The sequence below is a fragment of the Citrobacter sp. Cpo069 genome, from assembly GCF_030332785.1.
GTDB classification, from domain to species: Bacteria; Pseudomonadota; Gammaproteobacteria; order Enterobacterales; family Enterobacteriaceae; genus Citrobacter; species Citrobacter portucalensis.
Map to the genome: position 1 here is coordinate 1 of NZ_JAOWHD010000030.1, position 57,671 is coordinate 57,671.

The 57,671-nt window shown below is 52.9% G+C and carries 48 protein-coding genes and 1 riboswitch (1 of these 49 running past the window's edge); of the genes, 23 read left to right on the forward strand and 25 right to left on the reverse strand.

Going from position 1 to position 57,671, the window contains the following annotated elements; all coding sequences use genetic code 11:
• Positions 1-112 precede the first annotated feature (112 nt).
• Complete coding sequence (gene murI / locus OGY08_RS01005) at positions 113-964, reverse strand: glutamate racemase (RefSeq protein ID WP_003847829.1); 852 nt, start codon at positions 962-964, stop codon at positions 113-115.
• Positions 909-2,765 (reverse strand): TonB-dependent vitamin B12 receptor BtuB, encoded by a 1,857-nt coding sequence (btuB, locus tag OGY08_RS01010; protein ID WP_032945649.1) that lies wholly within the window; start codon positions 2,763-2,765, stop codon positions 909-911. Before btuB ends, murI begins: the two co-directional genes overlap by 56 nt.
• A gap of 65 nt (positions 2,766-2,830) precedes the next feature.
• Positions 2,831-3,017, reverse strand: a riboswitch (cobalamin riboswitch).
• A gap of 115 nt (positions 3,018-3,132) precedes the next feature.
• Between btuB and trmA the strand changes: the two genes are divergently transcribed.
• Complete coding sequence (gene trmA, locus OGY08_RS01015; protein WP_125363036.1) at positions 3,133-4,233, forward strand: tRNA (uridine(54)-C5)-methyltransferase TrmA; 1,101 nt, start codon at positions 3,133-3,135, stop codon at positions 4,231-4,233.
• Positions 4,234-4,278: 45 nt separating this feature from the next.
• On the opposite strand, the gene OGY08_RS01020 is transcribed toward trmA, so the two are convergent.
• Together OGY08_RS01020 and fabR are read right to left on the reverse strand one after the other, a co-directional pair.
• On the reverse strand, positions 4,279-4,638 hold the full coding sequence (locus tag OGY08_RS01020; protein ID WP_003825114.1) for a YijD family membrane protein: 360 nt from the start codon (positions 4,636-4,638) through the stop codon (positions 4,279-4,281).
• A 15-nt stretch (positions 4,639-4,653) separates the two neighbouring features.
• Positions 4,654-5,289, reverse strand: a complete 636-nt coding sequence (fabR, locus tag OGY08_RS01025; RefSeq protein ID WP_003028862.1) for an HTH-type transcriptional repressor FabR — start codon at positions 5,287-5,289, stop codon at positions 4,654-4,656.
• Positions 5,290-5,480: 191 nt separating this feature from the next.
• Here fabR and sthA point away from each other — a divergent pair, with 191 nt between their 5' ends.
• Positions 5,481-6,881, forward strand: a complete 1,401-nt coding sequence (gene sthA, locus OGY08_RS01030; RefSeq protein WP_003028860.1) for a Si-specific NAD(P)(+) transhydrogenase — start codon at positions 5,481-5,483, stop codon at positions 6,879-6,881.
• Here the strand turns inward: sthA and oxyR are convergent.
• The 4 genes from oxyR to argC form a co-directional block, all read right to left on the reverse strand.
• Positions 6,864-7,781 carry a DNA-binding transcriptional regulator OxyR gene (gene oxyR, locus OGY08_RS01035; protein ID WP_008787060.1) on the reverse strand — a complete coding sequence of 306 codons (918 nt, stop codon included), beginning with the start codon at positions 7,779-7,781 and terminating at the stop codon, positions 6,864-6,866. The two genes, sthA and oxyR, sit on opposite strands and share 18 nt — an antisense overlap.
• Positions 7,782-8,113: 332 nt before the next feature.
• Positions 8,114-9,484 carry an argininosuccinate lyase gene (gene argH, locus OGY08_RS01040; protein ID WP_048237070.1) on the reverse strand — a complete coding sequence of 457 codons (1,371 nt, stop codon included), beginning with the start codon at positions 9,482-9,484 and terminating at the stop codon, positions 8,114-8,116.
• 108 nt (positions 9,485-9,592) lie between these two features.
• Entirely contained in the window at positions 9,593-10,366 is a 774-nt protein-coding gene (gene argB, locus OGY08_RS01045; protein WP_048237071.1) for an acetylglutamate kinase, read from the reverse strand.
• 10 nt (positions 10,367-10,376) lie between these two features.
• Positions 10,377-11,381: an N-acetyl-gamma-glutamyl-phosphate reductase gene (gene argC / locus OGY08_RS01050; RefSeq protein WP_125363038.1), complete on the reverse strand. Its 1,005-nt coding sequence runs from the start codon at positions 11,379-11,381 to the stop codon at positions 10,377-10,379.
• A gap of 155 nt (positions 11,382-11,536) precedes the next feature.
• On the opposite strand from argC, the gene argE reads away from it, so the two are divergent.
• From argE to OGY08_RS01070, 4 genes are all read left to right on the forward strand, one after another.
• On the forward strand, positions 11,537-12,688 hold the full coding sequence (argE, locus tag OGY08_RS01055) for an acetylornithine deacetylase (protein WP_003825137.1): 1,152 nt from the start codon (positions 11,537-11,539) through the stop codon (positions 12,686-12,688).
• 269 nt (positions 12,689-12,957) lie between these two features.
• Positions 12,958-15,609 (forward strand): phosphoenolpyruvate carboxylase, encoded by a 2,652-nt coding sequence (gene ppc / locus OGY08_RS01060; RefSeq protein WP_003825139.1) that lies wholly within the window; start codon positions 12,958-12,960, stop codon positions 15,607-15,609.
• Positions 15,610-15,819: 210 nt separating this feature from the next.
• Positions 15,820-17,553 carry a phosphoethanolamine transferase CptA gene (locus tag OGY08_RS01065; RefSeq protein WP_057068739.1) on the forward strand — a complete coding sequence of 578 codons (1,734 nt, stop codon included), beginning with the start codon at positions 15,820-15,822 and terminating at the stop codon, positions 17,551-17,553.
• Between the two features lie 151 nt (positions 17,554-17,704).
• On the forward strand, positions 17,705-18,565 hold the full coding sequence (locus OGY08_RS01070; RefSeq protein WP_032945642.1) for a helix-turn-helix transcriptional regulator: 861 nt from the start codon (positions 17,705-17,707) through the stop codon (positions 18,563-18,565).
• Here OGY08_RS01070 and OGY08_RS01075 read toward each other — a convergent pair.
• From OGY08_RS01075 to OGY08_RS01095, 5 genes are all read right to left on the reverse strand, one after another.
• Positions 18,552-18,908, reverse strand: coding sequence for a PTS fructose-like transporter subunit IIB (locus tag OGY08_RS01075; protein ID WP_008787052.1), 357 nt, complete (start codon positions 18,906-18,908; stop codon positions 18,552-18,554). The two genes, OGY08_RS01070 and OGY08_RS01075, sit on opposite strands and share 14 nt — an antisense overlap.
• A 1-nt stretch (position 18,909) precedes the next feature.
• A complete protein-coding gene (locus OGY08_RS01080) occupies positions 18,910-19,788 on the reverse strand; it encodes a [formate-C-acetyltransferase]-activating enzyme (RefSeq protein ID WP_057068737.1) in 879 nt (292 codons plus the stop codon).
• A complete protein-coding gene (locus OGY08_RS01085) occupies positions 19,754-22,051 on the reverse strand; it encodes a formate C-acetyltransferase (RefSeq protein ID WP_125363039.1) in 2,298 nt (765 codons plus the stop codon). Before OGY08_RS01085 ends, OGY08_RS01080 begins: the two co-directional genes overlap by 35 nt.
• A gap of 101 nt (positions 22,052-22,152) precedes the next feature.
• Positions 22,153-22,473 (reverse strand): PTS fructose-like transporter subunit IIB, encoded by a 321-nt coding sequence (locus tag OGY08_RS01090; RefSeq protein ID WP_003825151.1) that lies wholly within the window; start codon positions 22,471-22,473, stop codon positions 22,153-22,155.
• A 14-nt stretch (positions 22,474-22,487) separates the two neighbouring features.
• Entirely contained in the window at positions 22,488-23,567 is a 1,080-nt protein-coding gene (locus OGY08_RS01095; protein ID WP_003825153.1) for a PTS fructose transporter subunit EIIC, read from the reverse strand.
• 308 nt (positions 23,568-23,875) lie between these two features.
• Between OGY08_RS01095 and ptsP the strand changes: the two genes are divergently transcribed.
• From ptsP to gldA, 3 genes are read left to right on the forward strand one after another with little or no spacing between them, the layout of a single operon-like run.
• Positions 23,876-26,377 carry a phosphoenolpyruvate--protein phosphotransferase gene (ptsP, locus tag OGY08_RS01100; RefSeq protein WP_057068747.1) on the forward strand — a complete coding sequence of 834 codons (2,502 nt, stop codon included), beginning with the start codon at positions 23,876-23,878 and terminating at the stop codon, positions 26,375-26,377.
• Positions 26,378-26,392: 15 nt separating this feature from the next.
• Entirely contained in the window at positions 26,393-27,055 is a 663-nt protein-coding gene (gene fsa, locus OGY08_RS01105) for a fructose-6-phosphate aldolase (RefSeq protein WP_020996106.1), read from the forward strand.
• Positions 27,056-27,067: 12 nt separating this feature from the next.
• Complete coding sequence (gldA, locus tag OGY08_RS01110; RefSeq protein ID WP_057068734.1) at positions 27,068-28,171, forward strand: bifunctional L-1,2-propanediol dehydrogenase/glycerol dehydrogenase; 1,104 nt, start codon at positions 27,068-27,070, stop codon at positions 28,169-28,171.
• Between the two features lie 86 nt (positions 28,172-28,257).
• On the opposite strand, the gene katG is transcribed toward gldA, so the two are convergent.
• From katG to metB, 4 genes are all read right to left on the reverse strand, one after another.
• On the reverse strand, positions 28,258-30,438 hold the full coding sequence (katG, locus tag OGY08_RS01115) for a catalase/peroxidase HPI (RefSeq protein WP_057068732.1): 2,181 nt from the start codon (positions 30,436-30,438) through the stop codon (positions 28,258-28,260).
• Between the two features lie 167 nt (positions 30,439-30,605).
• Positions 30,606-31,493 (reverse strand): methylenetetrahydrofolate reductase, encoded by an 888-nt coding sequence (gene metF / locus OGY08_RS01120; protein ID WP_008787045.1) that lies wholly within the window; start codon positions 31,491-31,493, stop codon positions 30,606-30,608.
• 374 nt (positions 31,494-31,867) lie between these two features.
• A complete protein-coding gene (locus OGY08_RS01125; protein WP_125363042.1) occupies positions 31,868-34,300 on the reverse strand; it encodes a bifunctional aspartate kinase/homoserine dehydrogenase II in 2,433 nt (810 codons plus the stop codon).
• A 2-nt stretch (positions 34,301-34,302) separates the two neighbouring features.
• A complete protein-coding gene (gene metB, locus OGY08_RS01130) occupies positions 34,303-35,463 on the reverse strand; it encodes a cystathionine gamma-synthase (RefSeq protein ID WP_003028818.1) in 1,161 nt (386 codons plus the stop codon).
• Between the two features lie 265 nt (positions 35,464-35,728).
• Here metB and metJ point away from each other — a divergent pair, with 265 nt between their 5' ends.
• Positions 35,729-36,046, forward strand: coding sequence for a met regulon transcriptional regulator MetJ (gene metJ / locus OGY08_RS01135; protein ID WP_003825168.1), 318 nt, complete (start codon positions 35,729-35,731; stop codon positions 36,044-36,046).
• A gap of 58 nt (positions 36,047-36,104) precedes the next feature.
• Here the strand turns inward: metJ and OGY08_RS01140 are convergent, their stop codons facing one another.
• The 3 genes from OGY08_RS01140 to rpmE form a co-directional block, all read right to left on the reverse strand.
• Entirely contained in the window at positions 36,105-37,529 is a 1,425-nt protein-coding gene (locus tag OGY08_RS01140; protein ID WP_032945626.1) for an MFS transporter, read from the reverse strand.
• A gap of 78 nt (positions 37,530-37,607) precedes the next feature.
• A complete protein-coding gene (locus OGY08_RS01145) occupies positions 37,608-38,288 on the reverse strand; it encodes an oligogalacturonate-specific porin KdgM family protein (protein ID WP_003825173.1) in 681 nt (226 codons plus the stop codon).
• A 339-nt stretch (positions 38,289-38,627) separates the two neighbouring features.
• Positions 38,628-38,840 carry a 50S ribosomal protein L31 gene (gene rpmE / locus OGY08_RS01150; RefSeq protein ID WP_008787040.1) on the reverse strand — a complete coding sequence of 71 codons (213 nt, stop codon included), beginning with the start codon at positions 38,838-38,840 and terminating at the stop codon, positions 38,628-38,630.
• A 257-nt stretch (positions 38,841-39,097) separates the two neighbouring features.
• Here rpmE and priA point away from each other — a divergent pair, with 257 nt between their 5' ends.
• The 7 genes from priA to rraA all read left to right on the forward strand — a co-directional run bounded on the left by priA (position 39,098) and on the right by rraA (position 47,072).
• Positions 39,098-41,296, forward strand: coding sequence for a primosomal protein N' (gene priA, locus OGY08_RS01155; protein ID WP_048215183.1), 2,199 nt, complete (start codon positions 39,098-39,100; stop codon positions 41,294-41,296).
• A gap of 156 nt (positions 41,297-41,452) precedes the next feature.
• Entirely contained in the window at positions 41,453-42,478 is a 1,026-nt protein-coding gene (cytR, locus tag OGY08_RS01160) for a DNA-binding transcriptional regulator CytR (protein WP_125363043.1), read from the forward strand.
• Between the two features lie 93 nt (positions 42,479-42,571).
• Entirely contained in the window at positions 42,572-43,534 is a 963-nt protein-coding gene (gene ftsN / locus OGY08_RS01165; protein WP_125363044.1) for a cell division protein FtsN, read from the forward strand.
• A gap of 91 nt (positions 43,535-43,625) precedes the next feature.
• On the forward strand, positions 43,626-44,156 hold the full coding sequence (gene hslV / locus OGY08_RS01170; RefSeq protein ID WP_003028805.1) for an ATP-dependent protease subunit HslV: 531 nt from the start codon (positions 43,626-43,628) through the stop codon (positions 44,154-44,156).
• Between the two features lie 9 nt (positions 44,157-44,165).
• Positions 44,166-45,497 (forward strand): ATP-dependent protease ATPase subunit HslU, encoded by a 1,332-nt coding sequence (gene hslU, locus OGY08_RS01175; RefSeq protein WP_003028803.1) that lies wholly within the window; start codon positions 44,166-44,168, stop codon positions 45,495-45,497.
• A 67-nt stretch (positions 45,498-45,564) separates the two neighbouring features.
• Complete coding sequence (gene menA, locus OGY08_RS01180; protein ID WP_003825185.1) at positions 45,565-46,494, forward strand: 1,4-dihydroxy-2-naphthoate polyprenyltransferase; 930 nt, start codon at positions 45,565-45,567, stop codon at positions 46,492-46,494.
• Positions 46,495-46,586: 92 nt separating this feature from the next.
• On the forward strand, positions 46,587-47,072 hold the full coding sequence (gene rraA / locus OGY08_RS01185; RefSeq protein ID WP_008787034.1) for a ribonuclease E activity regulator RraA: 486 nt from the start codon (positions 46,587-46,589) through the stop codon (positions 47,070-47,072).
• Positions 47,073-47,290: 218 nt separating this feature from the next.
• On the opposite strand, the gene zapB is transcribed toward rraA, so the two are convergent.
• On the reverse strand, positions 47,291-47,536 hold the full coding sequence (gene zapB / locus OGY08_RS01190) for a septal ring assembly protein ZapB (RefSeq protein WP_095533156.1): 246 nt from the start codon (positions 47,534-47,536) through the stop codon (positions 47,291-47,293).
• Positions 47,537-47,964: 428 nt separating this feature from the next.
• Between zapB and OGY08_RS01195 the strand changes: the two genes are divergently transcribed.
• The 4 genes from OGY08_RS01195 to fpr all read left to right on the forward strand — a co-directional run bounded on the left by OGY08_RS01195 (position 47,965) and on the right by fpr (position 52,329).
• Positions 47,965-48,810 (forward strand): MIP/aquaporin family protein, encoded by an 846-nt coding sequence (locus OGY08_RS01195; protein WP_008787032.1) that lies wholly within the window; start codon positions 47,965-47,967, stop codon positions 48,808-48,810.
• 22 nt (positions 48,811-48,832) lie between these two features.
• Positions 48,833-50,341, forward strand: a complete 1,509-nt coding sequence (glpK, locus tag OGY08_RS01200; protein WP_003028792.1) for a glycerol kinase GlpK — start codon at positions 48,833-48,835, stop codon at positions 50,339-50,341.
• 135 nt (positions 50,342-50,476) lie between these two features.
• A complete protein-coding gene (gene glpX / locus OGY08_RS01205; RefSeq protein ID WP_008787030.1) occupies positions 50,477-51,487 on the forward strand; it encodes a class II fructose-bisphosphatase in 1,011 nt (336 codons plus the stop codon).
• A gap of 95 nt (positions 51,488-51,582) precedes the next feature.
• Positions 51,583-52,329 carry a ferredoxin--NADP(+) reductase gene (fpr, locus tag OGY08_RS01210; protein WP_286565422.1) on the forward strand — a complete coding sequence of 249 codons (747 nt, stop codon included), beginning with the start codon at positions 51,583-51,585 and terminating at the stop codon, positions 52,327-52,329.
• Between the two features lie 57 nt (positions 52,330-52,386).
• Here fpr and OGY08_RS01215 read toward each other — a convergent pair whose 3' ends face one another.
• Entirely contained in the window at positions 52,387-52,815 is a 429-nt protein-coding gene (locus OGY08_RS01215) for a DUF805 domain-containing protein (RefSeq protein ID WP_008787028.1), read from the reverse strand.
• Between the two features lie 100 nt (positions 52,816-52,915).
• Here OGY08_RS01215 and OGY08_RS01220 point away from each other — a divergent pair, with 100 nt between their 5' ends.
• Both OGY08_RS01220 and tpiA read left to right on the forward strand, forming a co-directional pair.
• Complete coding sequence (locus OGY08_RS01220) at positions 52,916-53,518, forward strand: YiiQ family protein (RefSeq protein WP_032945595.1); 603 nt, start codon at positions 52,916-52,918, stop codon at positions 53,516-53,518.
• A 228-nt stretch (positions 53,519-53,746) separates the two neighbouring features.
• Positions 53,747-54,514, forward strand: a complete 768-nt coding sequence (tpiA, locus tag OGY08_RS01225) for a triose-phosphate isomerase (protein ID WP_003028783.1) — start codon at positions 53,747-53,749, stop codon at positions 54,512-54,514.
• Positions 54,515-54,553: 39 nt separating this feature from the next.
• Here tpiA and OGY08_RS01230 read toward each other — a convergent pair whose 3' ends face one another.
• From OGY08_RS01230 to OGY08_RS01240, 3 genes are all read right to left on the reverse strand, one after another.
• On the reverse strand, positions 54,554-56,026 hold the full coding sequence (locus OGY08_RS01230) for a DASS family sodium-coupled anion symporter (RefSeq protein ID WP_003825206.1): 1,473 nt from the start codon (positions 56,024-56,026) through the stop codon (positions 54,554-54,556).
• 113 nt (positions 56,027-56,139) lie between these two features.
• On the reverse strand, positions 56,140-57,444 hold the full coding sequence (locus OGY08_RS01235) for an SLC13 family permease (protein WP_125363045.1): 1,305 nt from the start codon (positions 57,442-57,444) through the stop codon (positions 56,140-56,142).
• 73 nt (positions 57,445-57,517) lie between these two features.
• Positions 57,518-57,671: the end of a CDP-diacylglycerol diphosphatase gene (locus tag OGY08_RS01240; RefSeq protein WP_020996109.1), read on the reverse strand. The gene runs 596 nt beyond the window's last position; the window shows 154 of its 750 coding nt (coding positions 597-750); its start codon lies off the right edge, out of view — the gene reads right to left on this strand; it ends in the stop codon at positions 57,518-57,520.

The window sequence follows — 57,671 nt, forward strand, 5'->3', positions numbered from 1 at the left end:
CTTGTAATCCGTTGTTCCGTGTCAGTGGAGGCGCATTATAGGGAGTTATTTCAGGCTGACAAGGGGAAATTTAAAATAACCTTCCGAGTGCGTATTTTTTCATCAAAACCACTTAAACTGACAGTTTTTCGAGCGTTTTAAAGCCATAGCGCTGTAGCACAGGCAATAATTGTTCAGCTTCTGTCGTCATTGCCATACAAAATGCAACGTTCTCATCGGTTGATTTCGCATCTGGTGCTTCATGCTCTAACAACCAGGCCGTGCGGCGCGCTATCGCGGCACCAGAATCCACCAGTCTCGTCCCCTCGGGAAGGACCTGTAAAAGTTCTTCCTGTAATAGAGGGAAATGAGTGCAACCGAGCACTACTGTGTCAGGTGGTTCAGACATCCGCAGCCACGGACGCAGAATACGCCGCAGCTCTTCCAGAGAAACTGTTTCACCGTGCAGCTTCGCTTCCGCAAGTTCCACCAGCTCAGCAGAACCCAACATTGCAATTTGGCATTCGTTAGCGAATCGCGCAATCAGCTCATGGGTATACGACCGCTTCACCGTTGCACGTGTAGCCAGTAGCCCCACAACACCGTTCGCCGTGAGTCGCGCTGCCGGTTTAATCGCAGGCACCACGCCCACAACCGGGAAAGCAAATTTCTCACGTAACGCAGGGAGCGACACCGTGCTTGCTGTATTACACGCGATGACCGCAAGAGAGAGGGGATAGCGCTGCTGGACCGCAGTCACAATCTCAACAACACGCTCGACGATAAACTCCTCGCTCTTCTCTCCATAAGGAAAAGCGACGTTGTCGAAAGCGTAGATATAGTGGAGATCCGGCAGAAGACGCCGGATCTCGTCATAGACCGACAACCCACCGACGCCGGAATCAAACACCAGCACGGTGGGACGGGGATCAGAAGGTGTAGCTGCCAGACAAGGTGTATTCCCGTCCTGCAGTTGCGTAGCCATAAACTGTCTCGTAATCTTTATCGAACAGGTTGGCGATTTTACCACGAACTGTCAGCTGTGAGGTGATTGGATATGACACTCCGATATCCCACAAGCTGACGCCGCCCAATTTAACATCACGATTATTGTCATAATCATTATCGTAACGTTCACCTATATATTGATAAGCAACGTTCCACCCCAAGTCCTGAACCTGCCCAGTTAACTCATACTTAACCTGCTGTTTTGCTCGGCGATAGAGTACCTTATTCGTATCATCATCCCGCGGGTCAACATACTGTAGCGTCAGGTGATGATCTACTGGGCCAGTCGTAACATTCCCAGTCCATTCCAGCCCTTTAATCGTGGCTGACTTAACGTTGACATACTGGTTATTCTTGTAATCGATCAGGTTTTGAATTTCATAATGATATGCAGAAAGACGCCAATCAAGCGGCCCTGTCAATCCATCAATCCCTGCTTCCCACTGTTTAGATTCTTCCGGTTTCAAATTCGGGTTGGCTGCAATACCCGGCCCATAGGAAGAGGCAAAACGCGTAGCCCCGTATTGCTGACCAAGTGAAGGAGCCAGGAAACCTGTGCCATAAGAGAGCGTTGCACGGTAGCCATCAACAAACTCCCAGCCTGCAGCAGTCTGCCAGGTGCCATGCCAGCCGAATTGTTCATCATGATCTTCACGGCCTGATGCTTCCAGCGTGACGCTATCAATTTGTTGTTGCCCAGTTAGATAAAGTCCGGTCGTATCACGTTTATAAGCGTCCGATTTCGTGGTACTACTGGAAGTCAGCTTTTCTTGTTTCCAGTCGACACCACCGCTAATCGCTCCATGCCCAACCTCAACGTTATTTCCCCACTGAATATAGCGCTGTTCCATATTATCCAGCGTAGCATCCCCCGCATAACGACCGAGTTGATTGCTATAGTTGTAATCTTTGAGATGCTGGTAGTTAGCAATCAGTTGGGCGGAATAGATACCTGAGCTGTAACGAAGGCCGGAATCCCAGGACTGAGTGTAATTCTGAGCTTCATCATTACCGCCAGCATAGCCATAAGAGCCCTGATCGTAATCGCTATTCGCCGTGTAGCCGTAACCACGGAAGAAACCGGAGAAGTTATCGTTAAATTTGTGCTGCAAGCCGCCCCAGAACAGTTTGTTGCGATAACCATCGCGATCGCTGTCACCGCTGTAAGGGGAATCAGGTTGAATGTTAAAACCTTTGGTCGTCTGGTAAGCGCCAGCCGCCGTCACCATCGTGTCACCAAATCGTTTATTTATCGTGCCGTCGTAGGTCTGATAACCATCAGTCCCCATACCTGCGTTGATCTGTGATTTCTCTTCATTACTCATCGTAATGATGTTCATCACACCACCGATCGCACCAGATCCGTACACAGCTGAACGCGGCCCGCGAATATATTCAACACGTTGCACCAACGATACCGGAATCTGACCAATATCAATCGCATTACCGATGCCTGCACGCGCCATCGGCACGCCATCAATCAATACCAGGACATGCCGGGACTCAGTACCGCGAACATACAGCGAGGAGCTTTTCCCCATACCGCCGCTTTGCGAAATATCTACGCCCGGCAATCGGCGCATGACATCATTGAGATCTTTTGACTGCCAGCGCTGAATATCTTCACGCGTCACCACATCAGTGGGGGCAAGGACAGTATTAACAGGCTGCTGAAAACGGTTGGCAGTAACAACGAGAGTATCTGGGCTAGTATCCTGTGCCCAACCAGAAAATGCCGTGACGGAAAGTGCCGTGCACAGCAACGATTTTTTAATCATTGTAAAGCATCCACAATATAAGAAGGATGCCGCAGGTCCCACCGATAGTACGCGATGATGAAAGCCAGATGCGACGTTAGCCGGCAGGTCTTCGGGCTTGGAGGCAACTTAAAGAGACGATGACTTCCCACGGCATGCCGCAGTGTCTGCACCAGGTGCGCTCATCCCCTACCTTCCTTACCGCTGCGCGTCAGCTCCAGATTCACACTGGATTCCCTTTTAACTCACAGGACCGGAAAACGGATGCTACAGTTTGTTACAACCCACTGTCCAGACTGCGTATCACAATATCGGAAATCATCAATGACTGGACATCTGATGAGCAATCCCTACAATCCCCGCGTACTTTTATTTTTCAGGACGCATCATGACCCCCGAACACCTTCCGACAGAACAGTACGACGCACAGTTAGCTGAAAAAGTGGTGCGTCTGCAGAGCTTAATGACGCCATTTTATGCACAGGCTCCGGAAGTGTTTCGCTCACCGGTCAGCCACTACCGTATGCGCGCGGAATTCCGTTTGTGGCATGACGGTGATGATCTGTACCACATCATGTTCGACAGCCAGACCAAAAACCGTATCCGTGTCGACAGCTTCCCGGCAGCCAGTGAGCTTATCAACACGCTAATGACGGCAATGATCGAAGGCGTTCGCAACAACCACGTCCTGCGTCACAAACTGTTTCAGATTGATTACCTCACAACCCTGAGCGGTCAGGCGGTGGTATCGATGCTGTACCATAAAAAGCTGGATGATGAATGGCGTCAGGAAGCTGAAGCGCTGCGGGATGCGCTACGGGCGAAAAACCTGAATGTGCATCTGATTGGCCGGGCAACCAAAACCAAAATCGAGCTGGATCAGGACTACATTGACGAACGCTTGCCGGTTGCGGGTAAAGAGATTATCTATCGCCAGGTTGAGAACAGCTTCACCCAGCCGAACGCCGCCATGAATATTCAGATGCTGGAGTGGGCGATTGATGTCACCAGGGGCTCAAAAGGCGACCTGCTGGAGCTGTATTGCGGCAATGGCAATTTCTCGTTAGCCATGGCACAAAACTTCAACCGCGTACTGGCGACGGAAATCGCCAAGCCGTCCGTTGCTGCTGCACAGTACAACATTGCGGCTAACCAGATTGAAAACGTACAAATAATCCGCATGGCGGCCGAAGAGTTTACTCAGGCGATGAACGGCGTTCGCGAGTTCAACCGTTTGCAGGGAATCGATCTAAAGAGTTACCAGTGTGAAACTATCTTCGTTGACCCACCGCGCAGCGGTCTGGACAGCGAAACGGAGAAAATGGTGCAGGCGTATCCGCGCATTCTGTACATCTCCTGCAATCCGGAGACGCTGTGTAAAAACCTGGAAACGTTAAGCCAGACGCACAATGTTTCACGTCTGGCGCTATTCGATCAGTTCCCGTATACGCACCATATGGAGTGCGGCGTGTTACTGACCGCGAAGTAAGTGATGTCCTGGCCGGGGGCGCTTCGCTTGCCCGGCCTACAAATATTACTCCGCAATTTCCTGTTTACGGTTACGCACTTTAAAGCCGATCCAGAACACCAGAATCACAGACAGTACCGCCGGGAAGAAGTTAGAGCCGATATCCGGATATTCAGCGCGTACCACGGTGCTGTACAACAGAACGCCGAGGATAAAGCAGGCGGCAGCCAGGCCCGGCAATCCCACAGGCATGGTGCGGTTCTGATAGCGTTGATGCAGACAATACACCGTCAGCACCAGCGAAATGATCGGGAATACTGAGAATGGCACAATGGAGCTAAACAGCGCCGCAAATGTACCATTGATCGATAAGCCAGCAACCAGCGCCAGCAGCAGCGTACCTTTATCTTGACCTGACTGTTTCATTGCTTGTCCTTCTCGTTACTCGGAGTGGTGCGTCATCTTCTCTTGTTCACGGCGGTACCAATAAAATGCGCCTTTCGCGATCATGCGTAGTTGCAATACCAGCCGCTCTTCCAGCTGTCGGCGCTGCTCAGCGCCAACATCCAGTGCTTCTGCCCCGGCGCTGAACACAATGGTTACCATGGCTTCGGCTTGCGCTTCAGTAAACGCACGAGGCATATGGTTTTCGAGTTCCAGATAGTCCGCAAGTTCCGCAATGAAGTGCTGAATTTCACGAGCGACCGCTGCACGAAACGCTGCGGATGTCCCCGAACGCTCGCGCAATAATAAACGGAAGGCGTTGGGATTGTTGCCGATGAACTCCATAAATGTTGAGACCGAGGTGCGGATCACACTCCCGCCCTTCGCGATACGCTGGCGCGCCTGGCGCATCAACTGACGCAGCATCAGACCGCTCTCGTCCACCATCGTCAGGCCGAGTTCATCCACATCGCGGAAATGGCGATAAAACGAGGTTGGCGCAATGCCCGCTTCACGAGCGACTTCGCGTAAACTGAGGCTGGCAAAACTACGCTCAGCGCTGAGTTGACTAAATGCGGCTTCTACCAGCGAACGCCGGGTTTTCTCTTTTTGTTGCGCTCTAACGCCCATCACGATGTCTGAATCCTTCCATATACCTTGCTGGCACTATACCAGAGATTAGGCGGTTGGCATGGCTTTGTGAATGATTGTTTACGCGCAGTTTGTGCTTCGACTTCGCAAAAAAGCACAACGATAATTGGGTTATCTCAACAACGATGTTACTATTCTGTTGCTTTTATGTATAAGAACAGGTAAGCCTGACCATGTCACATTCTTACGATTACGATGCAATAGTAATAGGTTCCGGTCCCGGCGGCGAAGGCGCGGCAATGGGTCTGGTTAAGCAAGGAGCTCGCGTCGCGGTAATTGAGCGCTATCATAACGTCGGCGGAGGTTGTACCCACTGGGGCACCATCCCGTCGAAAGCTCTCCGCCACGCCGTCAGCCGCATTATTGAATTCAATCAGAACCCACTGTACAGCGACCACTCCCGACTCCTTCGTTCTTCTTTCGCTGATATTCTCAACCACGCTGATAACGTTATTAATCAGCAAACGCGTATGCGGCAAGGATTCTACGAGCGCAACCACTGCGAAATTTTGCAGGGAAATGCCCGTTTTGTTGATGAACACACGATCGCCCTGGAATGTCACGACGGTACGGTGGAAACGCTGACTGCGGATAAGTTTGTTATTGCCTGCGGTTCGCGTCCTTATCGCCCTGTTGATGTCGACTTTTCGCATCCCCGGGTTTACGACAGTGACTCTATCCTGAGCCTGCACCACGAACCCCGTCATGTGCTGATTTATGGCGCGGGGGTCATTGGCTGTGAATATGCGTCGATCTTCCGTGGAATGGACGTCAAAGTTGATTTAATCAACACCCGCGATCGTCTGCTGGCATTCCTCGATCAGGAGATGTCCGACTCGCTCTCTTACCACTTCTGGAACAGCGGTGTGGTCATTCGCCACAACGAAGAGTATGAGAAGATTGAAGGTTGCGATGACGGCGTCATCATGCACCTGAAGTCCGGTAAGAAACTGAAGGCCGACTGCCTGCTGTACGCCAATGGCCGTACCGGTAATACCGATTCGCTGGCGCTGGAAAACATTGGTCTGAAAACCGACAGCCGCGGGCAGCTCAAAGTGAATAGCATGTACCAGACGGCGCTGCCGCATGTGTACGCAGTAGGGGATGTAATTGGTTATCCGAGCCTGGCATCGGCGGCCTACGACCAGGGACGCATTGCCGCCCAGGCACTGGTAAAAGGCGAGGCCACCGCGCATCTGATCGAAGATATCCCAACCGGGATTTACACCATTCCGGAAATCAGCTCCGTTGGTAAAACCGAACAGCAGCTCACGGCAATGAAAGTTCCATACGAGGTTGGCCGTGCCCAGTTTAAGCATCTGGCACGTGCACAAATCGTGGGTATGAGTGTCGGAACGCTGAAGATCCTGTTCCATCGCGAAACCAAAGAGATTTTGGGGATCCACTGCTTTGGGGAGCGCGCGGCCGAAATTATTCACATCGGACAAGCGATAATGGAGCAAAAAGGTGGTGGTAACACTATCGAGTACTTCGTTAACACCACCTTTAACTACCCAACCATGGCAGAAGCCTATCGGGTAGCGGCGCTAAATGGCTTAAACCGCCTGTTTTAACGCACTGTCGAAATGGCCATCCATTGATCCACGGATGGCCTCTGCCAGCTGTTCATAACGGCTGCGCAGCGGCGAACCAGGACGGTACACCAGACCAATCGTACGACGCGGTTCGGGTTTAATGCATGGCAGATAAACGACACCATCACGCTTACGCTCCGGTGGAACGGCCAGCGCAGGCAGTAAGGTAATACCACTGCCTGCCGCCACCATGTTACGCAGCGTTTCCAGACTGGTTGCCCGAAAATGGGTATCTTCATCAGCACCCGCTTCAAAGCAGAAACCCATCGCCTGATCGCGCAGACAGTGGCCATCTTCCAGCATCAGCAGTTTTTCACCCGCCAGATCGGACATCGGTACACAGTCACGGTTTGCCCATGGGTGGTCTTCATAGATCGCCAGCATCATAGGCTCATCAAATAACGGTACTTCGATGAACGCCTCACTCTCTTTGACCAGCGCCAGAATGACGCAGTCGAGCTTGCCGCTATCCAGTTGCGCCAACAGCTGATGTGTCTGCGCTTCATGGAGATACATCTCCAGTTTTGGGAAGGTCTGGTGCAACATCGGAATAATATGCGGCAGCAGGTATGGCCCCACCGTTGGGATCAAACCAATATGCAGCGGGCCAGACATTGTCTCGCCTTGTTGGCTTGCCATCTCCTTGAGCACTTTGACCTCGCGCAGCACGGTGCGCGCCTGATCCACCAGCAGCAAACCGGCCTGGGTGAACAGCACCTTGCGACTCGTACGCTCCAGCAACATGACGCCAAGCTCATCTTCCAGCTTGCGGATCTGCCCGCTCAGCGTGGGTTGGCTAACGTGACAGGAGTCTGCCGCTCGTCGGAAGTGACGATGTTCGGCTAGCGCCACCAGGTATTCAAGATCACGAATATTCATTATTCATCCTCCATCGCCACGATAGTTCGTAGCGATAGGTAGCATAGCAACGAACGATTATCCCTATCAAGCTTTCTGTTTAATAATGCACCACAGAAACGGAACGGTACCCCTTTAACCCTTGAAGCTACTGTCCGTTTGAGAGTTTCTCTCATACTCGAAATAACTAAAGCCAACGTGAACTTTTGCGGACCTTGAGTCCGCATTTTTTTGCATAAAAAAAGCCCGGCGTCGCAAAGCTCGCCCGGGTTATGGTTTGGTAGGCCTGATAAGCGTAGCGCCATCAGGCAGAACGGCGCACAGTGCCGGATGGCGGCTTCGCCTTATCCGACCTACAGGCGTGCCTTCGCGTAGTCGATCGCCTGCGCAACCTGCTGCGGCGACACGCCACCTTTCGCTGCACGTTTATCCAGACACGATTGCAACGAGAGGATCGGGTAAACGTCATCGCCAATCACCTGGCTGAACTTTTGTAAGTCGGCAAGCGACAGCGCTTCCAGCGGTTTGCCCTGACGAATCGCCTCGACCACCGTTTCCCCCACAATATGGTGCGCTTCGCGGAACGGGACGCCTTTCGCCACCAGATAATCCGCCAGCTCAGTGGCGTTAGCATAACCCTGCTGCGCCGCTTCCTGGCAACGCGGACGTTTCACCTGGATTCCATCCAGCACCAGCGCGGCCATATGCAGACAGTCCAGCCAGGTGTCGAGCGCGTCGAACAGCCCTTCTTTGTCTTCCTGCATATCTTTGTTGTATGCCAGTGGAAGGCCTTTTAAAGTCATCATCATGCCGGTCAGCGCACCCTGCACGCGACCGCATTTGCCACGGATCAGCTCCAGCGCATCCGGGTTTTTCTTCTGCGGCATCAGAGATGAACCGGAAGTCACACGGTCGGAGAGTTCAACAAAGCCCGCTTCGCCGGTGTTAAAGAAAATCAGATCTTCAGCAAAACGCGACAGGTGTACCATGCCGATAGAGGCGTCGGAGAGTAACTCCAGCACGTGGTCACGGTCAGAAACGCTGTCCAGGCTGTTGCGCGTTGCCGAGGCAAAGCCCAACCAAGCCGCCAACTGCTCGCGATCGATTTCATACGCCGTACCCGCCAGCGCGCCGCAGCCTAACGGACTGACGTCCAGGCGTTTGAGCGCATCCTGCAAACGGCTCTCGTCACGCGCCAACATTTCAACATAGGCCAGACACCAGTGAGCAAACGTCACCGGCTGCGCACGTTGCAGGTGGGTGTAACCCGGCATGACGGCGTCCTGGTTATTCTCCGCCGTCACCACCAGCGCAGTTTGCAACTGACGATTGGCCGACAGTAATTCGATAACCGTATCTTTGCACCACAGCTTGAGATCGGTCGCGACCTGGTCATTACGGCTACGCCCGGTATGCAGTTTTTTACCAAGCTGGCCGACTTTATCAATCAGCTTACCTTCCACCCAACTGTGAATATCTTCGGCATCGCTTTGCAAAATCTGCTGAGGATTCGCGCGAACCTCTTCCAGCAGGTTATTCAGCGCCTCTTCCAACTGCAGCTGTTCATCGGCAGTCAGTACACCTACCGTTACCAACGCTTTGGACCAGGCCACAGAGCCAACAATATCCTGTTCTGCCAGGCGGTAGTCAAAACGCAACGAGTCGTTGAACTGTTTGAACCGCTGATCTGCTGCCTGTGTAAAACGCCCACCCCAAAGTGCCATAACGAATTTCCTTAATATGATATTTTTGCCCGGTGGCGCTGCGCTTACCGAGCCTACAAAACCCACGTAGACCGGATAAGGCGAAGCCGCCATCCGGCACATTAATAGTTAAGCCAGAATACGCGTACCAATTGGCGTGCCGTTAAACAGCGCCGGAAGTTGCTCTGCATGACGCCAGGAGGCGATATCCACCGGACGGCCCAGCGTACGCGCGGCATCCAGCGCTGCATTCACCTTCACGATCATGCCATCGGTAATAATGCCCTGTTCAATCAGCTGTTCCGCTTTCGCCGCGGTCATTTCGGCAATGCGCTGGCCTTTGCCATCCAGAATACCGCTCACATCAGAGAGCAGGATCAGATCCGCACCCAGTGTTGCCGCCAGCGCCGTTGCAGCCTGATCGGCATTCACGTTCATCAGCAGACCATCATCAGTGACACCAATAGAGCTCACTACCGGCAGAAAACCGCTTTCCAGCAGCGTGTTAATCAGCTTAGGCGAACCCGGCTGCGCCAGTCCAACATGACCCAGTTCTTTATCGAGCGGCGTCACTTTTACGCTGTCGCCATCGCCAAGATACAGACCAACAGACGCGATGTGATGCTTTTTCGCCCAGGCCAGCAAGGTTTTATTCGCCGTTCCCGCCAGGGCACCGGTAATAATTTCAATTTGATCGGCAGGCGTGACGCGCAGACCATTTTTCTTTTTCACCGGCAGATTCAGCTGCTTCATCAGCTCGTCGACCACGCAGCCGCCGCCGTGCACAATGACCAGCGGACGCTGGTGCGACTCACGATAATTCACCAGTGCGGTAAACAGACGCTCCAGCGCCTCTTCGCTATCCAGTAAAACGCCGCCCAGCTTGATAATTAATGGATTCATTGTTGCACCCTTAAATAAGAGACTGCGTTTGGGCAAAGCCAAAACGAATATTTGCGCACTGCATCGCCTGTGACGCCGCGCCTTTCAATAAGTTGTCTTCCGTCGCCACAACGATCAAATGCTCACCCTGCACAGCAAACCCGATATCACAGAATGGTAATCCAACCACGTTCTTCAACGCTGGAACCCCTTTGTCATACAGACGCACCAACGGTTTATCGCCATACGCCTGTTGCAGCGTCTGCGCTACCCGAGCATGAGTTACGCCCGCGTTAAGGCGGCAAGTGATAGTTTCCAGAATTCCGCGCGGGAAGTTGCCCAGATGCGGGGTGAAAATCACTTCAGCCCCCAGATGAGTAGCGATTTCCGGCTGATGACGATGGGTAAACACGCCATACGGTTGCAGGCTTACTTCGCAAAAACTGTTAGAGATAGCCGCTTTACGGCCCGCGCCGCTTACGCCGCTGGTCGCATTAATTACCGGCCACTGGCTGAGATCCAACAGCCCGGCATCAATCAGTGGTTTCAGCGAAAGCTGCGCCGCCGTCGGGTAACAACCCGGCACAGCAATCAGATTCGCTTCTTTCAGTTGGTCTTCGTTCCATTCCGCCAGCCCGTAAACTGCCTGCTCCAGCAGATCGGGATGCTGATGGGTAAAACCATAATATTTTTCATAGAACGCGCCGTCATTTACGCGAAACGCGCCAGAGAGGTCAAACACCACGCAACCGGCCTGCAAAAACTGCGGAGCCAGGTCATGACTTACCTCATGAGCCGTTGCGAGGAACACAACATCCACCCCTGCGCTAAACTCGCTGATATCTGACATTGGCTGCAACGTTAAATCGACAATGCCTTTCAACTGCGGATGCAAATCGGAGATTAATTTTCCTGCATCATTGCTTTGCGCTGAGACGGTCAAAGCGGTTATGGTCATATCAGGATGGCGATTTACATAGGTCACAAGCTCTGCGCCGGCATAGCCACTGGCGCCCACAATCAGCGTATTCAACATCGGGGCTGCTCACCTTCTTAGATTCTGTTGCCAGGTATAAGCCTTTATCACCTCACCTTACACTTGGTGGGTTTTATTACGCTCAACGTTAATGTATTTTTATTCACAAATACTGCATGAATATTGATACTATCATGACCCGAGGTGTGTCAACAATGAAAAACAATTTACCGCCATTTATCGAGATTTACCGCGCTCTGATTGCCACGCCATCGATTAGCGCTACCGAAGAAGCGCTCGATCAAAGCAATGCAGGTTTAATCACTCTGCTGGCAGGCTGGTTTAAAGATTTAGGCTTCAATGTGGAGGTCCAGCCGGTTCCCGATACGCGAAATAAATTCAATATGCTGGCGAGCATTGGACAGGGCGCTGGTGGTCTGTTGTTGGCGGGCCATACCGATACCGTACCCTTTGACGACGGACGCTGGACGCGCGATCCGTTCACCCTGACCGAGCATGACAATAAGCTCTATGGTTTGGGTACGGCGGACATGAAAGGCTTCTTCGCCTTTATCCTCGACGCGTTGCGTGATGTCGACGTCACGAAGCTGAAAAAGCCCCTCTACATTCTGGCCACTGCTGACGAAGAGACCAGCATGGCGGGAGCTCGCTACTTCTCTGAAACCACTGCTCTGCGCCCAGACTGCGCGATTATTGGCGAACCCACTTCACTGCAACCGGTTCGCGCACACAAAGGTCATATCTCTAATGCGATACGCATTCTGGGACAATCGGGTCATTCAAGCGATCCGGCGCGTGGTGTTAATGCGATTGAACTGATGCATGATGCCATCGGCCATATCATGCATCTGCGCGATGACCTGAAAGCGCGCTATCACCATGATGCCTTTACCGTTCCGTATCCAACGTTAAATTTGGGACACATCCACGGCGGCGACGCCGCCAACCGAATCTGCGCCTGCTGCGAACTGCATATGGATATTCGCCCGCTACCGGGTATGACGCTAAACGATCTCAATGGGTTACTTAACGAAGCGCTGGCCCCTGTCAGCGAACGCTGGCCGGGTCGCCTGACCATATCGGAACTGCATCCACCGATTCCAGGCTATGAGTGTCCACCTGACCATCAACTGGTAGAGGTGGTTGAGAAACTGCTGGGCGCACAGACTGAAGTGGTGAACTACTGCACCGAAGCGCCATTTATCCAGACGCTTTGCCCGACGCTGGTATTGGGTCCAGGTTCTATTAATCAGGCGCATCAGCCGGATGAATATCTGGAAACGCGCTTTATTAAGCCAACTCGCGAATTAATCACCCAGGTTGTGCATCATTTCTGCTGGCATTAACTGCTTGTCACCCCACTAATCCTTTAGTGGTAAGCGGGGTGATTTTTTAACATTTCCATAAGCAACGCTTATTTGATTGGATGTGAATTAAATAACGTAAATTCACGGCATTTATTCGTTTGCTGAACCGATTTCGCAGCAATTGACGTCACGTGTTTTACGTGGCTTTATAAAAGACGGCTAAAAAGTTAAGTCCGCAAGATTTCGCGTGATAGTCAGGCGTGAAAGATACAGGACATATTCAAAATAGATGGGGTGTCTGGGTTAATATGAACGAACAATATTCCGCGTTGCGTAGTAATGTCAGTATGCTCGGCAAAGTGCTGGGAGAGACCATCAAGGATGCGCTGGGAGAGAACATTCTTGATCGCGTAGAAACAATTCGTAAGCTGTCCAAATCATCTCGCGCTGGCAATGAAGTTAATCGCCAGGAATTGCTCACCACACTGCAAAATCTGTCTAACGACGAGCTGCTGCCGGTTGCCCGCGCATTTAGCCAGTTCCTGAACCTGGCCAACACCGCCGAGCAATACCACAGCATTTCGCCAAAAGGCGAAGCAGCCAGCAACCCGGAAGTGATTGCTCGCACTCTGCGTAAACTGAAAGAGCAGCCCAACCTCAATGACGCCACCATCAAGAAAGCCGTAGAATCACTCTCTCTGGAGCTGGTACTCACCGCCCACCCGACCGAGATCACTCGTCGTACGCTGATCCATAAAATGGGTGAAGTGAACGCCTGCCTCAAGCAGCTTGATAACAAAGACCTCGTCGATTATGAACGCAACCAACTGATGCGCCGTCTGCGTCAGCTCATTGCCCAGTCCTGGCATACGGATGAGATCCGCAAGCTGCGCCCAAGCCCGGTTGATGAAGCTAAATGGGGTTTCGCGGTAGTTGAAAACAGCCTGTGGGAAGGTGTACCGAACTACCTGCGTGAGCTGAATGAACAACTGGAAGAGCATCTGGGTTATAAGCTGCCGGTTGATTTTGTCCCGGTTCGATTTACTTCCTGGATGGGCGGCGACCGTGATGGTAACCCGAACGTAACGGCAGATATCACCCGTCACGTGCTATTACTCAGCCGCTGGAAAGCGACAGACCTGTTCCTGAAAGACATCCAGTTTCTGATTTCTGAGCTGTCGATGGTGGATGCCACGCCGGAGCTGATGGCGCTGGTAGGCGAAGAAGGCGCAGCTGAACCTTATCGCTATCTGATGAAAACCCTGCGTTCTCGTCTGATGGCAACCCAGGCCTGGCTTGAAGCCCGTCTGAAAGGCGAGAAATTGCCGAAACCTGCGGGACTTCTCACCCAAAACGAACAGCTTTGGGACCCGCTTTACGCGTGCTACCAGTCTCTGCAGGCCTGTGGCATGGGTATTATCGCCAATGGCGAATTGCTCGACACCCTTAGGCGCGTGAAGTGTTTCGGTGTACCGCTGGTGCGTATTGATATTCGTCAGGAAAGCACCCGTCATACTGAAGCCCTGGGCGAACTGACCCGTTATCTGGGTATTGGCGACTACGAAAACTGGTCGGAAGCGGATAAACAGGCTTTCCTGATCCGCGAGCTGAATTCCAAGCGTCCGCTCCTGCCGCGTAACTGGGAACCGAGCAACGACACCCGTGAAGTGCTCGACACCTGTCGGGTCATTGCCGAAGCCCCATATGGCTCCATTGCCGCCTATGTTATCTCGATGGCGAAAACTCCGTCGGATGTGCTGGCCGTGCATCTGCTGCTGAAAGAAGCCGGAATTGGTTTTGCTATGCCGGTCGCTCCGCTATTTGAAACGCTGGACGACCTCAACAATGCCGATGACGTCATGTCTCAACTTTTAAATATCGACTGGTACCGCGGCTTTATTCAGGGCAAACAGATGGTCATGATTGGCTACTCTGATTCCGCAAAAGACGCGGGCGTGATGGCGGCCTCCTGGGCGCAATACCAGGCTCAGGACGCGCTAATCAAAACCTGCGAAAAAGCCGGTATCGAACTGACGCTGTTCCACGGTCGCGGTGGTTCCATTGGTCGCGGCGGCGCGCCTGCCCATGCGGCGCTACTCTCTCAACCGCCGGGCAGCCTGAAAGGCGGTCTGCGCGTGACAGAACAAGGGGAGATGATCCGCTTTAAGTACGGCCTGCCGGAAGTGACCATCAGCAGCCTGTCGCTGTACACCGGAGCAATTCTGGAGGCCAACCTGTTACCACCGCCAGAACCGAAAGATAGCTGGCGTCATATCATGGATGAGCTTTCCGATATTTCCTGCGAGCTCTATCGTGGATATGTGCGTGAAAACAAAGACTTCGTCCCTTATTTCCGCTCAGCGACACCGGAGCAGGAACTGGGTAAACTCCCGCTCGGTTCACGTCCGGCAAAACGCCGTCCGACCGGCGGGGTAGAGTCTCTGCGCGCCATTCCGTGGATCTTCGCCTGGACGCAGAACCGCCTGATGCTCCCGGCCTGGCTGGGTGCAGGTACCGCGCTGCAAAAAGTGGTTGAAGACGGCAAGCAAAGCGAACTTGAAGCCATGTGCCGCGACTGGCCATTCTTCTCCACACGCCTTGGCATGCTGGAAATGGTTTTCGCGAAAGCAGACCTGTGGCTGGCAGAGTATTACGATCAGCGCCTGGTCAAAAAAGATCTGTGGCCGTTGGGTGCAGAGCTACGCCAACGCCTGGCAGCAGATATCGATGTCGTACTGGCGATTGCCAACGACTCACATTTGATGGCCGACCTGCCGTGGATTGCCGAGTCCATTCAGTTAAGAAATATTTATACTGACCCGCTAAACGTATTACAGGCAGAGCTGTTACACCGCTCACGCCTGGCGGAAGAGCAAGGCAATGCACCGGACCCACGCGTAGAACAAGCATTGATGGTCACAATCGCTGGTGTCGCCGCTGGTATGCGCAATACAGGCTAACGTCCCTCCCCCGTCGCCTTCGTGCTATTATTCGGAGGCGACGGCAAAAACCGCTGTTACAACCACTTCATTTTCAATATATTCCCCCTCGAATATATTCATCAAATGAATATAAAGATGGCAAAACACGATCCTAAGATCGTGATGCTTCAGTTCCTCTTAATGTTTAAGTGCTACTCTTGGCGCTACAATTAAAGACAGGCTTACATTATGCAATCCTTACACCCCCAGTCTAAACCTAAATTTAGCTGGAAAGCCCTGGGCTGGGCGCTCCTCTATTTTTGTTTTTTTTCCAGTTTACTCCAGGTCGTTATTCTCTTATCCGGCTATAGCGGAACTAATGGTTTACGCGACTCCTTGCTGTTCAGTTCGCTGTGGTTGATTCCGGTATTCTTATTTCCAAACCGTATCCGCGTTATTGCTGCCGTCATTGGCGTAATGCTATGGGCAGCCTCGCTGGCTGCTCTAAGCTATTACGTCATTTACGGACAAGAGTTCTCGCAAAGCGTTCTGTACGTAATGTTTGAAACCAATGCGAACGAAGCCAGCGAATATCTGAGCCAGTATTTCAGTCTGAAGATTGTCTTGATTGCGCTGGCCTATACAGCTGTGGCAATTCTGCTATGGACACGTCTGCGTCCTGTGCATATTCCATCGCCATGGCGCTATCTGGTGTCGTTTGCACTGTTATACGGTTTGATTCTGCATCCGATGACGGTGAACACGTTTATCAAACATAAACCATTTGAAAAAACGTTGAATGGTCTCGCCTCACGCATGGAACCAGCTGCACCATGGCAATTCATCTCCGGTTATTATCAGTATCGTCAGCAGTTGACCGCGCTGAACAGCCTGCTGAATGAGAACAATGCCCTGCCGCCGTTGGCCAACTTTAAAGACAGCTCAGGTGATGCACCGCGTACGCTGGTACTGGTGATTGGCGAATCAACGCAACGTGGCCGCATGAGCCTGTACGGTTACCCACGCGAAACAACGCCGGAACTGGATGCACTGCATAAATCCGATCCTAACTTCACCGTGTTCAATAATGTCGTGACCTCCCGTCCGTACACCATTGAAATCCTGCAGCAGGCGCTGACCTTTGCCAACGAGAAGAACCCGGATCTGTATCTGACTCAGCCGTCCCTGATGAACATGATGAAACAGGCAGGTTATAAAACCTTCTGGATCACCAATCAGCAGACGATGACCGCCCGCAACACCATGCTGACGGTGTTCTCTAAGCAGACGGATAAACAGTTCTATATGAACCAGCAGCGTACGCAAAGTGCGCGCGAATATGACAGCAACGTGCTGGCACCGTTTAAAGAAGTACTGGCCGACCCTGCACCGAAAAAGTTCATCATCGTGCACCTGCTGGGAACGCATATTAAGTACAAATTCCGCTATCCGGATGGTCAGGGTAAGTTCGACAATAATGTCGACAATGTGCCCGCAGGCCTGAGTGACGATGAGCTGGAAGCCTACAACGATTACGACAGCGCGAATGTCTACAATGACCATATCATTGCCAGTCTGATCAAAGACTATAAAGCGACCGATCCGAACGGCTTCCTGCTGTACTTCTCCGATCATGGGGAAGAGGTATACGATACGCCGCCGCATAAAACGCAGGGTCGTAATGAAGACAACCCAACGCGTCATATGTATACGGTGCCGTTCCTGCTGTGGACCTCGGAAAAATGGCAGGCCGCACACCCGCGTGACTTCTTACAGGATGTGAATCGTAAATACAGCAGCTCAGAGCTTATCCACACCTGGTCTGATTTAGCGGGCTTCACCTATGATGGTTTCGATCCAACTCGTGCCATTACCAGCCCGCAGTTCAAAGAGACGACCCGCTGGATTGGCAACCCGTACAAAAAGAATGCCCTGATTGATTACGATACCCTGCCTTACGGCGATCAAATCGGTAATCAGTAACAGTCTGCCGGATGCGCTACGCTTATCCGGCCTACAGCTCGCAAAGACTTGTAGGCCGGATAAGGCATTAGCCGCCATCCGGCAATAATCACTTGAGGGCGATTGTTTTCAACGTTACTGTTTCCCTGTCTGCTGCCTGCAAGGGATTAACATGTATCACGACATCAGCCACCTGCTCTCTCGCCTGATCAACGGCCCCACACCGCTGCGGCAGATTTACTTTGCCAGCACCAGTAGCTCAACGCCGGAACTGGCGTATCAGGTCGATTTTCCCCGACTGGAGATTGTGCTGGAAGGTGAATTCATCGATAACGGTGTTGCTGGCGCATCCGCGACGTTACAGCCTTGCGATGCCTTGTTCGTTCCGGCTGGTGGCTGGAACTTTCCACAGTGGCTCACACCGGTGACCACGCTCAGTATATTATTTGGCAAACAGCAACTGGGTTTTAGCATCGTGCAGTGGGACGGTAAGCAATATCAAAACCTTACCCGCCAGCACGTCGCGCGCCGTGGACCGCGTATTGGCTCATTCCTGCTGCAAACGCTCAATGAAATGCAGATGCAGCCGCAGGAGCAGCAAACCGCCAGGCTAATCGTTGCAAGCTTACTGAGCCACTGCCGCGATCTGCTCGGCAGCCAGATCCAAACCGCATCACGCAGCCAGGCGCTTTTCGAAGCCATTCGCAACTATATTGACGAACGCTACGCTTCACCGCTCACCCGAGAATCCGTCGCGCAGGCGTTCTACATCTCACCCAATTATCTTTCCCACCTTTTTCAAAAAACGGGCGCTATCGGTTTTAACGAATACCTGAACCACACGCGACTGGAACACGCAAAAACGCTGTTGAAGGGTTACGAATTGAAGATTAAAGAGGTGGCGCACATTTGTGGGTTTGTTGACAGCAACTACTTCTGCCGCCTGTTTCGCAAAAATACAGAACGTTCACCATCAGAATACCGTCGGCAATACCACAGCCAATTGACGGAGAAAGAAGCTAATCCAGAGTAAGATGTGTGTGCTGTGGCGCTGAAAGCAGCTTTCGCACGGCGCTCATCACCCGCTGCGGCTCACGCAGAAATGCGCTAATGCCCGACTGAACATATCGGCTCTGCGTAAAACGCTCTGCTCCTGCCAGTTCAATATCAGTAATGAGCAACACCACATCAGCGCGGTTAATATCCTCTTCCGTCAGGCGATTTTCGGTACCCAGTGCCCCTTGAGTTTCGATCTTGATGCTCCATTTTTCCTGCTGGCAAAGTTTCTCCAGCCGCTCAGCTGCCATATAGGTATGGGCTACGCCGCTTACGCACGCGGTGACAGCAACCAGATATCGTACAGGTGCGATGGTCATACTATCCTCCTACTGTTACCTGAAATCCGGCGCATTCTGCCATCTTACGTATAATATCCACCTCTTGCGCTGTCGGTACGGGCACTTCTTTCATCAACCAGGGCAAACCGAGCAGGCTGTATTTGGGCTCGCCATATTGATGAAACGGTAGCAGGTGTACCTGTTTTATGCCTAGTGATGACAACATCGTCAACACATGCTGCGTGTTATCTGAATTCATCGTAAAGCCCGGAATCAGCGGCAGGCGAAGTATGACATTAACCCCTTCCTCCACCAATAGCCGTAAATTCGCCAGTACACGCGGTAGGTTCATGTTGATGACCTCACGAGCCAGATCTCCATCCATTATTTTGAGGTCGAACAACACCTCATCACACTCTTTTGCCAGCGATAACAAGCGACCGGCCGGCGCATCGCCAGCCGTTTCAATTGCACAGCGCACATCCCAGCGCCGCAGACGTTGCAGGAACCGTGTGGCAAAGGGCGCTTGCATCAGCACTTCACCGCCGGAAAGCGTTACCCCCCCACCAGAAGAGCGAAAGAAAATATCATCTTTCATCACTTCACGTTCCAGATCGTCCAACGTGATATCACGACCAATACGTTCAAATGCCCCAGAGGGACACTCGTCGGCATCACGCAGACAGGGTGTACAGTGCAGACATTTACTCTCCCGCCGTACCGTTTCAATACGTGGCGAGAGTGATTCCGGGTTAGCACACCAAGGGCAGGTATGCGGACAGCCTTTAAAAAAGACGACCGTACGAATACCCTGCCCATCATTCAGTGAGTAACGCTGAATGTTGAATATACGCGCGACTTCCTCGCCTCGTGGGTCAATTACCTCACAGTTGATGCGCGGTGCGGCGAATAATGTCATCCTGGATCTCCTTCGACAACTCGACAAAGAAGGCGCTGTAACCCGCCACGCGCACCACCAGCCCGGTGAAATCCTGCGGGCGCTGCTGCGCTTCGCGCAATGTGTCGGCATTCACCACGTTAAACTGGATATGCTGGAGTTTGAGCTGGGTAAATGCCCGCAGAAAATCCGCCAGCTTGCGTAAACCGGCCTCACCTTCCAGTGTGGCTGGCGTAAACTTCACGTTCAGCAACGTCCCATTGGAAAGCAGTGTGTTATCCAGCTTGCTGACCGACTTCAATACCGCCGTCGGTCCTTGCATATCCTGTCCCAGCATCGGCGACAGCCCCCCATCTGCCAGTTGCTCCCCGGCTAAGCGGCCATCCGGTGTTGCCCCAACGACCGAACCCAGCGGCACGTGTGCAGAGACGGTATACGAACCCGGCGTAAATTGCCCGCCGCGCGGATTCTGGTATTTCTCTACCTCTTTGCAGTAATGACGTAGCAGTTCGGCGCTAATGTTATCTACATCATCGATATCGTTGCCGTATTTTTCGAAGCGATTGATCAGCCTGGCGCGAACTTTCTCGCCTTCCGGGGTAGCAAAGTTATCTTTTAGCACCGACAAAAGTTCATCAAAAGATAAGCGCTGTTGTTCGAATACCAGCCCATTGAGCGCATGCAGCGAATCGCTCAGGTTTGCAATACCGATCCCCTGTACGCCGGAGAAGTTATAACGCGCACCGCCGTCGGTAATATCGCACCCTTTATCCAGACAGTCGCTAATAAACGAGGAGAGCAGCGGCACCGGCGCCCAGTCGCGGTGACCGATATCGCAGATATTACTGCCCTCCACCATCAACGTGATGTAGTGGCTGATTTTGGCACGAATATGCGCCAGGAGATCGTCGTACGTCAGAGTACGGTTGCCTTCGTTCTCATGCAGACAAATTTCCATCACTTTCAGCAGATTAAACATAGCGATATCGTGCAAACCGTATGTTCTGCCTGGAATAGACAGCTCGACACAGCCTACTACCGCGTAATCCCGCGCATCTTCCAGCGAAACACCGCGATTCAGAAACGCGGGCACCACCACTTCATCGTTAAAGATTTGCGGGATGCCGGTACCAAGACGAATGGTCTGTGCTGTTTTCATCAGGAACGGTGTATCGATCAACGCATTCGTGCGCACACCGAGGTTTGGTTGTGGTAGCTGTACGTTCTGATACGCATCAAGACAGAGGAAAGACAATACATTTACCGCACTACGACCATTCTCCGTCAATCCCCCCAGTAGCGCGGTGTAGCCTGTTGGGAAGCCAGCGAAGTAGCGCGCACTGCTGGTGGAACGCAGCAGTACGATGTCATTACATTTCACCCACAGGGATTCGAGGATCTCTTGTAAGAATGCTGGGTCTTCCCCCTGGGTCAGCGAGGCCTGATAAAACGGCAGCATATACTGGTCGAAGCGTCCGAGTGAAAGAGAACTGGCGTTGGATTCATATTGCAAAATAATGTTCATGTACCAGAACAGCTGACATGCCTGCCAGAAAGTTTGCGGCTTGCTTTGAGCGTTATGCCGAGAGTTTTCAGCAATCGTCAGTAATTCCTGGCGTCGCTGCGCATCCGGGCAGCTTTCCGCCATCTTCTCTGCCAGCATAGCGTAACGCAGAATATGGTTTTGCGAAGCCTCAAGCAGCAGCAGCGCAGCCTGATAAAAGTGATTCTCCGGCTGCTGCAGACAATGCGCTCGCATCTGCGCTACCAGTTCGCCAAGCCCATGATTCAACAGGCGTGGATAATCAATAATGATATGTCCCTGACCTTTGTCAGTCTGGTTAATGCTAAAAATCTGGGTACTGACGGCAGCTTTAACCTCATCGGTCATCTGACCGTTGATGAAATCTTTCATCGACCGCTTTTCCCAGTACGGATACAGCACATCGCGATAGAGATGTTTATCCTCTTCGCTGATGTCAAAACGGTCCTGCGGACGGGTTGGAAACTGCTCCAACTCTTTAAGCAGCCAGTAAGGATCCATTTCCGGTGACATAATGCCCGCACGCGGTTTAACAGTACGGTTTCCGGCAATCAGTTCCTCATCACGAATCGAAATCTCAACGTGCTCAAGAATATATGCGGTGGCTTTCGCCCGACGCAGAATAACCGGCTCTCCCTCCGTCTGCTGGTGGCTGGCGGTATATAACAGCGCACGTTCAAGCGAAATTTCACGGTTGTTCTGAAACAGAGCGTTTTTTAAACGTTGGATACGGTTCGTCATGAGGAACTCCTGCGGAAATAGTTGCCTGATGGCGCTACGCTTATCAGGCCTACGCATCTGTAGGCCGGATAAGGCGAAGCCGCCATCCGGCAAACAAACGGTTAAGCGGTTTGCGCCAGATGCGCGCCAATCTTGTTCATGATGGCGTCGGCACGTTTCACTGCATCGCTGATGTTGACGCGAACGATAGTTTTGCCCGCAAAACGTTCTTCAAATTTAATACCAATGTCCTTGGTCAGAATGACCATGTCGGCTTCCGCCACATCCGCCGCGGTCAGTTCGTTTTCCAGACCGATCGAACCCTGAGTCTCAACCTTTACTTGCCAACCTTTAGCTTTAGCGGCGCTTTCCAGCGCTTCGGCTGCCATATAGGTGTGGGCAACGCCAGAAGGACATGCGGTTACTGCGATAATCTTGGTCATGACTCATTCCTCACTTAATTCATTTCAAAATCTAAATCTAGGTCATCTTCTTTCTGATCGACCTGAGACACTTTTTTCCGCGCCAGACTTTTCAGTACGTTAACGCACACGGCGGTCACTACAGCACCAACGGCAACCGCCGCGATATAACCCAGTTTTCCTTCCACTACAGGCAGAACAATCAGCCCGCCCCAGCCGGCATAACACTGCGCACCAAACAGGGCGGCGGTTACCGTGCCACAGGCGGAACCCACCATAATCGATGGAATGACACGCAGCGGATCGGCTGCAGCAAACGGAATCGCGCCTTCCGTTACGCCAACGCAGCCCATTACCAGCGCAGCTTTACCGGCTTCGCGTTCTTCAGAAGAGAAATTCTTACGACCAATCAACGTCGCCAAACCTAAACCCAGCGGCGGCACGCAGATCCCTACTGCGGCGATTGCCACGACGGTATAAACCCCCTGCGCCACGCAAATCAGCATGAAGGCGTAGGCAACTTTGTTAATTGGCCCTCCCATATCGAAGGCCAACATCAGTCCCATAATTACCGCCAGCAGCACAATGCTGCCCTGCTGCATACCCTGCAGCCACTCGGTCAGGCTAGTGGTTAACGCGCCAACAGGCTCCCCCAGCCCCCACATCATGATGCCTGCGGTGATAAAAGTGCCGACGATGGGAATAACGAAGATAGGCATTACCGAACGCAACACCTTATGTACGGGGATCTTCTTCAGATAATGGACAACGATACCGCCAATAATCCCAGCAATTAATGCGCCAAAGAAACCTGCACCGAAGCTGTTTCCCACCCATGCGCCAATCGCACAAGGGGCCAGAGCAGAACGTTCAGCGATGGAATAGCCGATATAAGCAGCAAGAAATGGCACCATCAAAGTCAACCCGGCGACGCCAATATCAAACAGCTTTTTAAGATTAGGATCGGTCGCAGCATCCGGTACCGCGCCTTTGCCATACAGCATGACGGAGACAGCCAGCAAAATACCGCCCGCTACTACGAAGGGGATCATATGCGAAACACCGGTCATCAGGTGCTGACGAGTATTTTTCAGGATTTGTACCAACTCTTTCATAAGTCGCTCCCGGGCTGCCTAAAGCCCATATCCATAAACTTGTTGCGGAAAACAATAGGCAATCTGACGCGACGCAAACAGTGGATAAAAAGGCCATTTGCTGGACTTTTGTAATGTCAGTACAAAAATGCGATCCGCCTCATAACTTGCAGTTTCTCAGAATTTATAGTGGATACGCTGACTTGTGAGGGATGTCTCACTTTGATAGTTACATTACATTTATCCAGTTTTTGGCAGATTTGTCACATGGCAGGCTCAGGCGTTGCCCTTTTATCCTGTAGCGAGAAATCGTTATGGGAGATGAGGCTATGGCCCTGATTGTGGAATTTACCTGTGAGCTACCCAATGGCGTACATGCACGCCCGGCAAGCCACATAGAAACGCAGTGCAACACCTTTACCTCACACATTGAGTGGCACAACCTGCGTACCGAACGTAAGGGCAACGCTAAGAGCGCACTATCGTTGATTGGCACCGATACTCTGGCGGGTGATAGCTGCCAGTTGCTGATTTCCGGTACAGATGAACAGGCAGCCCACCAGCATCTGAGCCAATGGTTACGAAATGAATTTCCGCACTGCGATGCACCGCTAGCGGAAGCCAAAAACAACGAGCTGGAGCCACTTCCGGCATCGCTCACCCATTTAAATCCACAGCTTTTCCGCGCTCGCACCGTCTGCAGCGGCAGCGCAGGGGGCGTTCTGAGTCTGCTTTCTTCGCTGGATCTTAACGCGCTCAGTAACCTTCCATCCGCTCAAGATATTGAAACCGAGCAAGCGGCACTGGATAACGGTTTAACGCTGTTGATGAAAAATATTGAGTTTCGATTACTCGACAGCGACGGCGCTACCAGTGCGATTCTGGAAGCACACCGCTCGCTGGCAAGCGACCTCTCACTGCGCCAGCACCTGCTCGCCGGCGTATCACGCGGGTTAAGCTGCGCCCAGGCGGTTGTCGAAAGTGCCGGACATTTTTGTGATGAATTCGCCCGTTCAAGCAGCAGTTATTTACAGGAGCGTGCACTGGATGTACGCGATGTTTGCTTCCAGCTTCTGCAGCAAATTTATGGGGAACAGCGCTTCCCTGCACCGGGAAAACTGACCCAGCCTACGGTTTGCATGGCGGATGAGCTAACACCGAGCCAGTTCCTCGAACTGGACAAAACATTGCTGAAAGGCTTGCTGTTAAAAAGCGGTGGTACTACGTCACACACGGTGATTCTCGCCCGGTCATTCAACATCCCTACGCTGGTTGGCGTAGATATTGAATCTTTGATGCCATGGCTACAGCAAACGGTTTATATCGATGGTAACGCAGGAGCAGTCGTCGTTGCCCCTGATGAATCCATCGTACGTTATTATCAGCAAGAAGCCCGTATCCAGGATGCCATTCGGGAACAGCAACGTATCTGGCTGACCCAGGAGGCACGCACGGCTGATGGCATCCGTATGGAAGCCGCCGCCAACATCGCCCACTCCGTCGAAGCACAAGCAGCTTTTAGTAACGGTGCGGAAGCGGTTGGCCTGTTCCGTACGGAAATGCTGTATATGGACCGTACCTGCGCCCCGGATGAGAACGAGCTATACAACATTTTCTGCCAGGCGCTGGAACCCGCAAAGGGACGCAGCATTATTGTACGCACCATGGATATCGGCGGTGATAAACCCGTTGATTATCTTAATATTCCTGCTGAGGCCAACCCGTTTCTCGGTTATCGCGCGGTGCGTATTTATGAAGAATATGCCACGTTGTTTACCACGCAACTACGATCGATCCTGCGCGCCTCAGCGCACGGTAGCCTGAAAATCATGATCCCAATGATCTCCTCGATGGAAGAGATCCTGTGGGTCAAAGAGAAACTGGCAGAAGCCAAGCAGCAACTGCGAAGTGAACACATTCCGTTTGATGAGAAGATCCAGCTCGGTATTATGCTGGAGGTTCCGTCTGTGATGTTCATCATTGACCAATGCTGTGAAGAGATTGATTTCTTTAGTATTGGTAGCAATGACCTGACGCAATACCTGCTGGCAGTCGACCGCGACAACGCCAAAGTTACCCGCCACTACAACAGCCTGAATCCGGCCTTCCTGCGCGCACTGGATTACGCCGTGCAGGCAGTACATCGGCAGGGGAAATGGATTGGCCTGTGTGGCGAACTGGGTGCCAAAGGTTCGGTGCTGCCATTGCTGGTGGGACTGGGTCTGGACGAAATCAGTATGAGCGCTCCCTCCATTCCCGCCGCCAAAGCGCGGATGGCGCAACTCGACAGCCGTGCCTGCCGTCAATTGCTGAATCAAGCGATGGCTTGTCGAACCTCGCTGGAGGTCGAACATCTGCTGGCTCAGTTCCGCATGACCCAACAGGATACGCCTCTGGTTACCGCCGAATGCATCACACTGGACAGCGACTGGCGCAGTAAAGAAGAGGTCATCAAAGGGATGACCGACAACCTCCTGCTGGCAGGCCGTTGCCGCTATCCACGTAAACTGGAAGCAGACCTGTGGGCGCGCGAAGCCGTCTTCTCTACCGGATTAGGTTTTAGCTTCGCCATTCCACACAGCAAATCCGAACATATTGAGCAGTCCACCATCAGCGTAGCGCGCCTGCAAGCGCCGGTACGTTGGGGTGATGATGATGCACAGTTCATTATTATGCTGACGCTCAACAAACATGCCGCTGGCGATCAGCATATGCGTATTTTCTCGCGTCTGGCGCGCCGCATTATGCATGAAGAATTCCGTAACGCGCTGGTTAGTGCCGCCTCAGCCGACGCTATCGCCAGCCTGTTGCAACATGAACTTGAACTTTAAAGAGGATGTTTTTGTATGGAACTTTACCTTGATACCGCCAACGTCGCGGAAGTTGAACGTCTGGCACGCATCTTTCCTATCGCGGGAGTCACCACCAACCCAAGCATTGTGGCGGCAAGCAAAGAATCTATCTGGGATGTACTGCCACGCCTGCAAAACGCCATCGGCGAAGAGGGTATTTTGTTTGCCCAAACCATGAGCCGCGAGGCGCAGGGCATGGTGGAAGAAGCCAAACGCCTGAGCAATGCAGTGCCCGGTCTGGTAGTGAAAATCCCGGTGACATCCGAAGGTCTGGCCGCGATTAAGATGCTGAAAAAAGAGGGTATCACCACGCTGGGAACCGCCGTTTACAGTGCTTCTCAGGGGCTACTGGCTGCGCTGGCAGGAGCCAAATATATCGCGCCTTACGTTAACCGTATCGACGCACAGGGCGGCGACGGGATTCGCACAGTACAAGAACTGCAAACGTTACTGGAGCTGCATGCGCCAAACAGCATGGTACTGGCAGCCAGCTTTAAAACCCCGCGTCAGGCGCTGGATTGCTTACTGGCAGGATGTGAAGCTATCACCCTGCCATTAGACGTAGCGCAACAAATGCTCAATACCCCTGCGGTAGAGTCAGCAATAGAGAAGTTTGAGCAGGACTGGAACAACGCATTTGGTCACATCAACCTGTGAGGGAAATAAAGTATGGATCGCATTATTCAATCACCTGGTAAGTACATCCAGGGTGCCGATGTTATTACCCGTCTTGGCAGCTACCTCAAACCACTGGCAGAACGCTGGCTGGTCGTTGGGGACAAGTTTGTCTTAGGCTTTGCCCAGAGCGCACTGGAAAAAAGCTTTCAGGATGCCGGACTGGCGCTGGAAATTGCACCGTTTGGCGGCGAATGTTCACAAAACGAAATCGACCGTCTGCGCGGCGTAGCGGAAAAAGCGCAGTGTGGCGCAGTACTTGGTATTGGCGGCGGTAAAACGCTGGATACCGCCAAAGCGCTGGCACACTTTATGGGCGTGCCTGTCGCCATTGCCCCAACCATCGCCTCTACCGATGCGCCGTGCAGCGCGCTGTCCGTCATTTACACCGATGCCGGTGAATTCGATCGCTATCTGCTGCTGCCCAACAATCCGGACAGGGTCATTGTGGATACCAAAATTGTTGCGGGTGCACCGGCGCGTCTGTTATCTGCGGGTATTGGCGATGCGCTGGCAACCTGGTTCGAAGCGCGTGCTTGTTCACGCAGCGGCGCAACCACCATGGCGGGCGGTCAGTGTACTCAGGCGGCGCTGGCGCTGGCAGAGCTGTGCTTTAATACGCTAATCGAAGAAGGTGAAAAAGCGATGCTGGCAGCCGAGCAGCACGTGGTTACACCAGCACTGGAGCGCGTTATTGAAGCCAACACCTATCTGAGCGGTGTCGGTTTTGAAAGCGGTGGTCTGGCAGCTGCTCACGCCATTCATAACGGTCTGACCGCAATCCCGGATGCGCATCACTACTACCACGGCGAGAAAGTGGCTTTCGGTACGCTAACGCAGCTGGTGCTGGAAAACGCGCCAGTTGATGAAATTGAAACCGTTGCCGCGCTGTGTCATTCCGTTGGCCTGCCGATTACCCTGGCGCAACTGGACATCAAACAGGATATCCCGGCGAAAATGCGCATTGTGGCTGAGGCAGCCTGTGCAGAAGGCGAAACCATCCACAACATGCCTGGCGGCGCAACTCCGGACCAGGTGTATGCCGCCCTGCTGGTGGCTGACCAGTACGGTCAACGTTACCTGCAAGAGTGGGAATAACCTGCCAATAGAAAATCCCCGCAATCGCGGGGATTTTCTTATTCATACTATGCCGGATACGCACAAGCGACATCCGGCATTATCTGTTACAGCAGATCGAAACGATCCAGGTTCATCACTTTCACCCATGCGGCAACGAAATCTCTCACGAACTTCTCGTGAGCATCGCTGCAGGCATAAACTTCAGCCACTGCGCGCAGTACGGAGTTAGAACCGAACACCAGATCGGCGCGGGTTGCCGTGTATTTTACTTCACCGCTCAGACGGTCACGACCTTCGAACAGCTCTTTTGACTCATCAACCGCCTTCCACTCATGGCGCATATCCAGCAGATTGACGAAGAAGTCAGTGCTGAGCACGCCAGGACGATCGGTAAAGACGCCATGCTGGCTGCCGTCGAAGTTGGTGCCCAGTACGCGCATACCGCCCACCAGCACGGTCATTTCCGGTGCGGTCAGCGTCAGCTGCTGCGCTTTATCAATCAGCAACGACTCGGTGGTCGATACGTCAGGACGGGAGCGGTAGTTACGGAAGCCATCGGCGATCGGCTCAAGCAGTTCAAACATCTCAATATCCGTTTGGTCCTGACGCGCATCCACGCGGCCCGGCGCAAAAGGTACTTTAATGCTGACACCCGCAGCGCTAGCCGCCTGCTCTATACCAACAACACCGGCCAGCACGATAATATCGGCTAACGAAGCGGTATGGGCTGACTTATAAATGCCTTCCAGCACAGGCAGTACGCGTGCCGCGGTAGCATTCACATCCCAGCCACGCTGTGGGTCCAGCGCCAGACGCGCACCGTTAGCGCCGCCACGTTTATCCCCACCGCGGAACGTTGATGCAGAAGCCCACGCCACTGACACCAGCTCGCCCACGGACAACCCGGAAGCAGCAATGGTCGCCTTCAGTTTCAGGATATCTTCTTCGCTTGGGTTAAAGAACGCATGCGGCAGCGGGTCTTGCCAAATCAGATCTTCTTTTGGCACTTCCGGTCCGATGTAACGCGCTTTTGGCCCCATATCACGGTGCGTCAGCTTAAACCATGCGCGGGCAAACGCTTCGTTAAACGCCTGCGGATCGTTCAGGAAACGGCGGGAAATCTTCTCGAACTCCGGATCGAAACGCAGCGTCAAGTCGGTAACCAACATTGTTGGCTTACGTTTTTTCGACGGATCGAACGGATCGGGGATAATTTCCGGTGCGTCAACCGCTTCAAACTGAATAGCGCCTGCCGGACTGCGAGTTTGCACCCATTCATATTTGAACAGGTTCTCGAAGAAATAGTTGCTCCATTGGGTCGGCGTCTGCGTCCAGACCACTTCCAGACCGGAAGTAATTGCGTCTGCACCCGCGCCGCTGCCGTAGCTGCTGGCCCAGCCCAGGCCCTGCGCTTCAATTGGTGCGGATTCTGGATCGGCGCCTACGTGCGAAGCCGGCGCTGCACCGTGAGTTTTGCCCAACGTATGACCGCCGCCAATCAGCGCTACGGTTTCTTCGTCGTTCATACCCATGTTACCGAAGGTCGCGCGAATAGCCGCTGCCGCAGAAAGCGGTTCGCCGCTATGGTCCGGCCCTTCCGGGTTCACATAGATAAGACCCATTTCGGTTGCGCCCAGCGGCGCTTTTGCCAGTTCTTCCGGATGACGGTGGGTCAACCAGGCTTTTTCATCACCCCAGTTTACGTCGAGATCCGGTTCCCAGACGTCTTCACGACCGGCACCGAAGCCGAAAGTGCGGAAGCCTGAGTTTTCCAGCGCCACGTTACCCGCAAGGATAAACAGGTCGGCCCAGGAAATTTTCTGGCCATATTTCTGCTTGATTGGCCACAGCAGACGACGCGCTTTATCCAGGCTGACGTTGTCTGGCCAGGAGTTCAGTGGTGCAAAACGCTGCTGTCCGCGACCCGCGCCACCGCGTCCATCGATGGAACGATAGGTCCCAGCACCGTGCCATGCCATGCGGATAAACAAACCGGCATAAGAGCCCCAGTCAGCAGGCCACCACGGTTGAGATTCGGACAGAAGGGCTCTGAGATCCCCTTTCAGGGCAGAGTAATCAAGTTTGCTAAATTCTTTGCGGTAGTCGAAGTTCTCACCCAGCGGGTTCGAACGATTGGAATGTTGGTTTAAAAGATCAACGCGGAGTTGATTAGGCCACCAGTCGCGGTTATTTCTTCCTGCACCCGCGCTGTGATCCGGCCCGCCCTGATGAAAAGGACACTTACCGGCAGTTGATGCGTTTTGGCTATCGTCGGACATGCTCATCTATATGCTCCCTTTACAGTGTTCTGACTACGATATACACCACCAGAGATAAGATATAGTCGAAAAAACCCACAGATTCGATAGCTCATTCCTTTTATATTTAAAGTTACAGAGATGTAGATCAAAATGATCAATAAAAAACCCTCCGAAGAGGGCTGAGGCACTAATTATGCTGGTCTTACTCCCAGCGTGTGACAAATTGCGTAGCTCATCTCGGCGCGATTTAGAGTATAGAAGTGAAAATCTTTCACCCCTTCGCGACTGAGGATTTTCACCATGTCCATGGCGATGTTTGCACCTACCAGCTTGCGGGTTTCCGCATCGTCATCCAGACCATCAAACATGGTCGACATCCAGGAGGGGATACGAACATTGGTCATATCGGCAAATTTTTTCGCCTGTTTAAAGTTGGAGACTGGCAGGATACCCGGAATAATTTCCACATCGATTCCCGCAGACACGCAGCGATCGCGAAAGCGCAGATAGCTTTCCACATCGAAGAAAAACTGAGTAATGGCGCGGTTTGCACCAGCATCAACCTTACGCTTCAGGTTCAGCAAATCGGCCTGAGCGCTCTTCGCTTCTGGGTGTACTTCCGGATAAGCCGCAACGGAGATATCAAAGTCCGCAACGTCTTTCAGCAGAGTCACCAGGTCAGAGGCATACATATCCGGTTTACCGCTTCCCGGCGGCAAGTCACCGCGCAGAGCAACAATATGACGAATACCGTTATTCCAGTAGTCCTGAGCAATGGTGCGCAGCTCATCGCGGGTAGCATCAATACAGGTCAGGTGCGGAGCTGCTTCAAGACCAGTGCGATCCTTAATGCCTTTAATAATGCTGTGCGTACGGTCGCGCTCACCAGAGTTTGCACCGTAGGTGACTGAAACAAACTTCGGCTTCAGGCTGCTCAGGCGATCGATGGAGTTCCACAGGGTTTGCTCCATTTCACTGGTGCGCGGCGGGAAAAACTCAAACGAAACGTTAATCTGACCCTGTACTTCCGCCAGGCTCTGATTCAGGGCTTCCCGCTGGTTGGCGTGAAAAAAGCTCATACCTTACCTCATCAATCTTTTGTCGTTATATGTTGTGTTGTGAACTGCTATACGTTTAGACGTCTAGATGTAAAAATGACGGAAAAGCACGCTGGCGTCAACACAAAAATCATCGTTAAAGGTGAGGAATACTCAGCCAACGTGAAAAAAATTCACATCAGCCTGAAATGATGGGGAATTGTGGCATGACCGTCTGCCAGCCGTTAACGAGAGCGGTGACAGACTCGCCTCTGGCCAGAGCGCGGGTAAGACGCAATACGGGTAGGTTTAACGCAGGATGAGAGCGTTGAAGTGATTATGCAGATGGCTGTTGACGTATTTTATCCGGCCTGGGTCACAAACGAACCGTCGGCCGGATCATCCGGCAACAAAAACTACAGCAGCTGCGCCAGACGGTTGATGTCTGACTGAATAGCGCCGGCGGTGACGTCACGACCTGCGCCCGGTCCACGGATCACCAGCGGGTTATCGCGATACCAGCGGCTTTCAATGGCGAATACGTTATCGCACGGCAACAGCGCCGCCAGCGGGTGTTCAGGACGAACCGCTTCAACACCAACGCGCGCTTTACCGTTAGCATCAAAACGCGCCACATAGCGTAGCACCAGCCCCATTTCACGCGCCGCTTCCAGACGCTGCACCATCTGCTCGTTCAGCTCATCACCATTCTCAAAGAAATGGTCAATAGAGCCTTCTTCACAGTGCGCAGGCACCAGCGATTCCACGCGAACCTGGTCCGGTTCGATGTCGTAACCTGCTTCACGCGCCAGAATCACCAGCTTACGCATCACATCTTTGCCGGAAAGATCTACGCGCGGATCGGGTTCAGTCAGCCCCTGCTGCCACGCCTGATCCACCAGATCGGTGAACGGGACCGTGCCATCAAATTGCAGGAACAACCACGACAACGTACCGGAGAAGATCCCGCTGATCGACAGAATGGTATCTCCACTCTCAATCAGATCGCGCACGGTATGATTGATCGGCAAACCTGCACCCACGGTAGCGTTATACAGCCAGTGGCGACCGGTTTTTTCAAAAGCGTCATGAATTTGGCGATAATTATGACTGCTGCTCGCCCCCGCCAGTTTGTTGGCGCTGATAACGTGGAAACCATGGCTGGCAAAATCCAGATACTGATCCGCAAGTTGCTCGCTGGCAGTAACGTCCAGCACCACTAAATCATCATACGGGTGAGCACGCATCCACAGGAATAGAGACTCTTCATCCTGCTCTACTGCCTCGTCATCAAAGAAAGCTAACGCGCGGCTGGCATCCAGCCCTTCGTAATTCAGCAGGCTACGACGGCTATCAACCACACCCGCCAGCACAAACTCTAATCCGGTGCGCGCCGAGAGCGTGCTCTGCTCGCGAGCGAACAGCTCCAGCCAGCGTGAGCCGATGTTGCCTTTGCCGAACAACACCAGACCAATGCGTTTTTCCGCGCGGAAAATTGACTGATGCAGACCCTGAATCAGGCTCTCTGTTGGCCCAGTACGCAGTACCGCGACCAGGCTGATACCCTCTTCCGATTGCCAGGTGAATTCAACCGGCTGACCTTTTAACTGTTGCCAGAAACGGTGGCAATGCAGCGGATTACGGGTGACGCCCGCCCCGACCATCGCCACCAGCGCCAGCCCCTGGCGCAAACGCAGCTCGCCAGGCAGACCAGCTTCATCCAGAATTTTCAGTGCGCCGTCAGCGACTTCGGAGGTATAGCAAAATTGCAGCAGTTGGCGGTCAGGATGCACACCCACTGCCAGCGGACGCACCTGGGTACGTTTTAAAACCTGATCAATCTCTTTATAAGCCAGCTTAAAGTCCTGGCCAGTCGGAACCAAAAACTCAATCAGGCAGACGTCATCATGACTGGTCACAATACGCGCCCCGGTACCGGAGGCCAGTACGCGTTCAATGCGCGTTGACCCCTGCTCCGGCGTATAGCTACAACGCAGTTGGAGATCGATATCGCTACCGGAAACCGGCTGTAAGGTACGGGCATGGAGAACCGGTGCCGCCAGACGCGCCAGCTCGCTGGCTTCATCCAGACGCAGCAGCGGCAGCAAACAGGCGTCTTTTACTTTACGCGGGTCCGCGCTGTAAACCCCGGCGACATCGCTCCAGATAGTTACGCGAGAAACGCCCGCCAGCGCGCCAACCTGCGTCGCCGAGTAGTCGGAGCCGTTACGCCCCAGCAGGACCGTTTCACCGCAATTGCTGCGGCTAATAAAGCCGGTAACCACCAGCCGTTTACCCGGATGCTGCGCCAGCAGTTGCTGTAGCAGCGGGTAAGAAAGACCTTCATCTACCTGCGGCTGGGCACCGCGTTCAGCACGTAAAAAATCGCGCGCATCCAGCCAGGCTGACTCCAGCCCCTGTTGGTTAAGGACCGCAGACATCAAACGCGCGGACCATACCTCACCATGCCCAACAACCTCAGCATAGACGGCATCGTTCACGCCACTGTCGAGTAATCCAGCCAGACGCTCCAGATCGTGAATAAACGCACCAATTAGTCCATCCGCTATATCAGGCGGTAACAAACCGCTGATAAGCTCGCTCTGATAGCGACGTAACGCCTGTTGAACCTGATGCGCAGAAAGGCGATCGGTCTGGCTTAATTTCAGCCAGCTAATCAACTGGTTAGTGGTACTGCCTGCGGCTGAAACAACCATCATGTCATCAGGCTGAGAGTACTCCGCCATAATGCCTGCGACACGCAGATAACATTTCACATCAGCCAGACTACTACCACCAAATTTGTGCAGTTGACGACCCTTCGCCCCTGCCTGCGCAATCACACTCATGTTTACCCCTTGTTTGCAGCCCGGAAGCCATTTTCCAGGTCGGCAATTAAATCTTCGCCATCTTCAATACCGGTGGAGATACGCAGCAGCGTTTCGGAAATTCCGGCAGCAGCACGCGCTTCTGGCGCCATGCCCGCGTGTGTCATGGTTGCGGCGTGGGAGATCAGACTTTCAACGCCCCCTAACGATTCCGCCAGCGTAAACAATGACAACCCACCAAGGAAGCGGCGCAGCGTTTGCTCATCACCATCCAGTTCAAAACTTAACATCGCGCCAAAGCCTTTTTGCTGACGCGCGGCAATCTCATGGCCCTGATTATCCGGCAATGACGGGTGATACAATTTTTTCACCAGCGGCTGAGTTTGCAGATAATCGACTATCGCCTGAGCATTACGTTGCGCCACCTCCATTCGAGGAGACAGAGTACGCAGGCCGCGCAACAGCAGATAACTATCAAACGCGCCGCCGGTCACACCAATATTATTCGCCCACCATGCCAGTTCAGTGACCGTTTCCGGATCTTTCGCTATCACAACACCAGCCACCACATCTGAGTGACCGTTTAAATATTTCGTGCATGAATGCAACACCAGATCGGCGCCCAATGCCAGTGGATTTTGCAGTGCCGGGCTTAAAAAAGTGTTGTCGACCACGCTGACCGCGCCAGCTTCACGCGCCAGCTGACAGATTTTCGCAATATCCACCACGCGCAGCAGCGGGTTGCTTGGGCTTTCTACCAGCACCAGCTTCGGTTTTTCCGCCAATGCGGCCTGCAATGCCTGCTCATCTCCTTGATCGACAAACAGGACGCGGTAACAGCCACGTTTTGCCAGACTGTCAAACAGTCGGTAGCTCCCGCCGTAGCAGTCATGCGGTGCGACCAGCAGATCGCCTGGCTTGAGGAAGACCGTGGTCACCAGATGAATCGCCGACATGCCAGTATTGGTCAGCACAGCACCTGCACCGCCTTCCAGTTCCGCCAGCGCACGCTGAACAACATCGCGCGTTGGGTTGCCGCGACGCGAATAGTCATGGGCGCGAGGTTCATTAAATCCGGTAAAGTTATAGGTGCTGGAGAGGTGAATCGGCGGGACAACGCAACCGTACTGTTCGTCGTCATTTAACCCGCTACGCACTGCGATGGTGGCCTGTTTACGCGTCATATTGAGGAGATCCTGGCTGAGTCGGTGAAAAGTCAGACACCAGAGTAATCATAGTTACGATAGCCGTCAATACATCTGGACATCTAAACTTCTTTGCGTATAGATTGAGCAAACTGGAAATAGCCGTTAAAATTATATGCATTAGCGTACATCTGCGTCGGCTTACTTCGTGTCAGGGCCACGCCACTACGATAAACTACGCGCAATTATGGTCCGGGCTCAGGTTCTGGCCTCAATATTAATGACGAAGAGGATTAGGTATCTCATGGCTGAATGGAGCGGCGAATATATCAGCCCATACGCTGAGCACGGTAAGAAGAGTGAGCAAGTCAAAAAAATTACGGTTTCCATTCCTCTGAAGGTGTTAAAAATCCTTACCGATGAACGCACGCGTCGTCAGGTGAACAACCTGCGCCACGCCACCAACAGCGAACTGCTGTGTGAAGCGTTTCTGCATGCTTTTACTGGGCAACCCTTACCCAACGATGACGACCTGCGTAAAGAACGCAGTGATGAAATCCCGGAAGAAGCAAAGGTAATCATGCGTGAACTGGGTATCAACCCGGAAACGTGGGAATACTGATAGTTAGAACAGCAATGGGCGTGTAGAGGCGGGAATGCTCCCGCCTTTTCTCACAGTGTTACTTACTAATACCATTGAGTTTATTCAATGTTTCTTCCATTTTGAGCGTTTCCGTACGGTTCAATGGATAGAAATAAATCAGAATGACCGCCGCCAAAAACAGGCATAGCGCCGGCAAGAGATTCGCCATCGTATAAATATTTTCCTGCACAATGCTGGTTTGCACTGCACCACCTGTTGACGATGATTGATAGCCAATGATAGCCAACATAAAGCCACCAATCGCCCCTGCGCATGCCTGACCAACCTTGCGCGCAAAGAAGTTCACACCATAAACCGTGCCATCCTCGCGATCGCCAGTGACATACTGATGGTAGTCACAAACATCAGTCATAAACGCCCAAATCATCAGGTTGAATAACCCTGCACCCAGCGTCGCCAGGAACAAGAAAACCAGATAGACCTTTGCATCCGTAATGTGGACAAAGTACATAATCACATACATGACCACGGCAAAAAGCAACGCGCCTACACTGGCTTCTTTTTTACCAAACCGCTTCGTGAGCCAGGATGCCGATGGCGCCAGCAGAACCAGGGAACCAAAGGTAAACAGCAACGCGACTGACATCGCCTCTTTATTGTGGAAATAGTCATTAAACAGGTAAGTCATGTTGGTACCGGACAACCCCTGATTAATTACAATCAGCAAATCCACAACCACTAAAACAATCAGCGCCTTATTGCGTGCCAGTCCCTTCAGCAACACCGAAACGGGCATGCTCTCTTTTCTCTCCACGCGCACGCGCTCCGTCGTTAAATGACAGGTCAAGGATAAAAAGATCAAGCCCAGCACTGCGCAACCAATGGAAATCCAGAAGAAGTGTTGCCCGGAAATCACCTGGCTTCCATCCACCAGGGTGGTGTACATCAAGATTGGAATGAAAAAGCCAGTTGCCCCACCGCCAATTGCTGACCCAACGCTACGCCAGGTTGAAAGCGATACACGATCTTCAGGATTCGAGCTAATCGCCGCAGACATAGCACCGTACGGAATACTCACGGTCGATAACAGCGAACCGTAAATGAAATAGGAGCAGCAGATGTAGATGATTTTCGCCGTATAAGAAAAATCATTCACAAACGGCAGGAACAGGACAACCGCAATGATGCAAAATGGATACTTCATACGACGCACCCACGGGTTGAAACGTCCATGTACCGTCAGTTTAGAGGTATCGCATAAGCGCCCTACACCAACATCAACGAACGCATCAAAGAGTTTGGTCACAAAATAGAGTGAGCCAACAATAACGCCGGAAATACCGAGGACGTTAGTGTAATAAATCATTAAAAAACTATTAACTAAGCCAAGAATAAAACAGGTTCCGAGGTCACCACATAAATAACCAATTTTATCTCTAATTCCGAAAGGCCTGACGGCAGTGGTTTCATTATTTCCGATAATAGTTCCATCATTAGACATGATGTCAACTCCTTAGACATATTATTCACACAAACTATGCTTATCGACGTAATCAGCCGATACGAAAACTATTACCGATTAAAAGTTATAACCAAGACCGACACGATAACGGGTCTGACGATCGTCTGTCGTTGTTGTGTTATAACCCGAGGAAACGTTGCCAACCTCAACAAATGGAACCCAGGAGCCTAATTTGTACGCCACGCGGAAGTTATATTCATAATCATCTTTCCGGTTGTTATATAAATCTTCGCTATCGGCAATTTTATAAATACCATTTAGCTCAAACATCCAGTCATTGACGTTATAACCAAGCCAGGCTTCCGGACGATAGACCATGCGGTCATCTTTGCCGTCAGTGTTTCTGCGCATGTACTCCTGACGATAGCGGAACGCGGTCCACCAGTTGTCGTTGATGTTGTACTGTACGCGGATATAAGGCTTATAAATCGCGATATTATCGCCCGTTTCGATTGCAATGCCGGGCTGCCAGACAAGACCCTGCCAAGTGAACTGGTAGCTTGCGGTATACTCGTTACCATTACTTTCCATATTATTCCACGCATCATTTGACTGCGTGTTTTCGGAACGAGAAATGGCTTCTACTGCCACACCAAAACCCGTGGCAAAACGGTGAGACATATACACACGATCGTAATTACGTCCATCGTCATAATATTCATGCCGGTAATCAACATAACCCGCTTGTGCGGCCGCAGAGAATAATGGAATCAGTAATAACGCAGATTTAAATTTCATGACAATCCCTCTTCACACTCAACAACGGAAATAATCCATCTCGTTTTGTCCATAAAATGGGAAAACAAAAAGGCTTTTAGATTAATTTTATATTTCCACAAAAGTGTATTTTAGAAAGAAAGCAGAAACCTTTGGTATTTTGCCAGGAGCTGGTAAAAGTGGCAAAAGACAGAAAATAAAAAGGACGCAGATCACCAGTTGCAATATTTTATCGAAAAAATAAAACACCGTTTTATTTATTGAATAAAATAGATTATTCAATACATCAATATATATTTCAGTTCTGAAGAACAGAAACAAAAAAAGCGCCATAAGGCGCTTTTTTCTGACAGCTGAAACTTACTTGCTGCCTGGGATGCTGAAACGCTTGTTGAAGCGATCAACACGGCCACCGGTAGCAACATCACGCTGCTTGCCAGTATAGAACGGGTGGCACTGACCGCACACGTCCAGGTTCAGATCGTGACCGACGGTAGAGCGGATTTTCATGACGTTACCGCAAGAGCAGTTTGCAGTAATTTCTTCGTATTTCGGGTGAATATCTTTTTTCATGGGAAAACCTCGGTTTAAGGCCGCGTCGCTCTTCCAGCCCTAACGCCAGACACCACGCGATGTTAATTATTCCCCGTCACCTTTCACGCTGCATCAACAGCCTGAAACTCTCGGGTAATGGTCATTGTTTGACGCAATCAATTTGCATCAAAGGCGGCGAATCATACAGAAATTAACCTGCTCATGCAAACTGATCCGCATTCTACCCTCCACTAATGTGTATACTAACCCGCCAGATTTCAAGTCAGGATGATTCAATGCCCGTTGCGCACGTTGCCTTACCTGTTCCGCTACCTCGCACCTTTGACTACCTCCTGCCGGAAGGCTTGAGTGCCAAAGCCGGGTGTCGTGTACGCGTGCCCTTTGGCAAGCAGCAGGAGCGCGTGGGTATTGTCCTTTCCGTCAGCGAGCACAGTGAACTGCCGCGGAGCGAATTGAAAGCCGTTCTCGAAGTGCTGGACAGCGAACCGGTATACTCGACCTCCGTCTGGCGTCTGCTGTTGTGGGCGGCTGATTATTATCATCATCCCATCGGTGACGTACTGTTTCACGCTCTGCCAATTTTACTGCGCCAGGGACGCCCGGCGACAAACGCGCCCATGTGGTACTGGTTTGCTACTGAAGAAGGCCAGGTTATTGACCTCAACAGCCTGAAGCGTTCTCCCAAGCAGCAACAGGCGCTGGCTGCGCTACGCCAGGGAAAAATCTGGCGCGACCAGGTGGCTGAACTGGAATTTAATGATGCCGCATTACAGGCACTGCGGAAAAAAGGGCTGTGCGATCTGGCGAGCGAAACACCAGGCTTTAGCGACTGGCGTACACACTACGCGGTTTCTGGTGAGCGTCTGCGGCTGAACACCGAGCAGGCCACCGCCGTCGGGGCGATTCACAGCGCCTCAGACAGTTTTAGCGCCTGGCTATTAGCGGGCGTAACGGGATCAGGCAAAACAGAGGTCTATCTCAGCGTTCTGGAAAACGTCCTTGCCCAGGGCAAGCAGGCGCTGGTGATGGTGCCGGAGATTGGCCTGACGCCGCAAACTATTGCCCGTTTTCGCGAACGTTTTAATGCGCCGGTCGAAGTCCTGCACTCCGGTTTAAACGACAGTGAACGTCTTTCAGCCTGGCTGAAAGCAAAAAATGGCGAGGCGGCGATTGTTATCGGCACGCGTTCTTCGCTGTTTACGCCGTTTAAAAATCTCGGCGTGATTGTCATCGACGAAGAGCACGACAGCTCTTATAAACAGCAGGAAGGCTGGCGCTATCATGCGCGCGACCTCGCGGTTTACCGCGCCCATAGCGAGCAAATCCCGATTATTCTCGGCTCAGCCACCCCGGCACTGGAAACGCTGTGTAACGTGCGGCAGAACAAATATCGCATGCTACGCCTGACGCGCCGCGCCGGAAATGCGCGCCCAGCCACTCAGCACGTGCTGGATCTCAAAGGTCAGCAAGTGCAGGCCGGACTCGCCCCTGCTCTAATCGCCCGTATGCGTCAGCACCTGCAGGCGGATAACCAGGTGATCCTGTTTTTGAACCGTCGCGGTTTTGCGCCTGCGCTGCTGTGCCACGACTGTGGTTGGATTGCAGAATGTCCGCGTTGCGATCACTACTACACGCTACATCAGGCGCAGCACCACCTGCGTTGCCACCACTGTGACAGCCAGCGCCCAATACCGCGTCAGTGCCCCTCCTGCGGTTCGACGCATATGGTTCCAGTAGGACTCGGCACCGAACAGCTTGAGCAGGCTCTGGCACCTTTTTTCCCCGGTGTGCCAATTTCACGTATCGATCGCGACACCACCAGCCGTAAAGGGTCGCTGGAGCAGCATCTGGCGGAAGTGCATCGCGGCGGCGCACGAATTCTTATAGGCACGCAAATGCTGGCCAAAGGCCACCACTTCCCGGACGTCACTCTGGTGGCGCTGCTGGACGTTGACGGCGCGCTATTCTCCGCAGATTTCCGGTCAGCAGAACGCTTCGCCCAGCTCTATACGCAGGTCTCTGGCCGTGCCGGACGCGCCGGGAAGCAAGGCGAAGTGGTGCTGCAAACGCACCATCCTGAACATCCGCTGCTGCAAACCTTGCTGTATAAAGGCTATGACGCGTTTGCCGAACAGGCGCTGGCCGAGCGACAAACGCTCCAGCTTCCACCGTGGACCAGCCATGTGATCGTGCGGGCAGAAGATCATAACAACCAGCATGCACCAATGTTCTTGCAGCAACTACGGAATCTCATTCAAGCCAGCCCGTTGGCCGATGACAAACTCTGGGTGCTCGGCCCGGTTCCCGCACTGGCGCCCAAACGCGGTGGTCGTTATCGTTGGCAAATATTGTTGCAACATCCATCACGGATTCGTCTGCAACATATCGTCAGCGGCACGCTGGCACTGATCAATACGCTACCCGATGCACGCAAGGTTAAATGGGTGCTGGATGTCGATCCCATCGAGGGATAACCCCTCACGATGCGAGGCGGATCGTAAAATTAAAGATCCATCACACTTTTTATGAAAATTCTGTAACCGCTTCCATTCACTATCTGATAAAAATGTTTCAGATGAAGGTTATCCAGGGACGAGTCTGTGCCAGCAGCTCTCTGGCGAGGAGAAAGAGTGAAACCGAATAAGCAGGTTGCCGCCGCTACAATGAAAGATGTTGCTCTGAAGGCGAAAGTCTCAACGGCAACCGTATCCCGCGCATTAATGAACCCGGACAAAGTCTCGCAGTCAACCCGTAACAAGGTTGAGCAGGCGGCACTGGAAGTGGGATATCTACCCCAATCAATGGGACGTAACGTTAAGCGTAATGAGTCACGTACCATTCTGGTGATTGTGCCGGATATCTGCGATCCGTTTTTTAGCGAAGTGATTCGTGGCATCGAAGTGACTGCCGCAGAACAGGGATACCTGGTGCTTATTGGCGACTGCGCGCACCAGAATCAGCAGGAAAAGACGTTTCTTAACCTCATTATCACCAAGCAGATCGATGGCATGGTACTGCTCAGCTCGCGCCTGCCGTTTGATGCCAGCGTGGAAGAACAGCGCAATTTACCGCCGATGGTCATGTCGAACGAGTTCGCGCCAGAGCTGGAACTCCCTACCGTGCACATTGATAACCTCACCGCCGCCTTTAACGCGATGAATTATCTGCTGGAACTGGGGCATAAACGCATTGGTTGTATCGCCGGGCCCGAAGATATGCCGCTGTGCCATTACCGTCTGCAAGGCTACGTTCAGGCATTACGCCGCAGCGGAATTACGGTCGATCCGCATTTCATCGCGCGCGGTGACTTTACCTATGAAGCGGGATCCAATGCGTTGAAGCAGCTCCTTGAACTACCGCAGCCGCCTACCGCTGTCTTTTGTCACAGCGACGTCATGGCGCTGGGTGCACTCTCTTACGCCAAACGTCAGGGTCTGAAAGTCCCTGATGATTTATCCATTATTGGCTTTGATAACATTTCGCTCACGGAATTTTGTGATCCACCCCTGACAACCGTCGCACAGCCGCGTTTCGATATCGGACGTGAAGCTATGCTGTTACTGCTCGATCAATTACAAGGGCAGAGCGTCAGCAGTGGCTCACGTTTACTGGACTGCGAGCTTATTATTCGGGGTACTACCCGGGCACTGACGTAAAGTAAAGTGCTTTCGGACTCCCCTGTCTGGTCAAAGGCCCGCCGCTTAAGTAACATGGCGGGCTGACGAACGAATAAATACAGCGAAACGATAGTGGCACAACGAGATTATGTACGTCGCGGCCAACCGGCACCTTCGCGGCGCAAGAAGAGCACATCACGGAAAAAACAACGCAATACGCCTGCGGTATCGCCCGCAATGGTTGCTATTGCTGCAGCCGTACTCGTGACCTTTATCGGTGGTCTGTACTTCATTACGCATCACAAGAAAGAAGAGTCCGAAACGCTGCAAAACCAGAAAGTCACCGGTAATGGCATTCCGCCAAAACCGGAAGAGCGCTGGCGATACATCAAAGAGCTGGAAAGCCGTCAGCCTGGCGTACGTGCGCCTACCGAACCGTCTGCGGGCGGCGAGGTGCTGAATGCCGATCAGCTAACCAATGAGCAGCGCCAGCTATTGGCGCAAATGCAGGCTGATATGCGTCAACAGCCGACGCAGCTCAACGAAGTACCGTGGAACGAGCAAACGCCTGAACAACGCCAGCAAACGCTGCAGCGTCAGCGTCAGGTGCAACAGCAGCAGTGGAATAACGCACAGCAGCAGGCTCAGCAGCCGCGTCCACGGGCAACAGAACAGCCGTATCAGCAGCAGCAAACGCGTACAGCACAAGCCGCGCCGGTACAGCAGCCGAAACCGGCGGCGCAACAGCCGTATCAGGATCTGCTGCAAACGCCAGCGCATACCACCGCTGCTCAGCCAAAACCGCAGCCGGCCGCGCCGATAACGAATGAAACGCAGCCGCCAAAACAGACTGCTGAGAAAAAAGATGAACGCCGCTGGATGGTTCAGTGCGGATCATTTAAAGGCGCTGAGCAGGCAGAAACTGTGCGTGCGCAGCTGGCCTTTGAAGGCTTTAACTCCCGTATTACCACCAATAACGGCTGGAATCGTGTGGTCATTGGTCCGGTCAAGGGCAAAGAGAATGCCGACAACACCATCAGCCGCCTGAAGGTTGCTGGTCACACAAACTGCATTCGACTCGCCACTGGGGGTTGAAACCCCCAAAATCCCCCCCATCTATACTTGCATTACGCCCCGTACACTGTGCGGGGCCTGTACATTGCATTTGTAACCAAGGGGTCTGCTCGTGACAACAATAGTAAGCGTACGCCGTAACGGCCATGTGGTAATCGCCGGTGATGGTCAGGCCACACTGGGTAACACCGTAATGAAAGGCAACGTGAAGAAAGTCCGCCGTCTGTACAACGATAAAGTCATCGCGGGCTTTGCGGGTGGTACTGCGGATGCATTCACGCTGTTTGAACTGTTTGAACGCAAGCTGGAAATGCACCAGGGTCACCTGGTGAAAGCTGCCGTTGAACTGGCAAAAGACTGGCGTACCGACCGTATGCTGCGCAAACTCGAAGCGCTGCTGGCCGTCGCAGATGAAACTGCATCGCTCATTATCACCGGTAACGGCGACGTCATCCAGCCAGAAAACGATCTGATTGCTATCGGCTCCGGCGGTCCCTACGCCCAGGCTGCTGCACGCGCTCTGCTTGAAAATACCGAGCTTGGCGCACGCGAGATTGCTGAGAAAGCGTTGGATATTGCAGGGGATATCTGCATTTATACCAACCACTTCCATACCATCGAAGAATTGAACTCCAAAGCGTAAGGATCCCCCATGTCTGAAATGACCCCACGCGAAATTGTCAGCGAACTGAACAAACACATCATCGGCCAGGATAACGCTAAGCGTTCCGTGGCGATCGCCCTGCGTAACCGCTGGCGTCGTATGCAGCTCAACGAAGAGTTGCGTCATGAAGTCACGCCGAAAAACATTCTGATGATTGGCCCGACCGGCGTCGGTAAAACCGAAATCGCCCGTCGTCTGGCAAAACTGGCCAACGCGCCGTTCATCAAAGTCGAAGCAACCAAATTCACCGAAGTCGGCTATGTTGGTAAAGAAGTAGATTCCATCATCCGCGATCTGACCGATGCTGCCATCAAAATGGTCCGCGTGCAGGCAATTGAGAAAAACCGCTTCCGTGCCGAAGAGATGGCGGAAGAGCGCATTCTCGACGTGCTGATCCCACCAGCTAAAAATAACTGGGGGCAGTCAGAGCAGCCGCAGGAACCTTCTGCAGCGCGTCAGGCATTCCGTAAAAAACTGCGTGAAGGCCAGCTGGATGATAAAGAGATCGAAATCGATCTCGCGGCCGCACCGATGGGCGTTGAAATTATGGCGCCTCCAGGAATGGAAGAGATGACCAGCCAGCTGCAGTCCATGTTCCAGAACCTGGGCGGTCAGAAGCAAAAACCGCGTAAGCTGAAAATCAAAGACGCGATGAAGCTGCTGATTGAAGAAGAAGCTGCCAAACTGGTGAACCCGGAAGAGCTGAAACAAGAAGCTATCGACGCCGTTGAGCAGCACGGGATCGTGTTTATCGACGAAATCGACAAAATCTGTAAGCGCGGCGAATCCTCCGGCCCGGACGTGTCCCGTGAAGGCGTACAGCGCGACCTGCTGCCGCTGGTTGAAGGCTGCACGGTCTCCACCAAGCACGGCATGGTGAAAACAGATCACATTCTGTTTATCGCTTCTGGTGCATTCCAGGTAGCCAAACCGTCCGACCTGATCCCAGAACTGCAGGGTCGTCTGCCGATTCGTGTCGAGCTGCAGGCGCTGACCACCAGCGATTTTGAGCGTATCCTTACCGAACCGAATGCCTCCATCACCGTCCAGTACAAAGCGCTGATGGCGACTGAAGGTGTGGACATCAACTTCACTGAATCCGGTATTAAACGCATTGCCGAAGCGGCCTGGCAGGTTAACGAAACCACCGAAAACATCGGTGCACGTCGTCTGCATACCGTTCTGGAACGTCTGATGGAAGATATTTCCTATGATGCGAGCGATTTGAACGGCCAAAGCATCACAATTGATGCCGAATATGTGAGCAAACATCTGGATGCGCTGGTCGCAGATGAAGATCTGAGCCGTTTTATCCTATAATCGCGTTCAATGCATTTTCATCACTGTTGATGGGGCTGATAAAGCCCCATTTTTATTGGCGCTAAATATGACTGAACAACAACAAATTAGCCGCTCACAAGCCTGGCTGGAAAGTTTACGACCTAAGACCTTACCGCTCGCCTTCGCGGCGATCATCGTCGGTACGGCATTAGCATGGTGGCAAGGATACTTCGATCCGCTGGTTGCTCTGCTGGCATTGATTACGGCAGGACTGCTGCAAATTCTGTCCAATCTCGCTAACGACTATGGCGATGCCGTTAAAGGCAGCGACAAACCCGACCGTATTGGACCGCTGCGCGGTATGCAAAAAGGGGTCATCACCCAACAGCAGATGAAGCGCGCGCTGATCGTCACCGTGGTGCTGATCTGTCTGTCCGGGCTAGCCCTGGTTGCTGTAGCCTGTCACACGCTGGCGGATTTTGTCGGTTTCCTGGTGCTCGGCGGTCTGTCGATTATCGCCGCGATCACCTACACCGTGGGTAATCGCCCTTACGGATATATCGGCCTGGGCGATATTTCTGTGCTGGTATTCTTCGGCTGGCTCAGCGTAATGGGAAGTTGGTATCTGCAGGCGCATACGTTGATTCCAGCGCTGATTCTGCCTGCCACCGCCTGCGGCCTGCTGGCAACCGCCGTGCTCAACGTCAACAACCTGCGCGATATCAACAGCGACAGAGAGAACGGCAAGAACACGCTGGTCGTACGTTTAGGTGCTGTCAATGCCCGCCGCTACCACGCCTGTCTGCTGATGGGCACGCTGGTCTGTCTGGCACTGTTCAACCTGTTCTCACTGCAAAGCCTGTGGGGATGGCTGTTTATCCTCGCCGCTCCGCTGCTGATCAAACAGGCTCGCTATGTAATGCGCGAGATGGACCCGGCTGCAATGCGTCCGATGCTGGAACGCACCGTAAAAGCGGCATTGTTAACTAACCTGCTGTTTGTCGTTGGGATTTTCTTAAGTCAGTGGTCTCTTTAACTGACAAATATCAATTAACAATTGATGATTTTGCCAACAGTACACATAGCGCGATATACTAAAAATTCTCGCAGCAACTGAACGTTAAGCCTATGAAATACGATACATCCGAGCTTTGTGACATCTATCAGGAAGATGTCAACGTCGTGGAACCGCTGTTCTCTAACTTTGGAGGACGGTCGTCGTTTGGCGGACAAATCATCACGGTAAAATGTTTCGAGGACAACGGGTTGCTGTACGATCTGCTCGAACAAAACGGCCGTGGTCGCATTCTGCTGGTCGATGGCGGCGGTTCTGTTCGTCGTGCGCTGGTCGATGCCGAACTGGCACGGCTGGCCGTACAGAATGAATGGGAAGGTCTGGTCATCTACGGCTCAGTACGCCAGGTAGACGATCTGGAAGAACTGGATATCGGCATTCAGGCGATTGCCGCTATTCCGGTAGGTGCCTCAGGTGAAGGCATTGGAGAAAGCGATGTACGCGTCAACTTCGGTGGCGTGACGTTCTTCTCCGGCGACCACCTGTACGCCGATAACACCGGGATAATCCTCTCCGAAGACCCGCTCGATATCGAATAAGCGAAAAAGGCACCGCAAGGTGCCTTTTTTATGCGTGTCACTGATTGCCGGATGGCGGCTTACGCCTTATCCAGCCTACAAACTCGCACTCTAAATCCTCTAAAGATTTCACGTCAGGGCAAGGCGGCAAGTAAGTGAATCCCCAGGAGCATAGGTCACTATGTGACTGGGGTGAATGCACGCAGCCAACGCCGCCATAACGTGAAATATGACGAGGATTAGACTTCTTCCATACGACCCAGCAGGGCATGCAGACGATCCTGCCAGCCGCTCTGCTGTTCTTTCAGGCTGTTGTTCTCACGCTCCAGTTCTTCACGCTGCTGCTGTGCAGTCTGAACTTCCTGCGACAGTGAGTTGTTCTTTTCTTTCAGCTCTTCGATTTCCATCTGCAACAGCGTGATGGTATCAATCGCCTGCTGTACTTTTGCTTCCAGTTTCTCAAACACTTCTAATGACATCGTCATACCTCTCCTGAATTGCAAGGCGTTGATGGATAAAAATCCTCGTCCCGATAACCGGCGACGCCTTAATAAAAACGAGCGCACTCTACTTAACACCGATTGTATGAAGCCGCGTCATCCCTGTCCAGCGGCATCCCGCGCAGATTGCGGTTTGCAACACTTTTAGTCTTTCTCCTGGTGACATTACTGTCATAACTCTTAAGTGTTAACAGGTTGATCAGTGAAATGATTCAGCTCACACTATTTTTGTATAACAAATACCTCACAATGGCGCGAAAACGCTCATTTTGTTGATGCAGTACACACATTTTAATTTCGATATTTCTCGTTTTTGCGCGTTAACGATAAATTAACAGTGTGCCTACCGGCTCCGGGGATGTCAGTGACCTTCTCGCACACAATAAACATTAAACTCTCTTCAGGATCCGATTATGAGTCAAACATCAACCTTAAAAGGCCAGTGCATTGCTGAATTCCTCGGTACCGGGTTGTTGATTTTCTTCGGTGTGGGCTGTGTCGCTGCACTTAAAGTGGCTGGGGCTACTTTCGGTCAGTGGGAAATCAGTGTCATCTGGGGTCTGGGGGTAGCGATGGCTATCTATCTGACCGCAGGCGTTTCTGGTGCACACCTGAATCCCGCGGTAACCATCGCACTCTGGCTGTTCGCCTGTTTTGATAAACGCAAAGTTGTTCCTTTTATTATTTCTCAAATTGCCGGCGCCTTTTGCGCAGCGGCACTGGTTTACGGGCTTTATTACAATCTTTTCCTCGATTTCGAACAAACCAACCATATCGTACGCGGCAGTACCGAGAGCCTCGGTCTGGCAGGTACTTTCTCCACCTATCCGAACCCGCATATCAATTTTGTGCAGGCCTTCGCGGTTGAAATGGTCATTACCGCTATTCTAATGGGGCTGATTCTGGCTCTGACCGACGATGGTAACGGTGTACCTCGTGGTCCGCTGGCACCACTGCTGATCGGCTTGTTGATTGCCGTTATTGGTGCTTCCATGGGTCCGCTGACAGGTTTTGCGATGAACCCGGCACGTGACTTCGGACCGAAACTCTTCGCCTGGATGGCCGGATGGGGTGAGATTGCCTTCACGGGTGGTCGCGATATCCCTTACTTCCTGGTTCCGGTGTTTGGCCCGATTACCGGCGCGATTTTGGGCGCATGGGCATATCGCAAACTGATTGGTCGTCATTTACCGTGCGATGTCTGCGCGATTGAAGAAAAAGACGTTGCGGCCAACACTCAACAAAAAGCTTCGCAGTAATGTGACTACGGGACAAAAAATTATGACTGAAAAAAAATATATCGTTGCGCTCGACCAGGGCACCACCAGCTCCCGCGCGGTCGTAATGGACCACGATGCGAATATCGTTGCCGTTTCACAGCGCGAATTCGAACAAATTTACCCGAAAGCAGGTTGGGTAGAACATGACCCGATGGAAATTTGGGCGACCCAAAGCTCCACGCTGGTAGAAGTTCTGGCGAAAGCCGATATCAGTTCCGATGAAATTGCAGCGATCGGTATTACCAACCAGCGTGAAACCACCATTGTCTGGGAACGCGAAACCGGTAAACCTATCTATAACGCGATTGTGTGGCAGTGTCGTCGTACCGCGGATATCTGCGAAAAGCTCAAGCGCGACGGTATGGAAGAGTACATCCGTAATAATACAGGTCTGGTCATTGACCCGTACTTCTCCGGCACCAAAGTGAAGTGGATCCTCGACCACGTAGAAGGCTCACGTGAGCGCGCTCGTCGCGGCGAACTGCTGTTCGGTACCGTAGATACCTGGCTTATCTGGAAAATGACGCAGGGACGTGTACACGTCACGGATTACACCAACGCCTCACGTACCATGCTGTTCAACATCCACTCCCTGGACTGGGATGACACGATGCTGGATGCGCTGGATATTCCGCGTGCAATGCTGCCGGAAGTACGTCGTTCTTCTGAAGTGTACGGCCAAACCAACATCGGTGGTAAAGGCGGCATTCGTATTCCTATCTCCGGTATCGCTGGTGACCAGCAGGCGGCGCTGTTTGGCCAGCTGTGCGTGAAGGAAGGGATGGCGAAAAATACTTACGGTACCGGCTGCTTCATGCTGATGAACACCGGCGAGAAAGCCGTTAAGTCCGAAAACGGACTGCTGACCACCATCGCCTGCGGACCGACCGGGGAAGTGAACTACGCGCTGGAAGGTGCGGTATTTATGGCTGGCGCATCTATCCAGTGGCTGCGTGATGAAATGAAACTCATCAGCGATGCGTTCGACTCCGAATATTTCGCCACCAAAGTGAAAGACACCAACGGCGTGTACGTCGTTCCAGCATTTACTGGCCTGGGCGCACCATACTGGGACCCGTATGCTCGCGGCGCCATCTTTGGTCTGACCCGTGGGGTAAACTCCAACCACATCATCCGTGCCACGCTTGAGTCTATTGCATATCAGACTCGTGATGTTCTGGAAGCAATGCAGGCTGACTCCGGTATTCGCCTGCACGCCCTGCGCGTTGATGGCGGTGCGGTCGCCAATAACTTCCTGATGCAGTTCCAGTCCGACATTCTCGGCACGCGCGTTGAGCGCCCGGAAGTCCGCGAAGTCACCGCATTGGGTGCGGCATACCTGGCCGGTCTGGCAGTAGGCTTCTGGCAGAATCTGGATGAGCTGCAGGAAAAAGCGGTCATCGAGCGTGAATTCCGCCCAGGCATCGAAACCACCGAACGTAACTTCCGTTACAGCGGCTGGAAAAAAGCGGTCAAACGCGCCATGGCATGGGAAGATCACGACGAGTAATACGTCATAGCCGGATGGCAACTGTGCCTTATCCGGCAATATCTTCGTGCGGGGGCAACCCCGCACACACATCAATAATCTCGCCCCCTCCCCTGTGCTACACTTCGCGCCATTCCTTTCAGCTACGAGTTTGCAATGAGACGAGAACTTGCCATTGAATTTTCACGCGTGACCGAAGCGGCCGCGCTGGCTGGCTATAAATGGCTGGGCCGCGGCGACAAAAATACCGCTGACGGCGCGGCGGTAAACGCCATGCGTATTATGCTCAACCAGGTCAATATCGACGGCACCATCGTGATTGGCGAGGGTGAGATCGATGAAGCACCGATGCTGTTTATCGGTGAGAAAGTCGGGACCGGTCTTGGTGATGCGGTCGACATCGCCGTCGATCCTATCGAAGGCACACGCATGACGGCAATGGGTCAGGCAAACGCGCTGGCCGTACTGGCTGTTGGCGATAAAGGCTGCTTCCTGAACGCGCCAGACATGTACATGGAAAAGCTGATTGTCGGCCCAGGCGCAAAAGGGTCTATCGACCTGAACCTGTCGCTGGAAGCCAACCTGCAGAACGTTGCCGCTGCACTCAATAAGCCGCTGAGTGAACTGACCGTCACCATTCTGGCCAAGCCACGCCATGATGAAACGATCGCCGAAATGCAAAAATTGGGCGTGCGCGTCTTTGCTATTCCAGACGGTGACGTTGCGGCCTCCATTCTGACATGCATGCCAGACAGTGAAGTTGACGTGCTGTACGGCATTGGCGGCGCACCGGAAGGCGTGGTTTCCGCAGCCGTTATCCGCGCGCTGGACGGCGACATGCAAGGTCGTTTGCTGGCGCGTCATGACGTCAAAGGCGACAGCGAAGAGAACCGTCGCATTGGCGAACAAGAACTGGCTCGTTGCGCCGCGATGGGTATTGAAGCGGGCAAAGCGCTGCGTCTCGATGAAATGGCGCGTAGCGACAACGTCATTTTCTCCGCCACCGGCATCACCAAAGGCGATTTGCTGGAAGGGATTAGCCGCAAAGGTAATATCGCGACCACCGAAACGCTGCTGATCCGCGGCAAATCACGTACGATCCGTCGCATTCAGTCGATTCACTACCTCGATCGTAAAGATCCCGATGTGCAGGCGCACATCCTGTAATTGATTTGATCAATAGAGCCTTCCAGCCCATATGGGCTGGAAATCTTTCGTCCAACGAACGAAGATAAGGCAATCAAAGCAGACAGGAGAAAACCATGGCAGATTGGGTAACAGGCAAAGTCACGAAGGTACAGAACTGGACCGATGCCCTGTTTAGTTTGACCGTGCGAGCTCCGGTTCTTCCTTTCACTGCAGGTCAATTCACCAAGCTTGGCCTTGAGATCGACGGCGAGCGCGTCCAGCGCGCCTATTCTTACGTCAATGCCCCTGATAACCCCGATTTAGAGTTTTATCTGGTGACGGTTCCCGACGGCAAACTCAGCCCTCGTCTGGCAGCACTGAAGCCTGGCGATGAAGTCCAGGTGGTGAGTGAAGCTGCTGGTTTCTTCGTGCTGGATGAAGTCCCCGATTGCGACACGCTGTGGATGCTGGCAACCGGCACGGCTATCGGCCCATACTTGTCGATTCTGCAATTAGGCAAAGACCTGGATCGGTTCAAAAATCTGGTGCTGGTCCACGCCGCGCGCTATGCCGCCGATTTGAGCTATCTGCCGTTGATGCAGGCGCTGGAAAAGCGCTACGAAGGTAAATTAAGCATCCAGACGGTGGTCAGCCGTGAAACCGTGGCAGATTCGCTGACCGGGCGTGTACCGGCGCTAATTGAAAGCGGTGAACTGGAAAAAGCGGTCGGGCTGCCAATGGATAAAGAAACCTGTCATGTGATGCTGTGCGGAAACCCGCAGATGGTACGCGACACGCAGCAGTTGCTGAAGGACACCCGGCAGATGACCAAACACCTGCGCCGCCGACCAGGCCATATGACCGCAGAGCACTACTGGTAAGAACGTTTCAATGCCCGGTTAACACCCGGGCATTTTGCCGGATGGCGCTTATCCGGCCTACGAGTCAGCTCTGTACTTTACGTCCTGCGTATCCTTACCATATTTATTTGCGTCCTGGGTGCCGATGAACGCACCCAGATCGATAAGCATGCCGACCAGAATCAACGTTGGAACAAAGCGGCCTACCGCCCATTGCCAGACGCCGGGTAACATCGCCCAATTTCCGGCCAGCAGCATCCACGCCAGAATCATCAACAGCGCCCACGCTCCAGAACGCCCACGGTCATGCAGACGTTTTACCGTCACTGCCGCCGTTGGCCATAGCAGACACACCAGACAAAAAGCCGCGGTCTGAATATCGAGTAATTGTTTGCTCGCCAGCGAAAACAAAACCAGCATGCCGACGATCCATAGGCCAATCCAAATCCAGAAATCACGGCGCCCGATGCGCCCTTTAAATGAGAATAACCACTGCTGTATGGTCATGTAAGTTCCTTTATTATTACCTTCCAGAACAGTTTACCCTTTTGACAAGCTCGACGGTTACCGTTTTAATCGTGAGCAGTGAGAATGAAAGGTACGATTGATGAAGCACGGATTTACACTGTTTTTATTATTGTTTTCAGCCTTAACCGCCAGCCCTGCGGCATTGGCGGAAGAGCCATCGACGGCAACCACAGCCCCCTATTTACTGGCGGGCGCGCCGACCTTTGACCTGTCGATTAGCCAGTTTCGCGAAAACTTTAATACACAGAATCCGAAGCTTATCCTGAATGAGTTCCGCGCCATCGACAGCAGTCGCGATCGGGCAAATCTCACCCGCGCGGCCAGCAAAATCAATGAAAACCTGTATGCGTCTTCCGCCCTTGAGCGCGGTACCCTGAAAATCAAAAGCATGCAGATAACCTGGTTACCAATTCAGGGACCAGAGCAAAAGGCAGCTAAAGCGAAAGCGCTGGAATACATGACCGCCGTCATCCGCACCGTCGCACCGCTACTGACGAAGGAACAGAGCCAGAAAAAGCTACAAAAACTGCTCGCCGCAGGCAAAGGTAAGCACTATTACGCCGAAACAGAAGGCGCAATTCGCTATGTCGTGGCAGATAACGGTGAAAAGGGGCTGACCTTCGCTGTTGAACCGATTAAGCTGGCTCTATCTGAAAACCTCGAAGGGTCGAATTCCCCCTAAATTATTCACGTTTCAGGAAGGCAGCGACGCAACGAATCCCCAGGAGCTTACATCAGTAAGTGACTGGGGTGAGAGAGTACAGCCAACGCACCTGCAACGTGGAGAATGACGGGGAAATGACAAAAAGCAAAGCCTTTCGGGGGATGAATCTCTATACTGTTTCACAGACCATGCTGCCCTGAGGGGCGGCCATATTCCTTAATTCGCTGACAAGCGTGGAGAAATGAAATGCGACATCCTTTAGTGATGGGTAACTGGAAACTGAACGGCAGCCGCCACATGGTAAACGAACTGGTTGCTAATCTGCGTAAAGAACTGGCTGGCGTTGCTGGCTGTGCAGTAGCGATTGCTCCGCCGGAAATGTATATCGACCTGGCGAAACACGCCGCTGCCGGTAGCCACATCATTCTGGGCGCGCAGAACGTTGACCTGAACCTGTCTGGCGCATTCACTGGTGAAACAAGTGCTGAAATGCTGAAAGACATCGGCGCACAGTACATCATTATCGGTCACTCTGAGCGTCGTACTTACCACAAAGAATCTGACGAGCTGATCGCTAAAAAATTCGCCGTGCTGAAAGAGCAGGGTCTGACTCCAGTTCTGTGCATCGGTGAAACCGAAGCAGAAAACGAAGCGGGCAAAACTGAAGAAGTTTGTGCACGTCAGATCGACGCGGTTCTGAAAACTCAGGGCGCGGCAGCATTCGAAGGCGTCGTTATCGCTTACGAACCAGTATGGGCTATCGGTACCGGTAAATCTGCAACTCCTGCTCAGGCTCAGGCTGTTCACAAATTTATTCGTGACCACATTGCTAAAGCTGACGCGAAAATCGCTGAGCAAGTAATCATCCAATACGGCGGTTCTGTAAACGCAGCTAACGCGGCAGAACTGTTTGCTCAGCCGGACATCGACGGCGCGCTGGTTGGTGGTGCTTCTCTGAAAGCAGACGCCTTCGCCGTCATCGTTAAAGCAGCAGAAGCCGCTAAACAGGCTTAAGTTGTTAAGGCGGGAGGAGCACTCCTCCCGCTGTATTAACTACCAGTATCCCAACCAGTGCCACCAGAAGGCGCCGGTCACCCCCCAAATGGTCAGGTTGACCACACTCATCACCAGGCCCGTTTTCCACCACTCCGCCAGCGTGACATAGCCCGAACCAAAGATGATCGGCGCAGTACCCGTGCCATAGTGCGTGAGCGACATCATCAGGGAGGAGGAGAAACCGAGCATTAAACCAAGCAATGCTGGCGGCGCGCCGAGGCCTAATCCTGCGGCGAAGAACGCAGCGAACATAGCCGTAATATGCGCAGTAGTGCTGGCGAAAAAGTAGTGCGAGTAGACGTAAAGCAGAATCAACAGCAGCGTTGCAACACTCCAGTGCACGCCAAGATGGTCGATTGCGCTACCAACGCTGGTTGCCAGCCATCCCACCAACCCCAGTTTGCTGAGAAAATCCGCCATCATCACCAGCGCGGCAAACCAGACTATCGTATCCCATGCCCCGCGGCATTTAAGAATGTCATCCCAGCTCAATACGCCCGCCATCAATAGAATCGACAAACCAATTAACGCGGCGCTAGTGGGGTTTACGCTCCAGGCACTGCCCATCAGCATCGCTGGAACACCCGCCCACAGGCAGAGCAGCAAAATGAACACTGCCAGGGTGATTTTTTCTGCCAGTGATAGTGGACCCAGCGCATCCAGTTTTTGCCGCGCGAACTGCGGCGCATTTGGCGTGCGCGTGATAGCTGGCGGATAGAGCCACCAGATTACAATCGGCATGACAACCAGTGATACCAGAGCGGGAAGAAGCGCCGCAATAGCCCACATTCCCCAGGTCATGTTCAGCACGCCATCCGTCCCCTTCGTCAAAAAGCTGACGATTAACGGGTTAGGTGCGGTCGCGGTGATGAACATTGCCGAGCTGATCGGGTTAATGTTGTAGTTCACCAGCGCGAGATAACGGCCCGTTGAGCCATTCTCGGCATGGCCTGGCTGCGAGCCGAGGCTTTCCGCAATCGCCCGCATTACCGGGTGGATAATGCCGCCTCCACGCGCGGTATTGCTTGGCGTTACGGGTGCAATTAGCGTTTCCGCAAGGGTTAATGCCCACGCAATACCCAGCGTTCTTTTACCAAATAGCGCAATAAACCCGTAGCCAATACGCGCTCCCAGGCCAGTCTTTAACAGACTTTGCGACAGCATAATGGATAAACCAATCAGCCAGATTAACTGGTTCGAAAAGCCACTCAACGCATCGTTCAACGCCGCGGAGGGTTTGCCGGGGTTAGTAACGCCAGTCATCGCCACCAGCATAATCGCCACAATCGCAATTGCGCCAATGGGCATAGCTTTACCGATAATCGCAGCGATCGTACCAATAAACAGTGCCAGCAGGTGCCACGCTTGCGGGGTTACGTCAGGAGGACACGGGATAACAAACCAGATGGTCAGCGTAATCACGAGCGAGATGATGGCAGGCCAACAGCGGATAGGGGTCAAACTGTCCATGAATCAATCCTTGAGTTTCCAGTGCGCAAATCTGCGCTCAGGCATTAACCGATATTGCCGCGCATAATACAATTCACTCACTCACAAAACATAAAATTAACATTTTGATACAGCTACAGTTTTCCTAACACCGTAAACCAGGCGTAATCCAGCGGCAGAAGAATCAAATACGTTGCCGCCGCCAGTGCGATACACAGCAGCATCCCCGCCCTTGCAGGTACTTTCCCGAGCGCCATCGCCACTACGATCGGTGAAGCCTGGTACGGCAACAGTGGCGTGGAATAACCCAGCACCTGGATCATAATCACCGACAGCAGCGGGAATCCCGTCGCATCGGCAAAACTTTGCGCCAACGTGGTATACAGCGCCGGAACACCGTTCGCCGTCATAATAAAATTAAGCGCTGTGGTAATACCGGTCAGCGCGAGGAAACTGGTAAACGGCTTTTCCGCATCCAGCGGCATCACCTGTAACAGCGCTTCGCCAACAGCGCTACCAATACCGGTTTGCGTGACGGTGATCGCCAGCCCCAGAATACCCGCCACATAAATACAGGTACGAATGTTGACCCCAGTTGAAAACTCGTCGCCATTGATAAAGCCAACCCGTGGTAGCAATGTGATAACTGCCGCCGCCAGCCCGGTCCACGCGGGGCCAATGCCGTGCCAGCTTTCGCTTACCCACAAGAACAGCACCACCGCTAACATCCAGGCCAGACGTTTTTCATCCCGGCTCATCGGCTCCGGCGGCGTGAGATCGCGCGGCGCATGCGGCTTGCCAGGGAACAACCAGCAGATAAGCACAATGAGCACCGCGCCTTTAAGCCAACCCAGAACCGGCGTATGCAGCAGCAAATAGGGAAGATAATTGAGGTGGATACCGTAAGAGCCTTCCGCCGCGCCGCTCATCACCAGATTCGGTACGTTAGCGGGTAAAATCGTCGCAGAAAGCTGGAACGTCCCAAACCCGACGGCCAGTGCCAGACCATACCAGGCGCGCGTGCCGTCGTTAATTCCAGCCCGTTTCGCCATCGCCGCGACGATCGGCATCAGCAGCGCAATGCGGCCCATGTTGGATGGCATTACAAATGCCAGCGCGTAACTCAGCAGCACTACGCTCGCCACCATTAACGGCCAGGAATCAGTCAACCTCGATGACAGCGCCCTCGCCGCCCTGTCCGCCAGCCCCGTTTTACGAATCGCGATACCCAGTACAAAGCCGCTAAACACCAGCCAGAACGCGGAGGACGCAAAGCCGCCAAAAATCACATCCGGTGGCGCGATTTTGGCCACCATCGCCACGCCAAAGAACAGCAGCGCCGTTATAAACTCCGGCAGCAGCGACGTAGCCCAGAGCAGAATGGTGATACCAACCACCAGAGAGGGGATAAACAGAGGGTGTGTAAGCCAGAGCGACATGCCTGTCTCCTGTTGTTTTTTTCAACAAGAATACGGGGACAGGCATGCGGAGTAAACGCCAGATTAGGTGGGGTTAACGCAGAATATCACATTGATGATCCTGAATTTCCTCAGCGGAGGCGAGATTCAGTGCCAGCAGATTGCGCTGAGTAGCCAGCAGGACAAAGGATTCGTCGCTCTGGCGCACCATCGCCAACGCATAGCTGCCCATATGCTCACGCGCATCC

Excerpts from the sequence above, each read along its gene's own strand:
- murI (WP_003847829.1), bottom strand. The coding sequence starts at position 964 with ATGGCTACGCAACTGCAGGACGGGAATACACCTTGTCTGGCAGCTACA.
- btuB (WP_032945649.1), bottom strand. The coding sequence starts at position 2,765 with ATGATTAAAAAATCGTTGCTGTGCACGGCACTTTCCGTCACGGCATTT.
- trmA (WP_125363036.1), top strand. The coding sequence starts at position 3,133 with ATGACCCCCGAACACCTTCCGACAGAACAGTACGACGCACAGTTAGCT.
- OGY08_RS01020 (WP_003825114.1), bottom strand. The coding sequence starts at position 4,638 with ATGAAACAGTCAGGTCAAGATAAAGGTACGCTGCTGCTGGCGCTGGTT.
- sthA (WP_003028860.1), top strand. The coding sequence starts at position 5,481 with ATGTCACATTCTTACGATTACGATGCAATAGTAATAGGTTCCGGTCCC.
- oxyR (WP_008787060.1), bottom strand. The coding sequence starts at position 7,781 with ATGAATATTCGTGATCTTGAATACCTGGTGGCGCTAGCCGAACATCGT.
- argH (WP_048237070.1), bottom strand. The coding sequence starts at position 9,484 with ATGGCACTTTGGGGTGGGCGTTTTACACAGGCAGCAGATCAGCGGTTC.
- argB (WP_048237071.1), bottom strand. The coding sequence starts at position 10,366 with ATGAATCCATTAATTATCAAGCTGGGCGGCGTTTTACTGGATAGCGAA.
- argC (WP_125363038.1), bottom strand. The coding sequence starts at position 11,381 with ATGTTGAATACGCTGATTGTGGGCGCCAGTGGCTATGCCGGCGCAGAG.
- argE (WP_003825137.1), top strand. The coding sequence starts at position 11,537 with ATGAAAAACAATTTACCGCCATTTATCGAGATTTACCGCGCTCTGATT.
- ppc (WP_003825139.1), top strand. The coding sequence starts at position 12,958 with ATGAACGAACAATATTCCGCGTTGCGTAGTAATGTCAGTATGCTCGGC.
- OGY08_RS01065 (WP_057068739.1), top strand. The coding sequence starts at position 15,820 with ATGCAATCCTTACACCCCCAGTCTAAACCTAAATTTAGCTGGAAAGCC.
- OGY08_RS01070 (WP_032945642.1), top strand. The coding sequence starts at position 17,705 with ATGTATCACGACATCAGCCACCTGCTCTCTCGCCTGATCAACGGCCCC.
- OGY08_RS01075 (WP_008787052.1), bottom strand. The coding sequence starts at position 18,908 with ATGACCATCGCACCTGTACGATATCTGGTTGCTGTCACCGCGTGCGTA.
- OGY08_RS01080 (WP_057068737.1), bottom strand. The coding sequence starts at position 19,788 with ATGACATTATTCGCCGCACCGCGCATCAACTGTGAGGTAATTGACCCA.
- OGY08_RS01085 (WP_125363039.1), bottom strand. The coding sequence starts at position 22,051 with ATGACGAACCGTATCCAACGTTTAAAAAACGCTCTGTTTCAGAACAAC.
- OGY08_RS01090 (WP_003825151.1), bottom strand. The coding sequence starts at position 22,473 with ATGACCAAGATTATCGCAGTAACCGCATGTCCTTCTGGCGTTGCCCAC.
- OGY08_RS01095 (WP_003825153.1), bottom strand. The coding sequence starts at position 23,567 with ATGAAAGAGTTGGTACAAATCCTGAAAAATACTCGTCAGCACCTGATG.
- ptsP (WP_057068747.1), top strand. The coding sequence starts at position 23,876 with ATGGCCCTGATTGTGGAATTTACCTGTGAGCTACCCAATGGCGTACAT.
- fsa (WP_020996106.1), top strand. The coding sequence starts at position 26,393 with ATGGAACTTTACCTTGATACCGCCAACGTCGCGGAAGTTGAACGTCTG.
- gldA (WP_057068734.1), top strand. The coding sequence starts at position 27,068 with ATGGATCGCATTATTCAATCACCTGGTAAGTACATCCAGGGTGCCGAT.
- katG (WP_057068732.1), bottom strand. The coding sequence starts at position 30,438 with ATGAGCATGTCCGACGATAGCCAAAACGCATCAACTGCCGGTAAGTGT.
- metF (WP_008787045.1), bottom strand. The coding sequence starts at position 31,493 with ATGAGCTTTTTTCACGCCAACCAGCGGGAAGCCCTGAATCAGAGCCTG.
- OGY08_RS01125 (WP_125363042.1), bottom strand. The coding sequence starts at position 34,300 with ATGAGTGTGATTGCGCAGGCAGGGGCGAAGGGTCGTCAACTGCACAAA.
- metB (WP_003028818.1), bottom strand. The coding sequence starts at position 35,463 with ATGACGCGTAAACAGGCCACCATCGCAGTGCGTAGCGGGTTAAATGAC.
- metJ (WP_003825168.1), top strand. The coding sequence starts at position 35,729 with ATGGCTGAATGGAGCGGCGAATATATCAGCCCATACGCTGAGCACGGT.
- OGY08_RS01140 (WP_032945626.1), bottom strand. The coding sequence starts at position 37,529 with ATGTCTAATGATGGAACTATTATCGGAAATAATGAAACCACTGCCGTC.
- OGY08_RS01145 (WP_003825173.1), bottom strand. The coding sequence starts at position 38,288 with ATGAAATTTAAATCTGCGTTATTACTGATTCCATTATTCTCTGCGGCC.
- rpmE (WP_008787040.1), bottom strand. The coding sequence starts at position 38,840 with ATGAAAAAAGATATTCACCCGAAATACGAAGAAATTACTGCAAACTGC.
- priA (WP_048215183.1), top strand. The coding sequence starts at position 39,098 with ATGCCCGTTGCGCACGTTGCCTTACCTGTTCCGCTACCTCGCACCTTT.
- hslU (WP_003028803.1), top strand. The coding sequence starts at position 44,166 with ATGTCTGAAATGACCCCACGCGAAATTGTCAGCGAACTGAACAAACAC.
- menA (WP_003825185.1), top strand. The coding sequence starts at position 45,565 with ATGACTGAACAACAACAAATTAGCCGCTCACAAGCCTGGCTGGAAAGT.
- rraA (WP_008787034.1), top strand. The coding sequence starts at position 46,587 with ATGAAATACGATACATCCGAGCTTTGTGACATCTATCAGGAAGATGTC.
- zapB (WP_095533156.1), bottom strand. The coding sequence starts at position 47,536 with ATGACGATGTCATTAGAAGTGTTTGAGAAACTGGAAGCAAAAGTACAG.
- OGY08_RS01195 (WP_008787032.1), top strand. The coding sequence starts at position 47,965 with ATGAGTCAAACATCAACCTTAAAAGGCCAGTGCATTGCTGAATTCCTC.
- glpK (WP_003028792.1), top strand. The coding sequence starts at position 48,833 with ATGACTGAAAAAAAATATATCGTTGCGCTCGACCAGGGCACCACCAGC.
- glpX (WP_008787030.1), top strand. The coding sequence starts at position 50,477 with ATGAGACGAGAACTTGCCATTGAATTTTCACGCGTGACCGAAGCGGCC.
- fpr (WP_286565422.1), top strand. The coding sequence starts at position 51,583 with ATGGCAGATTGGGTAACAGGCAAAGTCACGAAGGTACAGAACTGGACC.
- OGY08_RS01215 (WP_008787028.1), bottom strand. The coding sequence starts at position 52,815 with ATGACCATACAGCAGTGGTTATTCTCATTTAAAGGGCGCATCGGGCGC.
- OGY08_RS01220 (WP_032945595.1), top strand. The coding sequence starts at position 52,916 with ATGAAGCACGGATTTACACTGTTTTTATTATTGTTTTCAGCCTTAACC.
- tpiA (WP_003028783.1), top strand. The coding sequence starts at position 53,747 with ATGCGACATCCTTTAGTGATGGGTAACTGGAAACTGAACGGCAGCCGC.
- OGY08_RS01230 (WP_003825206.1), bottom strand. The coding sequence starts at position 56,026 with ATGGACAGTTTGACCCCTATCCGCTGTTGGCCTGCCATCATCTCGCTC.
- OGY08_RS01235 (WP_125363045.1), bottom strand. The coding sequence starts at position 57,444 with ATGTCGCTCTGGCTTACACACCCTCTGTTTATCCCCTCTCTGGTGGTT.